The 56643-nt window shown below is 69.5% G+C and carries 48 protein-coding genes (1 of these 48 only partly in view); 27 read left to right on the plus strand and 21 right to left on the minus strand.

Annotated elements, in window-relative coordinates:
• The 3 genes in view from KY572_RS41270 to KY572_RS41280 are tightly spaced (at most 1 nt apart) and all read right to left on the minus strand, a layout consistent with a single transcriptional unit that may run on beyond the window.
• Positions 1-233 carry the beginning of a sensor histidine kinase gene (locus tag KY572_RS41270; protein ID WP_224249246.1) on the minus strand. 1183 nt of this gene lie to the left of the window's left edge, so 233 of the gene's 1416 nt are visible here — the first part of the coding sequence; it begins with the start codon at positions 231-233; its stop codon lies beyond the left edge, outside the window.
• On the minus strand, positions 230-865 hold the full coding sequence (locus KY572_RS41275; protein WP_224249247.1) for a thioredoxin domain-containing protein: 636 nt from the start codon (positions 863-865) through the stop codon (positions 230-232). Before KY572_RS41275 ends, KY572_RS41270 begins: the two co-directional genes overlap by 4 nt.
• 1 nt (position 866) lies before the next feature.
• Positions 867-1298 carry a response regulator gene (locus tag KY572_RS41280; protein WP_224249248.1) on the minus strand — a complete coding sequence of 144 codons (432 nt, stop codon included), beginning with the start codon at positions 1296-1298 and terminating at the stop codon, positions 867-869.
• Positions 1299-1568: 270 nt separating this feature from the next.
• On the opposite strand from KY572_RS41280, the gene KY572_RS41285 reads away from it, so the two are divergent.
• Positions 1569-2675, plus strand: a complete 1107-nt coding sequence (locus tag KY572_RS41285; RefSeq protein WP_224249249.1) for a cyclic nucleotide-binding domain-containing protein — start codon at positions 1569-1571, stop codon at positions 2673-2675.
• A gap of 21 nt (positions 2676-2696) precedes the next feature.
• On the opposite strand, the gene hpf is transcribed toward KY572_RS41285, so the two are convergent.
• The gene (hpf, locus tag KY572_RS41290) at positions 2697-3032 is read right to left on the minus strand and encodes a ribosome hibernation-promoting factor, HPF/YfiA family (RefSeq protein WP_224249250.1); all 336 of its coding nucleotides are present in this window, start codon (positions 3030-3032) and stop codon (positions 2697-2699) included.
• 284 nt (positions 3033-3316) lie between these two features.
• On the opposite strand from hpf, the gene KY572_RS41295 reads away from it, so the two are divergent.
• The 3 genes from KY572_RS41295 to KY572_RS41305 are packed head-to-tail and all read left to right on the plus strand — an operon-like array spanning position 3317 to position 5496.
• On the plus strand, positions 3317-4225 hold the full coding sequence (locus tag KY572_RS41295; RefSeq protein ID WP_224249251.1) for a DUF72 domain-containing protein: 909 nt from the start codon (positions 3317-3319) through the stop codon (positions 4223-4225).
• Between the two features lie 53 nt (positions 4226-4278).
• A complete protein-coding gene (locus KY572_RS41300; RefSeq protein ID WP_224249252.1) occupies positions 4279-4818 on the plus strand; it encodes a hypothetical protein in 540 nt (179 codons plus the stop codon).
• A 6-nt stretch (positions 4819-4824) separates the two neighbouring features.
• Positions 4825-5496 carry a hypothetical protein gene (locus KY572_RS41305; protein WP_224249253.1) on the plus strand — a complete coding sequence of 224 codons (672 nt, stop codon included), beginning with the start codon at positions 4825-4827 and terminating at the stop codon, positions 5494-5496.
• A 358-nt stretch (positions 5497-5854) separates the two neighbouring features.
• Here the strand turns inward: KY572_RS41305 and KY572_RS41310 are convergent, their stop codons facing one another.
• From KY572_RS41310 to KY572_RS41325, 4 genes are all read right to left on the minus strand, one after another.
• Positions 5855-6067, minus strand: coding sequence for a YbdD/YjiX family protein (locus tag KY572_RS41310; protein WP_456077676.1), 213 nt, complete (start codon positions 6065-6067; stop codon positions 5855-5857).
• Positions 6060-8123 carry a carbon starvation CstA family protein gene (locus KY572_RS41315; RefSeq protein WP_224249298.1) on the minus strand — a complete coding sequence of 688 codons (2064 nt, stop codon included), beginning with the start codon at positions 8121-8123 and terminating at the stop codon, positions 6060-6062. The genes KY572_RS41310 and KY572_RS41315 overlap by 8 nt, the downstream gene beginning before the upstream one ends.
• A gap of 104 nt (positions 8124-8227) precedes the next feature.
• Positions 8228-11548, minus strand: a complete 3321-nt coding sequence (locus KY572_RS41320) for a WD40 repeat domain-containing serine/threonine protein kinase (RefSeq protein WP_224249254.1) — start codon at positions 11546-11548, stop codon at positions 8228-8230.
• Between the two features lie 169 nt (positions 11549-11717).
• Positions 11718-13052, minus strand: coding sequence for a sigma 54-interacting transcriptional regulator (locus KY572_RS41325; protein WP_224249255.1), 1335 nt, complete (start codon positions 13050-13052; stop codon positions 11718-11720).
• A gap of 135 nt (positions 13053-13187) precedes the next feature.
• Here KY572_RS41325 and KY572_RS41330 point away from each other — a divergent pair, with 135 nt between their 5' ends.
• Entirely contained in the window at positions 13188-13703 is a 516-nt protein-coding gene (locus KY572_RS41330) for an FHA domain-containing protein (protein WP_224249256.1), read from the plus strand.
• 10 nt (positions 13704-13713) lie between these two features.
• Here KY572_RS41330 and KY572_RS41335 read toward each other — a convergent pair whose 3' ends face one another.
• A complete protein-coding gene (locus KY572_RS41335; RefSeq protein WP_224249257.1) occupies positions 13714-14580 on the minus strand; it encodes a hypothetical protein in 867 nt (288 codons plus the stop codon).
• Positions 14581-14701: 121 nt separating this feature from the next.
• On the opposite strand from KY572_RS41335, the gene KY572_RS41340 reads away from it, so the two are divergent.
• From KY572_RS41340 to KY572_RS41385, 10 genes are all read left to right on the plus strand, one after another.
• Entirely contained in the window at positions 14702-15682 is a 981-nt protein-coding gene (locus KY572_RS41340; RefSeq protein WP_224249258.1) for an aldo/keto reductase, read from the plus strand.
• 100 nt (positions 15683-15782) lie between these two features.
• The gene (locus KY572_RS41345) at positions 15783-16328 is read left to right on the plus strand and encodes a pyridoxamine 5'-phosphate oxidase family protein (RefSeq protein WP_224249259.1); all 546 of its coding nucleotides are present in this window, start codon (positions 15783-15785) and stop codon (positions 16326-16328) included.
• Positions 16329-16491: 163 nt separating this feature from the next.
• Complete coding sequence (locus tag KY572_RS41350) at positions 16492-16935, plus strand: rhodanese-like domain-containing protein (RefSeq protein WP_224249260.1); 444 nt, start codon at positions 16492-16494, stop codon at positions 16933-16935.
• A gap of 313 nt (positions 16936-17248) precedes the next feature.
• A complete protein-coding gene (locus KY572_RS41355) occupies positions 17249-18586 on the plus strand; it encodes an inositol-3-phosphate synthase (RefSeq protein ID WP_224249261.1) in 1338 nt (445 codons plus the stop codon).
• Complete coding sequence (locus KY572_RS41360; protein WP_224249262.1) at positions 18564-19496, plus strand: phosphatase PAP2 family protein; 933 nt, start codon at positions 18564-18566, stop codon at positions 19494-19496. The genes KY572_RS41355 and KY572_RS41360 overlap by 23 nt, the downstream gene beginning before the upstream one ends.
• Positions 19489-20733 (plus strand): GtrA family protein, encoded by a 1245-nt coding sequence (locus KY572_RS41365; RefSeq protein ID WP_224249263.1) that lies wholly within the window; start codon positions 19489-19491, stop codon positions 20731-20733. Before KY572_RS41360 ends, KY572_RS41365 begins: the two co-directional genes overlap by 8 nt.
• On the plus strand, positions 20723-21709 hold the full coding sequence (locus KY572_RS41370; RefSeq protein ID WP_224249264.1) for a hypothetical protein: 987 nt from the start codon (positions 20723-20725) through the stop codon (positions 21707-21709). Before KY572_RS41365 ends, KY572_RS41370 begins: the two co-directional genes overlap by 11 nt.
• A 36-nt stretch (positions 21710-21745) precedes the next feature.
• Complete coding sequence (locus tag KY572_RS41375; protein WP_224249265.1) at positions 21746-22366, plus strand: protein-tyrosine phosphatase family protein; 621 nt, start codon at positions 21746-21748, stop codon at positions 22364-22366.
• Positions 22367-22435: 69 nt separating this feature from the next.
• The gene (locus KY572_RS41380) at positions 22436-23116 is read left to right on the plus strand and encodes a sterol desaturase family protein (protein WP_224249266.1); all 681 of its coding nucleotides are present in this window, start codon (positions 22436-22438) and stop codon (positions 23114-23116) included.
• Positions 23113-24036 (plus strand): pirin family protein, encoded by a 924-nt coding sequence (locus KY572_RS41385; protein WP_224249267.1) that lies wholly within the window; start codon positions 23113-23115, stop codon positions 24034-24036. Before KY572_RS41380 ends, KY572_RS41385 begins: the two co-directional genes overlap by 4 nt.
• 184 nt (positions 24037-24220) lie before the next feature.
• Here the strand turns inward: KY572_RS41385 and KY572_RS41390 are convergent, their stop codons facing one another.
• A complete protein-coding gene (locus tag KY572_RS41390) occupies positions 24221-26860 on the minus strand; it encodes an alpha-amylase family glycosyl hydrolase (RefSeq protein WP_224249268.1) in 2640 nt (879 codons plus the stop codon).
• 205 nt (positions 26861-27065) lie between these two features.
• Here KY572_RS41390 and KY572_RS41395 point away from each other — a divergent pair, with 205 nt between their 5' ends.
• The 4 genes from KY572_RS41395 (at position 27066) to KY572_RS41410 (ending at position 31133) form a co-directional block, all read left to right on the plus strand.
• A complete protein-coding gene (locus tag KY572_RS41395) occupies positions 27066-27896 on the plus strand; it encodes a hypothetical protein (RefSeq protein WP_224249269.1) in 831 nt (276 codons plus the stop codon).
• Between the two features lie 20 nt (positions 27897-27916).
• On the plus strand, positions 27917-28603 hold the full coding sequence (locus KY572_RS41400) for a hypothetical protein (RefSeq protein ID WP_224249270.1): 687 nt from the start codon (positions 27917-27919) through the stop codon (positions 28601-28603).
• Positions 28604-28669: 66 nt separating this feature from the next.
• Positions 28670-30325 (plus strand): alkaline phosphatase D family protein, encoded by a 1656-nt coding sequence (locus KY572_RS41405; RefSeq protein WP_224249271.1) that lies wholly within the window; start codon positions 28670-28672, stop codon positions 30323-30325.
• Between the two features lie 265 nt (positions 30326-30590).
• Positions 30591-31133, plus strand: coding sequence for a hypothetical protein (locus KY572_RS41410; RefSeq protein WP_224249272.1), 543 nt, complete (start codon positions 30591-30593; stop codon positions 31131-31133).
• 9 nt (positions 31134-31142) lie between these two features.
• Here KY572_RS41410 and KY572_RS41415 read toward each other — a convergent pair whose 3' ends face one another.
• The 5 genes from KY572_RS41415 to KY572_RS41435 all read right to left on the minus strand — a co-directional run bounded on the left by KY572_RS41415 (position 31143) and on the right by KY572_RS41435 (position 36991).
• Positions 31143-32663, minus strand: coding sequence for an ATP-binding response regulator (locus tag KY572_RS41415; protein ID WP_224249273.1), 1521 nt, complete (start codon positions 32661-32663; stop codon positions 31143-31145).
• Positions 32660-33127, minus strand: a complete 468-nt coding sequence (locus KY572_RS41420) for a response regulator (RefSeq protein ID WP_224249274.1) — start codon at positions 33125-33127, stop codon at positions 32660-32662. Before KY572_RS41420 ends, KY572_RS41415 begins: the two co-directional genes overlap by 4 nt.
• Positions 33120-34409 carry an ATP-binding protein gene (locus KY572_RS41425; RefSeq protein WP_224249299.1) on the minus strand — a complete coding sequence of 430 codons (1290 nt, stop codon included), beginning with the start codon at positions 34407-34409 and terminating at the stop codon, positions 33120-33122. Before KY572_RS41425 ends, KY572_RS41420 begins: the two co-directional genes overlap by 8 nt.
• Entirely contained in the window at positions 34346-35404 is a 1059-nt protein-coding gene (locus KY572_RS47965; RefSeq protein ID WP_224249275.1) for a GAF domain-containing protein, read from the minus strand. Before KY572_RS47965 ends, KY572_RS41425 begins: the two co-directional genes overlap by 64 nt.
• A 753-nt stretch (positions 35405-36157) precedes the next feature.
• On the minus strand, positions 36158-36991 hold the full coding sequence (locus tag KY572_RS41435; RefSeq protein WP_224249276.1) for a hypothetical protein: 834 nt from the start codon (positions 36989-36991) through the stop codon (positions 36158-36160).
• Between the two features lie 256 nt (positions 36992-37247).
• Between KY572_RS41435 and KY572_RS41440 the strand changes: the two genes are divergently transcribed.
• Positions 37248-37643, plus strand: a complete 396-nt coding sequence (locus KY572_RS41440; RefSeq protein WP_224249277.1) for an Imm1 family immunity protein — start codon at positions 37248-37250, stop codon at positions 37641-37643.
• Between the two features lie 50 nt (positions 37644-37693).
• On the opposite strand, the gene KY572_RS41445 is transcribed toward KY572_RS41440, so the two are convergent.
• Positions 37694-40159 carry an efflux RND transporter permease subunit gene (locus tag KY572_RS41445; protein WP_224249278.1) on the minus strand — a complete coding sequence of 822 codons (2466 nt, stop codon included), beginning with the start codon at positions 40157-40159 and terminating at the stop codon, positions 37694-37696.
• Between the two features lie 446 nt (positions 40160-40605).
• Between KY572_RS41445 and KY572_RS41450 the strand changes: the two genes are divergently transcribed.
• The 3 genes from KY572_RS41450 (at position 40606) to KY572_RS41460 (ending at position 45697) form a co-directional block, all read left to right on the plus strand.
• Positions 40606-43128, plus strand: coding sequence for an efflux RND transporter permease subunit (locus tag KY572_RS41450; RefSeq protein WP_224249279.1), 2523 nt, complete (start codon positions 40606-40608; stop codon positions 43126-43128).
• 106 nt (positions 43129-43234) lie between these two features.
• Positions 43235-43786: a hypothetical protein gene (locus KY572_RS41455; protein WP_224249280.1), complete on the plus strand. Its 552-nt coding sequence runs from the start codon at positions 43235-43237 to the stop codon at positions 43784-43786.
• A 192-nt stretch (positions 43787-43978) separates the two neighbouring features.
• Positions 43979-45697 (plus strand): NAD-dependent malic enzyme, encoded by a 1719-nt coding sequence (locus KY572_RS41460; protein ID WP_224249281.1) that lies wholly within the window; start codon positions 43979-43981, stop codon positions 45695-45697.
• A 19-nt stretch (positions 45698-45716) separates the two neighbouring features.
• Here the strand turns inward: KY572_RS41460 and KY572_RS41465 are convergent, their stop codons facing one another.
• Positions 45717-45926 (minus strand): hypothetical protein, encoded by a 210-nt coding sequence (locus KY572_RS41465; RefSeq protein ID WP_224249282.1) that lies wholly within the window; start codon positions 45924-45926, stop codon positions 45717-45719.
• 189 nt (positions 45927-46115) lie between these two features.
• Here KY572_RS41465 and KY572_RS41470 point away from each other — a divergent pair, with 189 nt between their 5' ends.
• On the plus strand, positions 46116-47381 hold the full coding sequence (locus tag KY572_RS41470; RefSeq protein ID WP_224249283.1) for a hypothetical protein: 1266 nt from the start codon (positions 46116-46118) through the stop codon (positions 47379-47381).
• 61 nt (positions 47382-47442) lie between these two features.
• Here KY572_RS41470 and KY572_RS41475 read toward each other — a convergent pair whose 3' ends face one another.
• Together KY572_RS41475 and KY572_RS41480 are read right to left on the minus strand one after the other, a co-directional pair.
• On the minus strand, positions 47443-48288 hold the full coding sequence (locus KY572_RS41475; RefSeq protein ID WP_224249284.1) for a DUF4142 domain-containing protein: 846 nt from the start codon (positions 48286-48288) through the stop codon (positions 47443-47445).
• Between the two features lie 230 nt (positions 48289-48518).
• The gene (locus KY572_RS41480) at positions 48519-49475 is read right to left on the minus strand and encodes a hypothetical protein (protein WP_224249285.1); all 957 of its coding nucleotides are present in this window, start codon (positions 49473-49475) and stop codon (positions 48519-48521) included.
• A gap of 270 nt (positions 49476-49745) precedes the next feature.
• Between KY572_RS41480 and glgX the strand changes: the two genes are divergently transcribed.
• From glgX to KY572_RS41495, 3 genes are all read left to right on the plus strand, one after another.
• Positions 49746-51884, plus strand: coding sequence for a glycogen debranching protein GlgX (gene glgX / locus KY572_RS41485; RefSeq protein WP_224249286.1), 2139 nt, complete (start codon positions 49746-49748; stop codon positions 51882-51884).
• 337 nt (positions 51885-52221) lie between these two features.
• The gene (locus KY572_RS41490) at positions 52222-54036 is read left to right on the plus strand and encodes an acyl-CoA dehydrogenase (protein WP_224249287.1); all 1815 of its coding nucleotides are present in this window, start codon (positions 52222-52224) and stop codon (positions 54034-54036) included.
• 99 nt (positions 54037-54135) lie between these two features.
• Positions 54136-55182 (plus strand): fatty acid desaturase, encoded by a 1047-nt coding sequence (locus KY572_RS41495; RefSeq protein ID WP_224249288.1) that lies wholly within the window; start codon positions 54136-54138, stop codon positions 55180-55182.
• A gap of 239 nt (positions 55183-55421) precedes the next feature.
• Here KY572_RS41495 and KY572_RS41500 read toward each other — a convergent pair whose 3' ends face one another.
• Together KY572_RS41500 and KY572_RS41505 are read right to left on the minus strand one after the other, a co-directional pair.
• A complete protein-coding gene (locus KY572_RS41500) occupies positions 55422-55811 on the minus strand; it encodes a DUF3037 domain-containing protein (RefSeq protein ID WP_224249289.1) in 390 nt (129 codons plus the stop codon).
• Entirely contained in the window at positions 55789-56568 is a 780-nt protein-coding gene (locus KY572_RS41505; protein ID WP_224249290.1) for a HipA family kinase, read from the minus strand. Before KY572_RS41505 ends, KY572_RS41500 begins: the two co-directional genes overlap by 23 nt.
• Positions 56569-56643: the final 75 nt, after the last annotated feature.

Raw genomic sequence — 56643 nt, forward strand, 5'->3', positions numbered from 1 at the left:
CCGAGCAACACCGCGGCGTGCACGTGCACGTGCACCGCGCGCTCCTTGCCCTCCCAGCCATAGGGAGAGAAGAGCACCGCGATCACGATGGCGACCAGCCACTGCCCCACCATCAGCCGGGCGAAGAGCCGGTCCACCCGCCGCCACACCTCGTCCTGATGGTGGGAGAGGAGCCGGGCGGCACGCTCCTCGAACTGCTCCTGCGCCCGTGGCTCCACTCCGGCCTGGCTCATGGAGGCGCTCCCGCCTCATCCCGCTCCGTGGGGCCCCGCAGCGCGCAGCCGTACACCGGGTGCTGGCCCTCGCCCTCGGCGCCCTCGAGCAGCAGGGCCTCCAGGCTGGCCCGCCCGGCGTTGTCGCCCGCATGTCCGCGCGAGCGAGTGATTCCTCCGCTGAAGCGCAGGCGCCCCTCCGCGTCGTAGAGCAGCACGTGCCCGGAGGTGGTGGCACCCAGGCGCCGCGCCTCCACGCCGCCGAAGTCCTCCTGCGCGGTGACGCCGGGGATGGAGGCCGCGCGCCGCCACAGCTCGCCCTGCTTCCAGTCCGCACCCTCCCCCTCCGGCCGGAGGAAGAGGACATAGGCGTCCACGCGCCCGCCGGCCCGCGCCATCACCGCCTCCAGCTCTCCCATGCTCGCGCGCGAGCAGGGGCAGCGCGGGTGGGCCAGCATGACGAGCAGGAAGCGGCCCGGCGTGGGACGCAGCGCGCTGTCCGCGGGCCAGCGCGAGGGGGCCTCGGGCGGCTCACCCGGCGTGGTGGAGTAGCGCGCCAGGGCCGTCATCCCTCCGAGCACGGCGGCCAGCCACAGCACTCCAGTCGCGGCGAGCACCCGGCTCCCGCGCCCCGCTGGAAGCCTGCCCTTCATCTCACATCACTCGCTTCCAGGCCCCCAGCTCCGAGGAGAGCGAACTCATCACCCGCTTGAGCCGGGCGGACTCCGCCGCGCGCTGGACGATTTCCACCAGGCGGGGCGGCTCGTAGGGCTTGATGAGCAGGTAGTAGAGGCCCTGGGCCTCGTACTTGTCCCGCTTCTCCAGATACTCGGCGTGGCCGGTGACGAGCACGCCGGACAGGTGCGGCTGCCGGGCCGTCGCCTCGCGCAGCAGCTGGATGCCGTTCTGGCCGGGCATGTTGAAGTCCGTGCACACCACGTCGATCGTATTGCGCTCCATCTGGCGCAGCGCCGAGGTGGCATCCGAGGCCGTCAGCACCCGGAAATCCTCGGACAGCACGGCAGCGGCGGTGATGAGCACCGGGTGCTCGTCATCCACCACCAGGACTGTGAGCCTCTCGTTCATCGCGTCCAGCGCCTCGCGGTCACCCAGAAAAGATGTGCGTTCATGTGAGGGAGCTTGCCGGAGTTTCCGGGGTCCCCCGCGACCTTGTTGATCCAGCCTAACGTGAATGGATCGCCGGTACCGCCAGGCGAGCTTGCCGGGGTTGGACAGCGGACAGAGCCGCTGCCTCCTTCCGCCCCGAAGTTCAAGAATGGAAGAGCGAGCATCCGGAAGTGAACGCTCCTCCGCCCCGCGCGCTGATAGGTTCAGGGGGCACATCGGGGAGCCTGGATGGACGTCGAGGTCCGCTTTGCCAGCACGGAGGATGAGCGAGAAGCCATCTACCGGCTGCGCTACGAGACCTACGTCGAGGAGATGCACCTCTACCAGGGCCTGGCCGATCACTCGCACCGGTGGCTGAAGGACGCGGACGATGGCGCGGCCCACCTCATGTACGCGCGGACCCAGGGCGAGGTGGTGGGAACGGTCCGGGTGCACCTGGGCAGCGACGGAGCCATTCCCCCGCCCCTGGCCGAGCGCTTCGCGCTGGAGCGCTTCCTGCCGCTGGTGCCGCAGGAGAGCCTGTCGGTGGTGGGGCGCTTCATGGTGCGCCGGGACATGCGAGGCACCGCGGTGCCCTTCCGGCTCATCCACGAGAGCATCGGCTTCCTGCTGGAGCAGGGCATGGAGCTGGCCTTCTGCGACTGCCAGCCGCACCTGCTCAACCTCTATCTGTCGCTGGGCTTCCGGCCCTACCTGGGCACGTTCGACCACCCGGAGTTCGGGGTGATGGTGCCGCTGGTGCTGGTGCTCCGGGACCGCGAGCACATGGAGTGGGTGGGCTCGCCGCTGCGGGCGCTGCTGGCGGCGGACGTGGCCTCGGAGGTGCCCGCGCGCGTGGCGCCGCTGCTGAAGCAGGCCCGGGACGTGCTGAGCCAGGAGCTCAGCGATCCGGAGCACTACCTGCGGGAGGTGCACGGGCTGATGGGCTCCACGCGGCCGCCCCTCTTCGCCGGCCTGTCGGAGCAGGAGCTGCAGGCCGTGCTGGCCAGCAGCCACGTCATCCAGTGCGCCCCTGGCGACTACCTCATCCGGCGCGGGCAGGTGGCGCGCACCGTCTTCGTGGTGCTCTCCGGCTCGCTGGAGGTGCGGGATGGGGACCGCGTGGTGGCGACGACCACCGCGGGCGAGGTGCTCGGCGAGGTGGCCTTCCTGCTGTCCACCTCACGCATCAGCGACGTGTGCGCCACCGGCGCGGGCGCTCGCGTGCTGTGCCTGAGCGAGAAGTCCCTGCGCGCGCTGATCGACTCCAGCTCGCGCGCGGCGGCGCTGCTGCTGCTCAACCTCTCGCGGGCCCTGGCCCACAAGCTGGTGCAGCGCGCCGACAGCCCGAAGTGAGGGGCCGCCGGCGCGCCTGGGTCAGGCCTGGTGGTGGGCGCGCAGGACGTCCGCGTGGTGCTGCAGCTGGTGGCGCGCCGCCTCGAACGCGTCGTTCACCGCCTGGTACGGATCCTCGTGCTCGCGCCGCTCGTGCTCCTTGCCCACGACGATGTCCTTGCCCGGGACGTGGAGATCGACGCGCACGTGGAAGCGCCGGCCCTGCTGGTGATGCTTGTGCGGCTGCTCCACCACCACATGGCAGCCCACGATGCGATCGAAGAACTGCTCCAGCTTCTCCGCCTGCTCCCGGATGTGCTCCGACATGGCCTCGCTCGGCCCCATACCCCGGTAGGTGATCTGCAGCGGTCGGTTCATCTGACGCCTCGTCTGTGGCCCTGTGGGCCGTGTCCGCCCTCTCTCCATTGCATTCCCGAGGCCAGCAATTCCCATGACAATTCAAGCAGTTACGGCCTGCTCGGACGCAGCCTTTGCGGCGAAGCGCCACACGGCCGCAGCGGTTGCGCGGCCCCCTGCGACACCGCACGGGCAGTAGGCCCCGCCTCACTGCCCGTCACCCAGGCAGCCGGCCAGTCTGGGAGGGCGTCCGAGTGCCTACCTTGTGCGTCGGGGGAGCCCTTCCAGCTCCTCGAGGAGGCGGCATGATCCGGTTCGGGCCCGCGGGGTGGACATACAGAGACTGGGAGGGCGTGGTGTACCCGAAGCCCAAGCCCAGGGGGTTCGATCCGCTGGTGGCGATGGCGGCGCTGTTCGACACCATCGAGCTGAACACGTCCTTCTACGCGCCCATCACCCCACGCAACGCGCACCTGTGGCTGGAGCGCACGGAGTTCAACCCGAACTTCCGCTTCACGGCGAAGCTGTGGAAGCGCTTCACCCACGAGCGCTCCGAGCCCTGGACGGCGGAGGACGTGCGGTGGGCGCGCGTGGGGCTGAGCCTCCTGCGGGACGCGGGGCGGCTGGGCGCGGTGCTGGTGCAGTTCCCGTGGTCCTTCCGCAACGAGCCGAAGAACCGGGACCACGTGGACGCCATCGTCTCCGCGTTCGAGGGGCTGCCGCTAGTGCTCGAGGTGCGGCACGCCTCGTGGAACGAGCCCTCGTACTACGCGGAGTTGGTGGAGCGGGGGCTGGGGTTCGTGAACATCGACCAGCCGCTGTTCAAGAACTCCATCGCGCCGAGCGCTCGGGCCACGGCGGCGGTGGGCTACGTGCGGGTGCACGGGCGCAACTACAAGGAATGGTTCCGCCAGAAGTCCTCGCCGATCGATCGGTATGACTACCTGTACTCGGCGCGCGAGCTGGAGCCGTGGGCCGAGCGCACGAAGGAGGTCGCCGCGCATGCGCGCGTGGAGGACGTGTACGTCATCACCAACAACCACGCGCGGGGCAAGGGCGTGGCGAACGCGCTGATGTTGAAGGCGATGGTGACGGGGCAGAGGGTGGAGGCCCCCGAGACGCTGCTGCGCGAGTACCCCGAGGCGCTGGGCCCCTACGCGCGCCCGATGGACCTGACCGCGAGCGCGCTCGAGCACACCGCTCCGGCTCCCTAGTATTTGCATGTCACCCGGCAAGTCGCGTCAAATCCCGTGGCGGGGACCCTCTCATGACGCAGTCGGTGAACACCGCTCGAATCGAAGTCCTGGGCAACGCCCTGCTCTCGGCGATGGAGGCAATGAGGATTGCCCCTGACCGGGCGCTGCGCATCTTCGCGGAGCACGGCATTGCCCGTCCGGAGAAGACGGCCTGGTACCCCTTCCAGGGAGTGCTGGGTGCCTACCGGGACATCCTGAAGCAGATCGGCCCGAACACGATGCGGGCCGTGGGGCGCAACATCCCCAAGAACGCCGAGTTCCCACCGGACCTCCGAACGGTGGAGCAGGCGCTGCAGTCGCTCGACACGGCCTACCACATGAACCACCGGGGCCCCGGGCACATCGGCGGCTACCGCTACGAGTCCACCGGCCCGCGCAGCGCGCGGATGGTCTGCGACAACCCCTACCCCTGCCCGATGGATGAAGGGCTGGTGGAGTCGCTGGCCGACCGCTTCCGCCCAAAGGACTCCTTCTTCATCCGCCTTCAGCACGACGCGGCCAGCTGCCGCGAGCGGGGGGATGCGGCCTGCGCGTATCTGATTGCCTGGTAGGGACTCATGAGCGGCCCATTCCACACTCCCGACCTGAGCCGTCGCGCCTTCGCGCGGACCAACCGCCAGACGGTGGAGCAGCGCGTGGCGCTGCTGCGCGAGTTCTTCCCCCAGGGTGTGCACGGCATCGGAGAGCTGTGCTGCGGCGACTGCAGCCGCCAGCATGCGGCCTACACCTCCCAGCTCGGCGTGAAGCGCTACCGCTCGCTGGACCTGGAGCCGGCCATCGTCGCGGCCAACCAGGAGCGAGGCATCGAGTGCGTGCAGGGCGACGTCACCCGCCCGGAGATGCTGCGGCCCTTCCTGGAGCTCGAGGTCCTCTTCTACGGCCCGCCGCTCTCGGTGGAGTGTGACGCGCACCGCTCCTTGTCCTTCCGTGAGGTGGTGCCGCCGTTCTCCGAGGTGGCGGGGTTGCTGTTCGGCAAGCTCGGCTATGACGGCACGCTGGTGTGCATCGCGCCCAACACCACGACGGTGGGGGACGCGCGCTGGCTCTACACCCAGGTGCGCGAGGTGCGCCCGGAGGTGGGCCTACGCCTCATCCACCACAGCTTCTCCACGGTGACGGGCTCGGACGAGCCCACCGAGCCGCGCAGGAAGTACGTGGAGCTCTGGCTGTCCACGCGCCTGGAGGATGCGTGGGAGGTGCGCGAGTCCCAGCCTCCGCCGCAGGGCTGAAACCCTCGGACGCCTGAGCCTAAATGGGTCCGAAAAAGTCTTTTCACGGCCCCCTGTAAGAGTCCGCGCAACCTGAACCAGGCAGAGGGCCCGAGGCCTCCCCGCGTCCGGTCCCCCTGCCGGGAAAAACCTGTGCGAACTGGTCTGCTTGTCATACCAGTTCGCTGCCGGTCCGCCGACAGGGTGCCTCCCTCCGGGGTGCAGGAACTTCTTCGCAGTGACTTGGCTGCCGTGCGCGGCCGCCGTCAGCCCGACGCCACCGCCATCAGCCGTATCAGGCCCGCACTCAGGTGGCCCGGGCTCGCGTGTGGTCCTCCCATCGCCTGACCCCTTCCATCCCCGGGGCTCCCGCCGCGGCTCAGCAGCAGCGCCCGCCGCCCGCGCGATAGCGCGCCTGCATCCGCTCGTTGAAGAACTCCGCGTAGCTCATCACCGGCCGCTCCGGGTGGTGGCGGCGCATGTGCTGGACGTAGGTGTCGTAGTCGGGCACCCCGATGATCAATCGCGCGGTCTGCACGACGCGCCGCCAGAGTCTCCGCAGCGCTTCTCGGGGCAGGGTCATGTCAGGCATCCGTCGCCACCTGGGGAACATGCGGTGTCTCCCGCGCCGTCGGCACCTCCGAACGGCGGGCCGCCAGCGCTGCGCGCAGCCCGAACACGAGCGTCATCACGACCACCATCATGAACAGGACGGTGAGGCCGGCATCCACGTAGTCGTTGGTGATGACCCGCTGCATCTCCTCGACGGATTTGGCGGGCGCCAGCACCTTGCCGCTCTCCATCGCCGACGTGAAGGCGCGTGCGTGCGCCAGGAAGCTGACCCGGATGTCGCTGCTGAACACCTTCTGCCAGCCCGCCGTCAGCGTGCACAGCACCAGCCACGCGGTGGGGATGGCGGGGATCCACAGGAAGCGCTCGCGCTTCATCTTCACCAGCGCCACGCAGGCCAGCGTCAGCGCGATGGCGGCCAGCATCTGGTTGGCGATGCCGAACAGCGGCCACAGCGTGTTGATGCCGCCCAGGGGATCCACCACGCCCTGGTAGAGGAAGTAGCCCCAGCCCGACACGCAGATGGCCGTGGCGATGAGGTTGGCGCCCCAGGAGTCGGTCCTCTTCAGCGGCGCGTACGCCAGGCCCGCCAGCTCCTGGATCATGAAGCGGCCCACGCGCGTGCCGGCGTCCACGGTGGTGAGGATGAACAGCGCCTCGAACAGGATGGCGTAGTGATACCAGAAGGCCATCATCCCCTCTCCGCCGACCAGCCCATGGAGAATCTGAGCCATGCCTACCGCCAGGGTCGGCGCGCCTCCGGCTCGCGACAGGATGGACGACTCGCCGATGTCCCGGGCCGTCTGGGTGAGCACCTCGGGCGTGAGCACGAAGCCCCACTGGCTGATGACCTGCGCCGCGCTCTCCACGGTGGTGCCAATCAGGCCCGGCGGAGAGTTCATCGCGAAGTACACCCCGGGCTGCAGCACCGTGGCGGAGATCATCGCCATGATGGCCACGAAGGCCTCCATGAGCATCGAGCCGTAGCCCACCATGCGCGCCTCGCTCTCGTTGGCCAGCATCTTCGGGGTGGTGCCCGAGGCGATCAGCGAGTGCCAGCCGGACACCGCGCCGCACGCGATGGTGATGAACAGGAACGGGAACAGGTTGCCGGAGAACACGGGGCCGCTGCCGTCGACGAACCGCGTCACCGCGGGCATCCGCAGCTCGGGCTGGGCCAGGAGGATGCCCAGCGCCAGCACCACCACGGTGCCGATCTTCAGGAAGGTGGACAGGTAGTCGCGCGGCGCCAGCAGCAGCCACACCGGGAGGACCGAGGCGCAGAAGCCGTAGGCGATCAGCATCCACGCCAGCGCCTCGCCGCCGTAGGTGAACAGGGGCGCCATGGAGGGGTTCTCGGCCACCCTGCCGCCCAGCCAGATGGACAGCATCAGCAGCACGAACCCGATGATGGAGACCTCGAGCACGCGGCCCGGCCGCAGGTAGCGCAGGTACACGCCCATCAGCAGGGCGATGGGCATGGTCATCGCCACCGTGAAGGTACCCCAGGCACTGGAGGCCAGCGCCTTCACCACCACCAGGGCCAGCACCGCGAGGATGATCATCATGATCATCAGCACGCCGATCATCGCCACCACGCCCGCGGCGGGCCCCAGCTCCATCCGCACCATGTCACCCAGGGACTTGCCGTCCCGGCGCACGGACAGGAACAGGATGGTGAAGTCCTGCACCGCGCCGGCCAGCACCACCCCGAAGAGGATCCACATCGTGCCGGGCAGGTAGCCCATCTGCGCGGCGAGCACCGGCCCCACCAGCGGGCCCGCCCCCGCGATGGCGGCGAAGTGGTGGCCGAAGAGCACCCACTTGTCCGTGGGCACGTAGTCCAGTCCATCGTTGTGGCGCCGCGCCGGCGTCGCGCGAGTCGGGTCCAGCCGCAGCGCCTTCTCGGCGATGAAGCGACTGTAGAAGCGATACCCGATCATGAAGGTGGCAACCGCCGCCACCACCAGCCACGTGGCGTTGATGGACTCGCCCCGGTGCAGCGCCACCGTGCCCAGGCAGAACGCGCCCAGGACCGAGAGCAGCGCCCATCCCACCTTGCTCGCGACACGCGCCATCGTCCCTTCCGCTCGGCTCATCGCGCGAAGGTGCCTTCAGGGTGGCACCCCGTCAATCTCAACATCCAACCTGGCAGGAGGAGCGTTGCCTTGGAGGCACGCGCTCACGGCGCGCTCGGGTGCACCCGGAGGGACTCGATGGTCTCCGGGGTCGCCGCCTTGAGGAACGCCCGCAGGGCGGCACCGTCCGTCGGCAGGTCGTCCATCCAGCGCCGCACCGTGCCATCATGGCCCGCGGAGATGAGCGCCCGTCCGTCGAGCGCGAAGTCCAGCGCGGAGACTCGGCCCCGGTGCCCCTCGAGCACCCGGCTCTCCCGGGCCTCGATGTCCCAGAGCCGCACCATCCCATCACTGCCTCCCGTCGCGGCGCGCGTCCCCTCCGGCGACACGGCGAGCGCGTACACCCGGCCGCGGTGCCCGCGCAGCACCGCCAGCATCCGCCCGCTCTCCAGCTCCCAGATGCGCGCGTTGCCCTCTCCGCCCAGCGTCGCGAAGCGCTTGCCGTCACGGAAGAAGATGAGACGGTCGATGCCCGTGCCGCCCGCCTCCACGCTCTGGCGAAGCTGCCCGGTGCTCGCGTCCCAGAGGCGGATCGTGTGGTCCATGCTGCCGGTGACGATCACCCGGTCATCCGGTGAGAAGCCGAGCGCCATCACGGACGCCTGGTGCCCCTCGAGCAGCACCTCCTGCCCGGAGGCCAGCTCCCGCACCGCCACGCGTCCATCCCTCCAGCCCGACAGCAGGCGAGCGCCATCCGACGAGAGCGCGACCGTGAGCGCCTCCCCCTCCCGCTGCTCGACGAGCCGCCCCTCACTGCTCTGGAGGCTCCACGAGCGCACGGTCCCATCGGCCCCGGCCGAGAACAGCGAGGCTCCATCCGGCGAGAAGAGCACGCGGTGAACGCGCCCTGTGTGGCCGTGAAGCACCCGTGTCGCGCCGGAGTCGAGCTCGACCAGATAGACGCGGCCATCGGCGCCGGCCGTCGCGAGGAGGGAACCCTCCGAGGAGAAGGCCAGATCGCTCACCTCGCCCTCGTGCTCCACCACCGCCGAGGCCTCCGCGCCCTCGAGCCGGCTCACATGCACGGTGCCGTCCTCGCCTCCGAACGCCACCCGGTCTCCTGCCGGAGAGACGAGCGCGACCTGCACCGCCGAGTCCTGCGCCGCGATGACGCGATCGCGCAGGGCGCCGAGCTCGTACAGGCGCACGGTCTGGTCGACGCTCGTCACGGCCACCCGCTGCCCGTCGGGCGAGAAGGCCACCGACACCACCGCATCGGTCTGTCCCCACAGCACGCGGCTCGTGCCAGAAGCCAGGTCCCAGAGCCTCGCGGTGTTGTCACCCGCCCCGCTCAGGAGCAGCCGAGCATCCGGCGAGAAATCGAGCGAGTGGATGGTGGTCTCGTGCCCTCTCAGCACCTCGGACGCGCCCGTCCGGAGGTTCCAGAGGCGGAGCATTCCATCCTGGGACGCGGAGACGAACCGTGAAGCATCCTGGGGAGCGAAGCTGACGAAGGTGACCTCCCGGGTGTGCCCCGCGAGCCGCTGGACGACGCCCCTCTTCGCGTCCCACACGCGCAGGGCTCCCGTCCCATCGCCCGTCACCACGTGCGTGCCGCCCAACGAGATCGCGATGGCGGTGGAAGGCAGCGCCTGGCCCTGGAAGCGCCGGTAGCTCCCCTCCCCCCGCTGGAAGAGCACGAGCGCGCCCTCGGCCGTATAGGCGACGGTGCCCCCATCGGGAGAGACCGCGAGCCCGGCGTCCGCGGAGGGGCCGCCGCTCAACACCGAGGCCACCCCGCTCTCCACGTCCCAGAGCCGCACCCTCTCCTGGCGGCCCCGGGAGATGATGTGCCTGCCGTCCGGGAGGAACTGGAGGTACTCGACGGGGCCGTCGTGGTGTCCCACGAAGGCTCGGCCCTCTCCGGTCGCGACGTTCCACAGCCGCAGGGAGCCGTCCTTGCTGCTGGTCGCCAACCACCGGCCATCCGGGGAGAAGGAGCTTCCCCAGACCTCGTCCGCGTGCCCCTCGAGCACCCGCACCGCGCCGGTCTCGACATCCCAGAGCCGAACGGTCCGGTCGTCGCTCACCGTGGCGAGCAGGCGGCCGTCCGGGGAGAAGCGCGCGACGTTCACCGCCGCCGTGTGGTCTCGCAGCACCCGCGGAACGGCGCGCGACAGCGCATCGGCGGCGATGACTCGAGCCACTCGCCCCCGGTCGAACGCGGGCGAGAGCGTCTTGAGCCAGGCGATGGACTCGATGGGGTTGCGCACCGCGGCGCCACGGGCCTCGGCCAGGGTGAGCGTGTCGGCGCGCTCGGTCGCGTGACGCTCGGCCGTGGTGGCCCGATCCCGCTCCTGCGTGGCCAGGTCCCTCGCCTCGACGATGCGGAAGATGGCGAGCGCCCCCAACACCGCGATGGCCATGAGCGCCATCGCCAGCGTGCCCAGCGGCAGGCGATAGCGCCGGACGAACCGCGCCAGCCGCTCCGTGGGGGTGTAGGCGTGGGCCTGGACGATCTGACCGGTCTGGAAGCGCCGCAGCTCCTCCGCGAGCTCCTTGGCGGTCGGGTAGCGCGCGTCGACGTCCCGCGCCATCGCCTTGTGCACCAGCGCGATCAAGTCTCGGGGCACGCCCTTCTGGAGTCGCTCGATGGGCTCGGGCGGCCCGCGGACCACGGCCTGGATGACCTCCAGCGGGTAGGGCCCCGTGTACGGCGGGCGGCCCGAGAGCAGGTGATAGAGGATGGCGCCCAGCGCGTAGACGTCGGCCCGCGCGTCCACGGAGCGCCCCGCCGCCTGCTCAGGCGCCATGTAGATGGGTGTCCCCAGGATGGTACCCACCATGGTGAGCCCGGTGGCCACGGGCGATACGAGCTCCGGGGGCGACTCCTGGGGGGCGCTCTCGGGGACCTCGTTCCGGAGATCCTTGGCCAGCCCCCAGTCGATGACCACCATCTCTCCGAACGAGCCGATGAGGATGTTCTGCGGCTTGAGGTCCCGGTGGATGATGCCCTCGCTGTGCGCGTAGGCGATGGCCTCGGCCGCGGCGAGCACGTGGGGCAGCAGCGCCAGCCGCTCGTCGATGGAGCGCGCCTCCTCGATGACCTGCGAGAACGGGCGCCCGGCGACGAGCTTCATCGCATAGAACGGCTCCCCCGACGGCCAGCGGCCCGCGTCGTACACGGGCACGATGCCCGGGTGCTGCAGGCGAGCCGTCAGGAGCGCCTCGCGCATGAACCGCCCCTCGCTCCCGGGCGTGTGCTCGAGCAGCTCCTTGACGGCCACGGGGCGATCGAGCCTCTCGTCACGCGCGCGGAGGATGCGCCCCGTGCCTCCCTTCGCGAGCTCGGACTGGATGGCGTAGCTCCGCCCTTCCACGGCCCGGCGGTACTCACCGGACGCAGCGGCGTGAGGCCTCGCCACGTCCGCCCCCGGGCGATGGACCGGAGCCGTGACCGGCAGCGTGTCCTCGCTGGGGGGAGCGCGCTGCGAGTCGACCGGGCCGGCCTCACGGGGAGCGCTGGCAGGTGTGGAATCGGCGGTGCGGCTCAAGCGGCTCGTGACGATATCACGAGGTGTATCGTCGCAGCGCTCAGCGCAGGCCGTGGCGCCAGAGCAGGCGATAGAAGTGGATGCGGTCCACTCCCGCCGCGCGCGCCGCGGCGGTCACATTGTTCCCGGCCGTGCGCAGCACCTCGGTGAGGTAGCGCTGCTCGCAGTAGCGCGTCCATTGCTCGCGCGCGTCGCGCAGGGGCAGCGCCGCGCAGATGGGCACTCCCGTCTCCTCGGAGGCTTCTCCCAGCTCGGCGCTCAGGGGCTGGCGCTCGCGCAGCGCCAGGCACCGCTCCAGGTAGTTGCGCAGCTCGCGGACGTTGCCGGGCCAGGCATGGCGCGCCAGCTCACGCATGAACTCCGCGGTGCGAAGCTCGGGCGCCTCGGGGTGCTGGGAAGCTCCCAGGCTCGTGAGGATGTGCTCGACGAGCAGCGGCAGATCCTCGGTCCGCTCCTTCAGCGGCGGCAGGGCCACCTGCACCACGGCGAGCCGGTAGAACAGATCCGAGCGGAACCGCTTCGCGTTCACCTCGGCTCGCAGGTTCCGGTTGGTGGCCGCCACCACCCGGACGTCGATGGGGAGGTACTGGTTGGTGCCCACCCGCTTGATCTCTCGCCGCTCGAGCGCGCGCAGCAGCTTGGGCTGCAGATCGCTCGACAGCTCTCCAATCTCGTCGAGGAACAAGGTGCCGCCCGAGGCGGCCTCGAACGCTCCCTCGCGCCGGTTCGTCGCCCCGGTAAAGGAGCCGCGCTCGTGGCCGAACAGCTCGCTCTCCAGCAGATCATGCGGCACGGCGCCGCAGTCCACCACGATGAAGGGCCCCTTGCTCCGCGTGCTCTCCAGGTGGATCGACTCCGCCACCGCCTCCTTGCCCGTGCCCGTCTCTCCTTCGATGAGCACGGTGGCATCCGTCGGCGCCACCCGCTCGAGCATCGCGAACAGCGCCCGCATGGACGAGGCGCGTCCGACCATCGTCCCGAAGCGCTCCCGCTCGGAGAGCACGATGCTGATGTGCTCGGGCCCGAACTCCAGGCGGAGCTGCGTGTGCCCCAGGGTCAGCACGGAGCCATCGCGCAGCGGCGCATGGAACACCGGCACCCCATCCACCAGGGTGCCGTTGCGGCTGCCCGGATCCTTCAGCACCGCCTGGCCGTCGACCAGGGCAATCTCACAGTGGAACCGGGACACGGTCCGGTCGCGCAGGCGCACATCCGCGGACTCATCCGTGCCGATCACCACACGCGCGCCCTGCGAGGCGTGGACGCCCCCCGTATCCGGCCCCGCGATGATCCGCATCCGGAACTGGCGCACCAGCATGCGGCTGGCGGCGTTGGAGGGCGCCGCCTCGACCGTGCCGCTCGCCTCCGGACTCAACGGTTCGGAAGGCCGGGTTCCCTTTTTCGGATCAGTGGTTCGCATGCAAGCGGGCGGATGTCTCCTCGGACGCTACCACGACGGCTCCTCCAGATTCCGATGGCGCGGAAAGGGCCGTGGTCCGATGATCCAGGGGTGATCTCCATCAAGCAACTGCGAGCGCTCGGTACCTCCCTGTCCGCGGAGGAGTTCCGCCGCCAGCTCGGGCCGTTCGCGCTCATCCAGCGCCCTCCGAGCCCCAGGGCATCGGACGAGCTGGCCTCCACGCACGCGGCCGACAAGGCGACGATCGAGCGGGGGATGCTCTCGCTCCTCTTCGAGTTCGAGGACCTCCAGGTGGCCACGCTGCCGCCGCTGGGCGAGACGGACTCGCTGATGTTCGGGCGGCTGCCGGACTGCGACGTGGTGCTCGATGACGGCTCGGTGTCCAAGCAGCACGCGGCGCTGCGCTGGAACGAGGCGGAGCGCCGCTGCACCGTGAAGGACCTGGGCTCGCGCAACGGCACGTTCCTGAACGGCACCCTCGTCATGAATCGCGAGGCCACGCTCAAGGACGGAGACATCCTGAGCGTGGGCTACGTGCAGTTCTGGTTCCTGCTGGCGGACACCCTCTACACCCGGCTGCGCAGCCCGCCGGGGAGGATGGGCTGAGGCCGCCGGCTCAGGGGCAGCCGGAGCTCACCTGGAGCGCGTCGTACGCCATCCAGCCGTTGCGCTTGGTGCCCGTGGCGGCGATGACGTAGCCGTAGATGAACTTCATCGTCCCCGACTGCTGACGGTAACGGCCCGAGCTGTCCTGCACCCAGAGCGGGATGTCGATGGACGGCGCCCCGTTGTCGGTCGGCACGTCCAGGCGCTGGAACTTCGTGCCCGCGGGGAAGTGGTCCACCGCCGGGCCGCCCAGGGCCATGCCCGGCACGTTGAAGATGAGGTTGGCCGAGCGCTGCCCGTTGGCGCGCACCAGCGGCAGGTAGTCCCCCGCGCGCTCGTGGGTCGCCTGGCTGTCGTAGACGACCTTCTTCAGCTCCAGGGTGGTGTCGTGCCAGTTGCGCACCGAGTAGCAGCCCAGCTTCGCCAGGCCCGCGCCCAGCGCCGAGACGTGGCCGACCTTCTGCTCGAAGGACGTCCGTCCCAGGATGGCGGAGATGGGCAGCCAGCCGGCGCTCGAGTTCGAGGTCGACACCGCGAACGCATGGAGCTCGCCCGCGAAGGTGCGCGTCTGGCCGTAGTTGAACGCGGAGCTCGTCCGGGTGTTGGTGCCCATCACCGTGCCGTTACCGTCACGGATGGGCACGCCCGTCACCAGGCCCCAGTTGTCGTCGGCCGGATCATTCGTGGGCACGCGGTTGCCACCCGACGCCTGCAGCTTGCAGTTGTACGGGCTCTCCAGGCAGTAGGTGCCATTCACGCCCGCGTACGCGGCCTGCTTCTGGACCGCGAGCGACTCGCCCCCCTCACCCGGCAGCTCGCCACCACACGCGGAGAACAGCAGCGCCACGGAGCAGCTCGTAAAAATGTGCTTTCGCATGAATTCGCGAATAACCAGATAAGCACTGAGATGTCAACAGGGGGGCCCGGCAAGAGTCCTTCGCCGACCCCTGCCCTGCTCCGGGGCAGAGTTCGTCGGGCGGAGGCGTTACGCTGCGCGCATGGATGACGAGCGCAACCACGACGCAGGGAATCCCGACGGCGGCTCTCGAGCCGCCTCTTCCCAGCGCCCGGGCCCCTCTCGCCGGGAAGTCATCGCCGCGGGGCTCGGCAGCGCGCTGCTGATGGGCGCCGGCCCCGCCCAGCCGGAGAAGCGCACCATGATGACCCGCCCCATTCCTCGCACCGGCGAGCAGCTGCCCGTCATCGGGCTCGGCACCTGGCAGACCTTCAACGTGGGCCCCGCCCAGAAGGAGCGCGCCCCGCTGCGCGACGTGCTCAAGCGCTTCCTGGAGAAGGGCGGCCGCGTCATCGACTCCTCGCCCATGTATGACCGCGCGGAGCTGGTGGTGGGCGAGCTGCTGGAGGGGCTCGGCCAGTCCCGCACGCCCTTCCTCGCCTCCAAGGTGTGGACCATGGGGCGCGCCGAGGGCGAGCAGCAGATGAACACCTCCGTGCAGCGCATGGGCCGCGGGCGCATGGACCTGATGCAGGTGCACAACCTGGTGGACGTGAACACGCACCTGGCCACCCTGCGCCAGTGGCAGCAGGCCGGGCGCATCCGCTACGTCGGCGTCACCCACTACCTGCCCTCGGCCTTCGAGCAGATGGAGAAGCTCGTCCGCCAGGAGGCGCTGGACTTCGTGCAGCTGCCCTACTCCATCATCCAGCGCGACGCGGAGGCCCGCCTGCTGCCGGCCTGCGCCGACCAGGGTGTGGCCGTGCTGGTGATGAGCCCCTTCGAGCAGGGCGGCCTCTTCGAGAAGGTGCGCGGCAAGCCCCTGCCCCCGTGGGCCGCCGACTTCGACTGCACCAGCTGGGCCCAGTTCTTCCTCAAGTTCATCCTCGGGCACCCCGCGGTGACGTGCCCCATCCCCGCCACCAGCAACCCCAAGCACCTCGAGGACAACCTCAAGGCCGGCTTCGGCCGCCTGCCCGACGAGAAGACCCGCGCGAAGATGGTGAAGCACCTGGGCCTCTGAGCCCCTGCCCGCTCGCCAGCCCTCCCAGCGAGGCGGCCCTCTCGCACGCCGGGTGTCATCCCTCCCCACCGCTGCTTACCGTGAGGCCGGGAGGCACGGCATGGCCAACAAGAAGGCAGATCAGAAAGACGTCGGGCAGCAGGAAGCCATCGCGCACCTGGGCAAGCTCATCCAGGACATCAAGGTGGCGATGATGACGACCATCGAGGCGGACGGCACCCTGCGCAGCCGCCCCATGTGGACGCACAACCGCGACTTCGACGGGGAGCTCTGGTTCTTCACCCGCGAGCACTCGGCCAAGGTGGGCGAGGTGGAGCATGACCACCACGTGAACCTCTCCTATTCGGACCCCACCAAGGACAGCTTCGTCTCCGTGAGCGGCCGCTGCCGCCTGGTGCTCGACAAGGAGAAGGCCCGCGAGCTGTGGAACCCCACCCTCAAGGCCTGGTTCCCCGACGGGCTGGAGGATCCGGAGCTCGCGCTGCTGTGCGTCAAGGTGGAGAAGGCCGAGTACTGGGACACGCCCAACAGCCGCATGGTGCAGCTGATCGGCTTCGCCAAGGCCGTGCTCACCGGCGAGACGTACCAGCCCGGCGACAACGAGAAGGTGCGGCTGGACACGGACGCGGGGCTCTCGGTGCACTGAGCGGCGCCGCTCCGCGGACCGCCCGCATATGAGGAGGGGCCTGGGGTGGGACAAGCCCACCGCGGGCCCCTTCATTTTGGGTTGCAACGGACAGGACCCGACGCCATGACTGGGCCCTCGGCGCCGCTCCAGGCCCGCCCCCCGTCGCGTCGTTGGAGGTTTCATGAACCGGAAGCTGCTCGGCTGCGTCTTCGCGCTCTCGCTGGCGGTGCCGTCCATCGCCCTGGCCTGCGAGGGCCACAAGAAGGAGCAGACCGCCTCCCGCACGGTGAAGAGCGTCACCATCACCGAGGTGGCCTCGCTCCAGAAGGAGAAGAAGGCCACCGTGGTGGACGCCAACTTCGAGCAGTTCCGCAAGGACAACGGCATCATCCCCGGCGCCGTGCTGCTGACTTCCTTCAACAAGTACGACGCGGCCCGGGAGCTGCCGGCCACCAAGGACACCAAGCTCGTCTTCTACTGCGCCAACACCCAGTGCAAGGCCAGCCACGCGGCCGCCCAGCGCGCGCTCGAGGCCGGCTACACCGATGTCAACGTCCTGCCGGATGGCCTCCTGGGCTGGAAGAAGGCCGGCCAGGCCACCACCCATTTCGCGCCGCAGAGCTGAGCCCCGACCAGGCCTCTGCGCTCACGAACCCATCCGGTGCTCCGCGCGCCGGGTGGGTTCGTCCTTTTTTCGGACAGTGTTTTTACTCACCGGAGCAAGCGTGCTGGCTTCTTCAAGCCCTGCCACCCAAGCGGCATTGCAGTGAAATCGTGGTATCGGAGCGGCGTTGAACTTCAAAACGCTTTAGAGTATCAACCATCCGCATCCGAGAGTTTCCCCGTCAGGGGACAGTGCCGGGCCGGGGCCTGCCGCGCAACGCGGACTCGAGGTCGTAACGAGGGCGGTTCCACCTGTCCTCGAAGGAAGCCTACATATGACTACGAAGGCAAGGGCAGTCTCCAAGCCCGAGGGGAAGCTGGCGGTTCTGCTGCCGGGTCTCGGCGCTGTGGCCACCACGCTGATCGCGGGTGTCGAGATGATGCGGCAGGGCAAGGGCCTGCCGGTGGGTTCGCTGACGCAGATGGGCACCGCCCGCCTGGGCAAGCGCACCGAGGGCCGTACCGTGCGCATCCAGGACCTGGTTCCCCTGACGAGCGTCAATGACATCGCCTTTGGCGCCTGGGACATCATCAGCGAGAACGCGGCGCAGGTGGCCGCTCGCTCGGACGTGCTGAGCAAGGAGCACCAGGAGCTGGTGCGCCCCGCGCTGGAGAAGATCGTCCCGAAGAAGGGCGTGCACAACCCCGAGTTCGTGCGCCGCATCGCCGCCAACCACATCAAGAGCACCAAGACGCACCGCGAGAGCATCGAGGCGCTGCGCCAGGACATCCGCGACTTCAAGAAGGAGCTGGGTGCCAGGCGCGCGGTGATGATCGTCACCGCCTCGGTGGAGACGTACACGGGCAACCCGCCGGCCACGCACTCGCTGGAGGCGCTGGAGAAGGCGCTGGACGCCAACGACGCGTCCATCAACCCCACGCTGCTGTACGCGTACGCGGCGCTGAAGGAGGGCGTGCCCTTCGCCAACGCCACGCCGAACACCTCCGTGGACACCCCCGCGCTGCAGGAGCTGGCGCGCAAGGAGAACGTCCCGGTGGCGGGCCGCGACCTGAAGAGCGGCCAGACGATGATGAAGACGGTCATCGCCCCGGCGCTCAAGGCGCGCATGCTGGGCCTGCAGGGTTGGTTCTCCACCAACATCCTGGGCAACCGCGACGGCGAGGTGCTGGATGATCCGCAGGCCTTCAAGGCCAAGGAAGTGACCAAGGCGGGCGTGCTGGACACCATCCTCCAGCCGGACCTGTACCCCGAGCTCTACGGCAACGTGAGCCACAAGGTCTCCATCCACTACTACCCGCCGCGCGGCGACGCGAAGGAGGGCTGGGACAACATCGACATCTTCGGGTGGATGGGCTACCCCATGCAGCTGAAGATCAACTTCCTGTGCCGCGACTCCATCCTGGCCGCGCCGCTGGTGCTGGACATCGCCCTGTTCCTGGACCTGGCCAAGCGCCTGGAGTGGAAGGGCATCCAGGAGTGGATGTCCTTCTACTTCAAGAGCCCCATGGCGCTGGAGGGACTGCAGGCCGAGCACGACCTGTTCATCCAGACGACGAAGCTGAAGAACACGCTGCGCGCCATCGCGGGCGAAGAGCCCATCACCCACCTCGGCCTCGACTACTACGGGGATGACCTCCCGCTCGCCCGATAAGACCGGGTCGAAGACGTTCCAGTGGCTCGTCTCCCTGGCGGGGGTGAGCCACCTCGTCTTCGTCGCCGCGGTGGGGAAGCTACGGTGGGAGCACGCCGTGGCGGACCTGCTGCTCGTGGGGCTGGCCTTCGCCGGCCCCGCGCCGCGGCGCTTTTTGCGGGGGGCCTTCCCGCTGTGGCTCACCGGCGTGCTGCTGGACACCCAGTGGCTGTGGCTGGGCCTGCGCGGGCACATCCACACCGGGGACTTGTGGGAGCTGGAGCGCAAGCTCTTCCCGGCCCCTGGCCTCGAGACGTGGCCCTCGTACTTCGTCACGCGCACCCACGCGGTGCTCGACTTCTTCTGTGGCTTCTCCTACGCGGCGTACCTCTACGAGGTGTTCGCCCTGGCGCTGCTGTTCTTCTTCCGCAAGCACCCGCGCTTCGAGTTGCTCTGCTGGTCCTTCATGCTGGTGAACGCCCTGGGGGTGGTGACGTACATGCTCTACCCCGCGGCGCCGCCCTGGTACGTGATGAAGTACGGCCCGGGTCCCGCGGACCTCACGGCCCCTCCGGACCAGGCGGGCACGGCGCGCTTCGACGCGCTGCTGGGCATCACCTACTTCGCGAAGTTCTACGCCCGCAACCCCAACATCTTCGGCGCCATGCCGTCCCTGCACGCCGCCTACCCCGTCATCGTCGTGTGGCAGGCGTGGCGGCTGGGCCGGGCGTGGCGCGTGGGGACGGTGGCCTTCGCGGCGCTGGTGGCTTTCTCAGCCATCTACCTGCAGCACCATTACATCCTGGATGTCGTGGCGGGAGTGGTCGCCGCCCTGGTCGCCAGCATGGCCGTGGAGTACGCCCTCGTCCGGCGGGAAGCTCCAGCTGTCGCGACCGCACCGCTCATGCCCGGAGGAGACAGCCGTGCTTGACACCCTTGTCGCCTGGATCGTGGGAGACCTCTCTCCCTCGGCCCGCATATGGACGGCGCTGGCCCCCGCGCTGTTGGCCTGTGCCTATTTCATCCTGGGACTGCTGCTGTTCCTGGTCCGCTGCGCCATCAAGGGCGTGCCCCAGGACGAGGAGACGCTGAAGCGCGGCAGCACCATCCTGGTGGGCATGTTCCTGCGCCACTACTTCTTCTGGGTCATCCAGCCCCTGTGGAAGGTGGTGTACCGCTCGGGGCTGCCGGCCAACGCGCTGTCCATGCTGTCGGGCCTGCTGGGGGTTTCCTCCGGCGTGGCGGTGGCGGCGGGGCGCTTCACGCTGGGCGGGTGGCTCTTCCTGGCCGCCGGCATCCTGGACGTGATGGACGGCCGCGTGGCGCGGCTGCGCAAGGAGGCCAACCCGGCCGGCGCGGCGCTGGACTCGGTGCTGGACCGGTACGTGGACTCGGCCATGCTGATGGGCCTGGCCTGGTACTATCGGGACACCTGGGTGCTCCTGCCGGTGCTGGTGGCCTTCCTGGGCACCTCGCTGGTGCCGTACGTGCGCGCGCGCGGCGAGGGTCTGGGCATCAACATCCGCGGCGGGGCCATGCAGCGGCTGGAGCGGGTGCTCTTTCTGGGCGTGGGCGTGGCGCTCTCGCCCATCTTCGAGGCCATCTGGTTCCCCGAGCAGAAGCACCCCATGCACTGGCTGGCGGTGGTGGGCCTGGTGTTCGTGGCCATCATGAGCAACGTGACGGCCTTCTCGCGGTTCCGGGCGCTGGTGAACGCGCTGGCGCCGCCGCCGCCGGTGAGCCAGCACAAGCGCACCAAGGCGGCGGTGTTCGGCTTCAACGCGCTGGCGGGCGCCATCGCCACGGCGGTGGACTTCGTCGCGGTGCTGGGCATGGTGGAGTGGGCCAGCTTCTCGCCCACCATCGCCACGGCGCTGGGGTGCGTGCTGGGTGGGGTGGTGAACTACTCCATCAACCGCCTCGTCACCTTCCGGAGCCAGGGAGCGGTTGCGCCGCAGCTGGCCCGTTATACGTTGGTCAGCGCCACCAGCGCGCTGCTCAACGCTGGGGGCGTCGCGCTGTTGACGCTGCACCCGCAGCTTCCGTACGCGTTGGGGTGGTGGTTGGCTCGCGGGGCGGTGTACTTCGCGTGGAACCTCCCTCTCCAGCGGGACTACGTCTTCAATGACCCGCCGGAGACGCTCATGGAGCGTCCTCATGCGGCATGAGAGACTGACACCGCTGGCCTGGCTCGCCGTGCTCACCCTGCCACTGCTGGCGGGGGCGGGCGGGGTGTTGGAGCCGATGCCCTCCACCAGTGACAACTACGGGGAGAGCTTCAGCTTCATGGTGGACCTGGAGGACGGCACCTTCGTCGCCGCGCAGTTCTCCATCACGAACCTGGGGCCGGGCTCGCGCCACGGCGTGTGCCGGGCCACCGTGCTGCGCCCGGGCCGCAAGCCCTGGACGCCGCAGGTGAAGGTGGACTCGGACGAGTGGGGCTATGACGCGGCCACCTCCACGCTGCGCATGGGCCCGTGCACGCTGCACGCGGGCAGCGGCACCTTCATCTCCGTGCCGCTGGACAAGGGGCTGCTGAACATCTCCTTCAGCGAGCCTCCGGCGCCCAAGGCGCCCCCGGGCTCCGAGGTCCTGGTCGGCAACGCGCGCTACCGCCACGAGGTGCTGGTGCCCTTCAGCACGGCCAAGGTGAGCCTGCGGATGCCGGGCCAGGACGCGCTGCTGGAGCTGTCCGGCGGCGGCTACGGGGACCACTCGCACTCCACGGTGGCGCCGGCCAAGCTGGCGCGCAGCTGGGTGCGCTTCCGGGCCGTGCGCGGCGACTCCAACGTGCTGGTGCTGGCGCGCGAGGGCTTCGACGGGGGCTTTGCTCCCGCCTACGTGTGGAGCTCGGGCGGCGCGCCGCAGCTGCTGCAGCGCTTCGACCTGCACCGCAAGGACGACGGCGAGTCCAAGTCCACGGCCTCGTGGGAGGCGGAGCTGAGCGGCGCGGAGGGCTCCGTCACGGTGCGCTCCACCGCGCTGCTGCTGCGCAGCGCGCCCGTGCAGGACCTGGGGGTGCTGGGCAGCCTGGTGAAGCCGGTGGTGGGCTCGCCGGTGACGTACGTGCTGCGGGCGGTGCTGGTGCGCCCGGGGCAGCCGGACGTGCACGGCGTGATGGAAGTCACGCGGGACGAGGGCTGAGGTGAGCGCCGTGTCCGCCACGGGCCGAGGTGCGCCATGAGCGTCTCGCTGCTGCGAGAGGTGCACCACGTCCCGGGCGTGCGCGGCTGGGTGCGCAAGCAGGTGCTGCGCTCGGTGGCGCGCGTGGTGGAGTGGACGACGAAGCTGCCGGGGCGCGGAATGAACGTCTCGCGGGTGAACGACTGGCTGTGGGTGGGCGGCTCGGTGTCGCGCTCGCAGTACGCGGCGCTGGCGGCGGCGGGCATCACCGCGGTCATCGATCTGCGCGCCGAGCGCTGTGACGACGCGGCGGCGCTGGCGGCGCTGGGCATCGAGCTGCTGCACCTGCCGGTGACGGACCGCTACCCGCCCTCGGTGGAGCAGCTGATGAAGGGCGTGGAGTGGGCCCTGCCGCGGCTGAAGGCCGGGGGCCGGCTCTACGCCCACTGCGAGCACGGCGTGGGGCGCGGGCCGCTGATGGGGCTGGCGGTGATGGTGGCGCAGGGCGCGGAGGTGGCGGCGGCGTACCGCGCGCTGCGGCAGGCGCGCTGGCAGGCGACCTTGAATGATAGACAGCTACGGGGCCTGGCGGACTTCAACACCGCGTGGGCCACGAGGGCCGGGCACCCGGGCACCGAGGCGGGGCGAGTGGCCCCTCCGGGTGCCACGGGCAGCTGAGGTGACACTTCGACTGGACAAAGGGCTAGGTGCGTTCCACCAGTTCCTTGCTAAAGAGGTCGTGCGCTTATGAGCCGTCCCTACCTCCGACACCAATCCGGCCGCATGTTCGAGAACAACTTTCTCGAGGCATGCTCGCGAGTCCACCCCTCCGTGCCGTTCATCTTCTACATCCCCCTCACGCTGGCGCTGTGCGTGTGGGGCCTGTACACCGGGAAGACGACGGTGGTGATGAGCGTGCTCTTCGTGCCGCTGGGCGTGCTGACGTGGATCGCCATGGAGTACTGCATCCACCGGTACTTCTTCCACTGGGAGGGCAACGGCCCGTTCACCCGGCGGGTGCACGAGATTGCCCACGGCTATCACCACAAGTACCCGGATGACGCGGACCGGCTGGTGATGCCGCTGGGCGCGAGCATCCCGCTGGCCATCGTCATCGGCGGGCTGCTGTGGCTGGTGGGCCACCCGGCGCAGACGCTTCCGTACTTCCTGGGCATCGTCTGGGGCTACCTGGCGTACGACTTCATCCACTGGTCCACGCACCACCGCACGCCGCGCACGGCGTGGGGCAAGGCGCTGCGCGCGCACCACATGGCGCACCACTTCGCCACCACGGACCGCAACTTCGGCATCAGCAACATGTGGGTGGACCTCCTGGTGGGCAGCGGCGGCCGGCGTTCCAAGCGCACCGAGAAGGAAGAGGCCACCGAGGGCACCCGTCCCGAGGTGAGCTCGGGTGTGACGGAGTGACGGGCGACTCCGAGGAGACGCGGTCCCACCCCGAGGTGGAGACCTTCATCGTCGCTCCCACGCGGGACCTGGGTGACGGGTTCCAGGTGCGACGGGCGCTGCCTTCCGCACGGCGCCGGATGGTGGGGCCCTTCATCTTCCTGGACCAGATGGGGCCCGCCGGGTTCCAGCCGGGCCATGGGCTCGACGTGCGGCCGCATCCGCACATCGGCCTGGCCACCGTCACCTATCTCTTCGAGGGAGAGGTGCTCCACCGCGACAGCCTGGGCATGGTGCAGCCCATCCGGCCCGGCGAGGTGAACTGGATGACCGCGGGGCGGGGCATCGCGCACTCGGAGCGCACGGCGCCCGAGCTGCGGCCCGCGGGTGGGAAGCTGTTCGGCATCCAGGCCTGGGTGGCGCTGCCGAAGCAGTACGAGGAGACGGAGCCCGCCTTCGTCCACCACGCCTCGGACACCATGCCCTTCATCGAGGGCGAGGGCGTGCGGATGCACCTCATCGCCGGTGCGCTCCATGGGAAGCGCTCGCCGGTGCGGACGTTCTCGGACATGTTCTACGCGGACGTCGTGCTGGAGGCGGGTGCGCGGCTGAAGCTGCCAGCCGAGTACGAGGAGCGCGCGTTCTACCTCGCCGAGGGCACGGTGGAGCTGGACGGCATCGCGTTCAGCCCGGGAGAGCTCCCCGTCTTCCGCGCGGGCAAGGAGCTCGTCATCCAGGCCACCAGCCCCGCGCGGCTGATGCTGCTCGGGGGCGAGCCCATGGACGGGCCGCGCTACATCTTCTGGAACTTCGTCTCCAGCTCGAGGGATCGGCTGGAAGCGGCGAAGGCGGACTGGAAGGGCGGCCGCTTCGCCCCCGTGCCTCAGGAGACGGAGTTCATCCCGCTGCCCGAGGATCCTCCGCCCGTTCGCTATCCCTGAGCTGTTTCAGGGCAGGCGGTGCCCGGGTCGGGCCAGAACTCCACCAACTGGTATGCTTGTCATACCAGTTCGCAACCAGTCCGGCCGACAGGCAGGGGCCCGGCCGGAGCGCTCCCTCGGTCCCACCCGCTCCGCTCGCCACCGGCGAGTTGCAGGGGGGATTCCTGCGACGGGCGCGCCGTGCTCAGGGGACGGTGAGCACCGGCGTGTCATCCAGGACGATGGGGTCCGTCGCGCCGTCTCCGCCCCAGAACTTCCACTGCTCGGCGGTGGGGACGAGCTGCCGGTAGCCCCCGTCGTAGTCCCAGGTGGTGACGTACACCTTGGCGCCGCTGAGAGTGGTCAGCCCCGCGAACAGCTCTCCCGGCAGCGTGAGGGTGACGGTGCTGGCGGCCACGTCCACGGCGATGGCGGCGGCCGGCGAGAAGGGCGTGCCCTCGTTCGTGGCCGAGGCCCCACTCGAGGCGAACAGGGTGTTGGACCAGCCGTGGACCCGGACGCGGTAGTCCCACGCCATGCCCGCGGGCACCGAGGCGTTCTGCTGTGGCATCACGGTGAGCCCCGTGCGTCCAGGCACGTCGATGAAGACGGTGAAGGCCACGTGGTCGAAGCCGTTCTGCGGATTCCACACGGTGGTGACGCGGTTCGTCTGGAGCTCGAGCTTGAGCACGTTGCCGGAGCCCCGCAGCGTCACCCGGCGCAGGTCTCCCTGGCGGTTCTCGCCCCAGGTGGAGTCCGTGGGGTAGTGGTAGCGGCCCTCGGGGCCGACATCATCCTCCGCCGGGTCATCGTGGGTGAGGAGCGTCACGAAGGTGCGGTTGACCTTGAAGGTGAGCGTCCCGGAGAAGACCTGGGGTTGCTCGGCCCACGCCACCAGCGAGTGCTGGATGGTGGGATCCACCATGCCCGCGACGTTGATGGGGGTGCTCCAGGTGCCGTTGGCCGCCACCGTCACCGTGCTGGCCGTGCCGAGCGCCCCGTCCACCACCACCTTGAAGGTGGACACCCCCGTGGCCGTGCCCGACAGCTCGAAGTCACCGGTGACGGTGCCTCCGCTGACATTGTTCAGGGTGATGCGGGCCGTCTCGGTGGGCGGCGGCGTCACCCGGCCCGTGGGCAGGAAGACCTGGGCCGCGCGAGCAGGCAACCGGAGGGACAGCGTGCCCCCGCGCCCCACGTGGACGTCGCTGGCCCCAGCGCCCAGGCTCGCCGCGAGCTTCAGCTCGCTGCCGTCGGCCAGGCCCGTGGGCAGGTTGTCCAGCAGCGTCTCCTCGTCCGAGGTGTTGAAGACGACGAAGGCCACCTGCCCCTCGCCCTCCATCTTGTAGGCGAACACGCCGCCTCGGGCGTCGTTCTGCCGCAGCACGGTGGGGACGCCTCGGCGGAAGACGGCGTTCGTCTTGCGCAGCGTGGTCAGCTCCTGGATGAGCGTGTACAGCGGAGCGGTGGTGTCGAAGCGGTCCTTCCCACCGGAGCCGTAGCCCGCCTGGAACATGGCGGCTCGCTGCTCGGTGAAGCCCTGCTCGGTGCCGTAATAGAGGACCGGGATGCCCGGCACCGTCATCATGAAGAGCAGCGCCTGCCGGAGCGCGGCCTCCGAGCCTCCCGACAGGAAGCGGTCCACGTCATGGTTGTCCAGGAAGGTGGGCATCAGGTGCGGCCGCGCGAACAGCGCCTGCGAGTGCATCAGTCGATGCCCCAGCTGCGAGGTGGGCATGCCCCGGGCGAAGACGTCCCCCGCCGTGCGGTACAGCGGGAAGTGGAGCATGCCGGTCAGCAGGTCCTCGCCGGTGTTCGGATCCTTCATGTACGAGGCCACCTTCCGCGAGGCGGTGTCCTCGAAGGGCTTGTCGCTGGCGAAGCCCTCGCCGAAGGCCAGGAAGCCCTCCTGCCCCAGGCTCCGGGCCTGCGTGAGGATGCCCGGGTGGTTCGCGTCCTGCGAGTGGAGGAAGTCCTTGAAGAAGTCCTGCGGCACGTAGAAGACGGTGTCCACGCGGAAGCCGTCCACGCCCACCTCGCGGAGCCAGTAGGCGTAGCTGTCCCGGAGCGCCGTGGCGACCACCGGGTTCTCCGTGTTCAGGTCATCCAGGTCGGCGAGCTGCCAGTTCCGCTCCTGGTTGGAGTCCCCGTAGTCCGCGATGGTCGGCGTCCAGTGGAAGATGCTGGCCTGGCGGTGCGTGGGGTTCGTCGGGTCCCACTGGTCGAACGGCGCCTGCGTGGGGCCGCACTCGGGCTTCGCGCCGGTGTTGCGCACCACGTTGGCCGTCACGTCCGCCGGGTCGTAGCTCGTGTAGCGGAAGCAGTTGGCCATGTGGTTGAGGACGACGTCCTGCACCAGGTACATGCCGCGCCCGTGGAGGGCTCGGGACAGCCGCTGGTAGTCCTCCAGCGTGCCCAGGTGCGGATCCACCTGGGTGAAGTGGCGCGCCCAGTACCCGTGGTAGCCGCCGTAGTTGACGAGCGGATCCCACCACTGGTTCGCCACGGGCGGGGTGATCCAGACGGTCGTGGCCCCCAGGCCCTGGATGTAGTCGAGCCGCTCGAGGAGCCCCTTCAAGTCTCCGCCGCTGTACTTCGCGCCGTCGGCGGGGTTGAACTCGCCGGCGCCCTGGTTGTCGTTGCTCGGGTCGCCGTTGGCGAACCGGTCCGTCATGACGAAGTAGATGATCTGGTCCCGCCAGTCCGGAGACGGGACGTGGAGCTTGTCCGGCGTCTGGGGTGGCTGGGTCGGCGGCGGGATGGGGGGCCGCGAGTCGGACTTGCAGCCGAGGACGGTGGTTGCGGCGCACAGCAGCGCCAGGAGCTTCGTGGGCAGGGAGCGCATGGCCCCGGAGGCTACACAGAAGCCACCCGGCGGGGAGTCTCGAGGCGGGTGGGCGTTGGCTTCTGGGCGCACTCCGGCCGAACCGGTCTGGCTGTCATACCAGTTCGGCTCGGATATACTCGCCCTGGCGGCCGGGCCTGATCCATCACCCACCCTCTCGAGCGAGGGCGGTCTTGAATCAGGGGTATCCATGAGACTCGTCTCCGTGACGCGTTCCCTCCTCTCCGTCCTGTCCTGCGCGCTCCTGAGCGCCTGCGCCACCACCCGTGGCGCCTCTGACGACGCCGCGCTGGAGTCCTTCCTGGAGTCGGATCCACCAAGCCTGGTGTGCGACGGGACACGGCTCGTGGGCGCCACGTCCTTCTCCGAGACGTGCCTGCCCGTGGAGGGCGCTCCCCGCCTCACCGTGGCCGGGATGGAGCTGATGGACGCGCCGCTGCGCGAGTGTCTCCTCTCGAAGCTGCCCGTGGAGACGGGGCCGGTGGAGCCCACCGAGTGCCAGCAGGGCGCGGCCCAGGTGCTCCAGGGACGGCTGCGCCAGCTCGGCTGGCTGGAGGCGACCGTCTCTCCTCCCTCGGGCACTCCGGACATGTCCGAGGCCCAGCTCACCGTCCAGCTCGGCAGCCGCTACCGGGTGGGCCTGCTCCAGGTGGAGCGGACCGAAGACAGCGTAGGGCGCGTGGCGCCTCAGCGCATCCTCGCGAAGGCCTACGCGGCGGCTCCGGCGGGCGCCTGGTACACCTCGGGCGTCCTGGCGGCGATGCACTCGCGCGTCTTCCAGATGAAGAAGTTCCGCGCCGTGTGGGTGATCGGCGGCGAGCCCGATCCCCAGAACAAGGTGGTGCCCGTGACCATCGACGTCTGGGAGAAGCCCCACAAGCCCAAGAAGCCAAAGCTGGCGCGCCACGAGCGGCCACGGCCCGTGCTGCCGGACCACTGCCCCAGGCGAGGCGCCATCTGCTTCAACGGCCGCGACTGCCACTACGACCAGCAATCAGGCTGCATCGTCTGCACCTGCCGCCCCGCCTGCTGGTGAACCGAGAGAGGCTCCCGCCCATGAACCGCATCGTGCTCTCCATCGCCGCCTGCCTGTGGCTGACGGCCTGTGCCAGCTCTCCCAAGCCCGAGAACGCGTGGTGGCAGAGCCTGGACGACTCCGCGGCGGGACGTGCCGAGGACGCCCTCTCCTGCCGAGGCATCCGCTCCAGCGACGAGCTGGACCGCCTGACGAACTGCTGGCCGCAGGATGCGCCGATGCTCGTCCCCAGCCAGGTGCAGGGGCTCGAGCAGATGTCTCCCGTGCTCCGGGACTGCCTGCTCGCGGGCCTCCCGGCGCTCGTGGTCGAGGGAGACGATCGCGCCCGGTGCCATCAAGGGCTGGCGGACGTGCTCGATCGCCGGCTCTACAAGCTCGGCTGGCTGAAGGCGGAGGTGACGCCCCGGAATGAGACAGGCACGGGCACTGCCTCCTCCCGGGGGCTGCTGGCGGTGCAGCTCGGACAGCGCTACCGGATCGGCCAGCTCTTCGTCGCCACGGGCCCCAGCCAGCAGGTCAACTCCAAGCGCATCATCAAGAAGGCCCAGAAGGCCATCCCCAAGCGCCGGTGGTGCACCCAGACCGCGCTGGAGGAGATCCACCTGCGTGTCTATGACCCATCGACGTTCGAGCACGTCCAGGTGGCCCTTGGAGAGGTCGATGACGCCACGGCGAGGGCCTCGGTCATCATCACCATCCAGGAATAGCGGGGCACCGGCTCGGCTCCGTGAGGAGTGAACTCACCGGGCGTGGGGGCTAGGCTTCCGCCTCTCATGGCCTTCCACTTCGACCGGAGCTGCCGGCTGCTGGGTCCCTTCCTCGGCCACACCACCGACACGGAGACCCGCATCTGGGTGCACATGGCGGACCTGAAGCCCGGCGAGCGCCGGACGCTCTACGTCACCCTCCACTCGGGTCGCTCCAACACCCGCGTCCTGCAGCGGCTCCCCCTGGTCCTCTCCGAGGAGGAGTGCGGTGTCGGCGTGGCTGCCATCTCCGGGCTGGAGCCGGACACGCTCTACGCCTACCGCCTGTGGTGGGATGACTCGGGGCTGGCGGCGGTCGATCTCCGGGGGCTCGGGCCCGAGGACACGTGCTTCCGGACCCTGCCCCGGGGCGGCTTCGAGCAGCAGCTCGACTTCCTGGTGATGAGCTGCCACAACCCGGAGACAGCGGCGCTCGACGGCGAGAACGGCTTCGCGGTCTGGGCGCAGCTGCCGGCCATCATCGCGCACAACAAGAACGTCCGCTTCGCCCTGCTCATCGGCGATCAGATCTACGCGGACGACATCGAGCGCAAGGTCCGCCGGGAGAAGGATCCTCGCAAGCGCGTGGCGCTGTACCTGACCGTCTACCGCAAGTACTGGAGCGACGTGCGCTACCGCCGGGTGCTCTGCCAGCTGCCGGCCTACCTGATGTGGGACGACCACGACATCACCGACGGCTGGGGCTCGCGGGAGGACTCCTTCGAGCGAGGCGGCTCGGACGTCTTCAAGCCCCAGTGGCAGGGGCTGTTCCAGTCGGCGCGCAAGGCCTTCCAGCACATGCAGGCCGCGCGCAACCCGCCGCCGCTGTCGCCCGGCTTCCAGCAGGGCTTCGACACCTGCTTCCGGGTAGGCCGAGCCGGCTTCGTGATGCCGGACCTGCGCAGCAACCGCAACGTGCGGCAGGGGCGCATCTGGACGGCGGAGCAGCTGGCCGCGGTGGAGCGCTGGGTGGCCTCGGAGCGCGAGCACCTGGACGTGCTCTTCTTCTGCAGCACCGTGGTGTTCTCGCACGGGCACCACGGGCTGGAGGGGATGATGCGGAGCGGCTGGCCCTACGTGCTCCAGTTCTTCTCGTGGCTGGGCTCCATCCGCTACGCGGGCGTGCGGAGCATGGTGAGCAGCTTCCACAAGAACATCGGCGACCTGCGGGACGACTTGAACGACAGCTGGGGCGCCGAGCCCAACCGGCGCGCGGCGGATCAGGTGCTGGACTTCCTCTTCGGCCTGCAGAACCCGCCACCGGGCCAGCGGCCGCTGAGCGTGGTGGTGCTCACGGGAGACATCCACACGCCCGGCTACTCCACGCTTTACTCCTCGGATCCGGCGCACGCGGCGCGGCCGTCGATTCCGCACGTGGTGGCGTCACCGGTGTCCTATCAGCCCTTCAGCTGGATGGCGGAGGCGGTGTACCGGCGGCTCACGCGGATGGTGACGCTGGGCGAGCGGGGCGTGTACAGCGCGCAGGTGAGCCACCACTTCGGCCAGCGCAACGTGGTGGTGGCCTCGCTGCGCAACGTGCTGCCGGACGAGTGGCACGTGAAGGTGAAGTTCTACCTGGAGGGCCACCCCGAGCCGCGCATCCTGCTGTTCGACCTCAACCGCAGCTCCAGCCGCGAAGCCATCCCCTGGCCCCACGCCCGCGAGCCCAGCCTCTTCGGCTGAAAGGAGGAGCACCATTCATCCTCGAATATGGGCACTCGTGATGTGCGCTTGTCTCGTCTCCTGCACGGGCAGCCACCGGCTGCAAGCCGGGGGATGACTTCCACGATCGCTGCGCGGAGTATTACGACCGGTGCGTCGCGGCTGGAGGTCAGCAGATGCCGGGCCATATCTCGGGATACAGCCGCTGCGGCTCCTGCCTGGCGTACTGCACGGCGCAGGGCTTCTGGCCAGAGGCGATCTACACGTGGAACGGAGTACGGATGCCATGCCCAGGACTCTGACCCAGGAAGAAGAGGCGAGGTTCATGCGCTGGGCCCAGCAGCGGGATCAACTCTTCCTCTCGCTCCGGCACGCATCCATTCCCGAGAGGATCCAGGCGTACAAACAGCTCGAGAAGCAGATTCTCGGGGAGACGCGTACCGCGTTCGAGAAGCAGGAGATGCGCAGACGTATCGCCGAGGACCTGCTCAGGACGACCAGCTCGGGTCCTTGGAGGAGCTTCTCGCCATACCTGCGGCGGATGGAGCGACTCGGCTACTCCTCGATGGACTGCCGCCTTCTGGTGTGTGCCTGGTCGGCGCAAGCATCCAAGGGGTCCGCCGCGGGCATACGAAAGACCGCCGCGCTCATCTCTGACTTCGAGCGGCGAACTCGCGGCCGGCCGCTGCACCCCGCCCAGCGGGAACAAATCGACCTCGTGCTGGCCCGGGCTCGAACCGCCGCGGGCCTCGATGCCAGGAAGGCTCTCTCTGAGGAAAGCCGTCCCCAGAGAAAGCCCCGGACTCGCAGCCGTCGCTCGCGCGGCTAGCCTCCCCGCTCACCGCGCGGAGCCGGGTGGATGCCGGGGCAGGCGCACCGTGAAGGTGGTCCCGTGGTCCGCGTCGGACTTCACCTCGATGGAGCCCGCGTGCGCCCGGACGATGTGGTCCACGATGAAGAGCCCCAGCCCCAGGCTCCGCTCCGAGCCCCCTTCCGCCTTCCCCCGCTTCATCGGTGAGAAGAGTCGCGGCAACAGCTCCGCCGGAATCGGCGCGCCCCGGTTCTGGATCTCCAGGGTGATGACCTCCGCCTCGCCCCGCGTCCTCACCCTCACCGGCGTCCCGTCCTCGCTGTACTTCAGCGCGTTCGTCACCAGGTTGGTGATGACCTGCGCGATGCGGTCCGGATCCCACTCTCCCTTCCCCGCCCCCTCGTGCGTCAGCTCCAGCCGCCGGTCCGGGAAGTTCAGCAGCACCTCGTCCACCACCTGCTGCGTGAGCTCGTGCAGATCCAACGGCTTGCACACCACCCGCAGCCCTCCCCCCAGCCGCGCCTGCGTGAAGTCGAGCGTCGTGTCGATCAGCCGGTGCGCGCGCTCCGCCGCCAGGAGGATGCGGTTCAACACCTCCCGCAGGCGCTCGTCGATGTCCCTCCGGCGCAGCCCCATGGCCGCCGACAGCGTGATGGCGGCGATGGGATTGCGCAGATCATGCCCCACGATGCCCGCCAGGTACTGCTCGAACTCCGCCCGCTGCCGCGAGGCCTCCTCCTGGCGCTTCAGCTCGCTGATGTCCAGGAACACCGAGGCCAGCACCGTGGGCACCTGCCCCGTGCCCGTGATGAGGAACGAGTCCTGCCGGACCGGTATCAGCACCCCCGTCCGCCGGTTGCGCAGCCGGAACTCCCCACGCCACCGCCCCTCCTTCCAGAGGGTTGGCACGATGTGGGCCTCGCGCCAGGCCGCGTCCCCCGGCGTCATGAGCTCCGTCACGTCGATGCCCGTCACATCCTCCGTCTCCCCCACCCCCAGCAGCCGCCGCCCCGCCGGGTTGAGGTAGCGCAGCTTCCCCTCCGGCGTGGCGAAGCCGATGCTCGTGGAGGCGTTGGCCACCACCGCGGCCAGCTGCTGGTACTCGGCCAGCAGGCGCCGCCGCTCCAGCTCCTGCGCCTCCACCTGCCGCCGCAGCTGCTCGCGCTCGATGGTGTTGCGCACGGCCCGGAAGAGGCTCTCCGGCGTCACATCCGACTTGACCAGGTAGTCTGCCGCCCCGCTCTTCAGCGCCCTCGCGGCCACCTGCTCGCTGCCCCGCCCCGTCAGCATCACCACGGGCGGCTGCACCCGGCCGCGGAGCTCGTGGAGCATCCGCAGGAACTCCAGGCCGTTCATGCCCGGCAGGTGGTAGTCCAGCAGCACGCAGTCCACCTCGTGCGTCTGGCACACCTCCAGCGCCTGCTCCGCGTCCTCCTCCTCCAGGAAGCGGTACTCACACTCCCGGTCCTCGCTCAGGAAGGCCCGGTACGTGCCGCGATCCTCGGGGCTGTCCTCCACCAGGAGGATCGTCCGTATCGGCCGCGTCATCTCCACCGTCCCTCGCTGAGCGGCACCCCCACGGGCAGCACGACGAACTCCAGCCAGAACTCCTTGAACAGTCTCACCATGCGCTCGAAGCGCTCCAGATCCAGGGGTTTGAGCAGGTACGCGCTGACACCGAGCTGGTAGCAGGCCTGCACGTCCCTCGGGTTGTCCGACGTGGACAGCACGATGACTGGCAGGGCCCGCAGTGCCGCGTCCGCCCTGATGTGCTCCAGCACCTGGCGCCCATCCATCCCCGCCAGGTTGAGATCCAACAGCACCACGCCCGGCCGGGGCGCCGGCTCCGCGGCCTGGGAGCGCCCGCGCTGACGCAGGAACTCCAACGTCTCCTCCCCGTCCGCGCAGCGCACCAGCGGGTGGGTGACGCCCGCCGCTTGAAGCGCGAGCCGCAGCATGTCGAAGTCCTCGTCGCTGTCCTCGACGATCAGGATGGGCGGCAGGCTATTCACCAGCACCCTCCCGCCCCGGGGGCTCCACCGCCAGGGTGAAGTAGAACGTCGTCCCCTCGCCCGGCGTGGACTCCAGCCAGACGTGCCCGTTGTGGCGCTCGATGATGCGCTTGACGATGGTGAGGCCCGTCCCCGTGCCGCCGCCGTACCTGTCCCTGCCGTGCAGCCGCTTGAAGATGCGGAAGATGGCCTCGTGGTACTCGGGCTTGATGCCGATGCCGTTGTCCCGCACGTAGTAGGCCACGCGCGCCTCGTCCCCATCCGGCACCGCGCCCAGCTCCACCCACCGCTCCGCCTTGTCGTTGTACTTGAGCGCGTTGGTGATGAGGTTGGTGAACACCTCGGCCAGCCGCACCCGATCGCACCACGCGGATGGCAGGGGCCGCGGGATGCGCACCTCCACGCGCGCCTCCTCCAGGCGAGGCTTGAGCAGCTCCAGCACCTGGGCCACCACCTCGTTGACGTTCGTCTCCCGCAGGGACAGCTCCATGCGGCCCACCTGCGCGTAGTGCAGCAGGGAGTTGATCAGCCCCTCCATGCGCTGGGTGAGCCGGACGACGGTGTCCAGCCGGGCCCGAGGCGTGGGCGGCAGCACCTCCCCCGCCTCGCGCAGCGCCAGCAGGGTGTAGTTGTGGATGCCGCGCAGCGGCTCCTTCAAGTCGTGGCTGGCCGCGTAGGCGAACGCATCCAGCTCCACGTTGCTGCGCTCCAGCTCCGTGTTGAGCTTGAGCAGCGCCTCGCTGCGCTGCAGCGCCACGTCGATGATGGACCGGCGCAGCTCGGCGGCGGCCTCCACCTCATAGGGCTTCCACGGCAGCGAGCGGCCCCGCACCGTCTCCTTCCACAGCTCGAAGGACTTGCGCGGGTGCAGCCGCAGCTGCCCCTCCTCCATCTCCACGGGCTTGGTGGGGTTGCCGCCCCAGTCCACCGTCTGCACCACCTCCGGGCGGAACCAGAGCACGTAGTTGTTGCGCCCGCGGGACATGGAGGCGGCGATGAGCCCCGAGGCCACGTCCTGGAAGTCCTTCGCCTCCGGGTACTCGCTGGAGAGCCGATCGGTGACGAACACCTCCTCGTCGTGCCGCGTCCCCAGCCAGGCCAGCAGCCCCGCGAGCTGCTCGTCGCTCGGGGCGGCCCCCAGCACCGTCGTCTGGCCGTGGAAGTGGAGGGCGGCCCCCTGGGCGTGGACGAGCTCCAGCAGCCCCGGCTCGCTGCCCGTCAGCCCCGAGATGAAGTCCACCTCGCGCGCCATGCGCTCCACCAGCGCCGCGTGGACGGACATGGAGCGGATGCGCTGATCATAGTCCTCGCGGCCCTCCTTGCCGGGCAGCAGGCTGGACAGCACCTCGCCGATGAACTCGCACGCGGTGCGGACCTCATACGGGACGTACCGGGTGCCGGAGACGTGCGTGCAGGAGATGAGCCCCAGAGCTGGTCCTCGCGCATCAGCGAGACGCTCATGGAGGCGCGCGCCCCCATGTTCCGCAGGTACTCCAGGTGGATGGGAGACACGCTGCGCAGCACCGCGAAGGACATGTCCAGCGGCCCCTCGGCCTCCGTCTCGGGCAGGGCCAGCATGCGCGCGGGCGCATAGTCGACGGTGGGGATGATGCGCAGCCGGTTGAGTCGGTACAGCTCGCGCGCCTGCTTGGGGATGTCCGAGGATGGGAAGTGCAGCCCCAGGTACGGCTCGGCCCGGACGTCGCGCGCCTCGGCGATGACCGTGCCGTTCCACTCCGCGTCGAAGCGGTAGATGACGACGCGGTCGAACCCCGTCATCCGGCGCACTTCCTGGACCGCGGCGTCGCACAGCTCCTGGAGATCCCTCGCGTCCCGCAGCCGGGACAGGGCCTCGCGCACCACGTGGTAGAAGCTGAGGAAGGGCACCGACTCCCGCTCGGAGGAGGGCTCCAGCTCGAGGATGAGCTTGCCCAGGTGGCGGTGCGCGATGCCGTCGAAGAAGCGCTCCGTGCCGTCCACCCGCCAGGCCACCTTCAGGGGGCTGAGCTGCCGGGGCCGCTCGCTGAGCAGGCTCGCCTCCAGCCGCTCCCGCACGGACGGCTCGACGAGCTGTCCCAGCCTGGAGCCCAGTAGCTGCCCGGCGGGGACGCCCAGCAGCGCCGGCGCGTTCTCGCTCACGTGCGTGACGGTGAGGTCCGGCTCCCGCAGCACCAGCAGCACCCCATGCGACTGCACGGCTCCGGGGATGTGAATGGGCTCCTTGTCGCAGTTGGTGAGGTCCACCACCTGCCCCACCCGAGCGGCATCCGTCTTCACCCCAGCGCCTCCTTCTCCGGCGTTCCCGCCAGTGAAGGAGGTAGGCCGTGCCCGTTGCAGATCAAAAGATGCGAGCCACCCGCCCGCGAGAGGGTCGCGTGCGGCTAATGCCCTGCTCCCAAGAAAACTTCAGGAGGCATGAGTAATCAGCAGAGTCACACCCTGCCCGCGGGTGGCTCACACAATCGAGCCGCTCTGTCAGCTAGCGCTCGAATGCCCGCCCGCCGGCGCTGCTTCACGAGGCATGCATGCGCGGCGCACGAGCCCCAGGACTCCGCGGAGAACACGGGCCCACATCTTGGGGACGCAGGTCGCGGGCCCCTCGTCTCGGCGCGGGTCCCCCCGTCCTGACGGGTCCTCCCGCGCCGGCCGTCCCGCTCTCACTCGGCACACGGCTCCCTTCACTCAAACCGTTCCAGGGGACCCCTCGCCGGCGCGTTCTGGGCCAACTGGTAGGGTTGTAGGACCAGTTGGTTCGAGCTGTCGCCCCTCGGCGCGCTCGGGACGAACGGGTGCGACGGCACGGCAGGGCCACAGTGGGCCCAGACCCATCGATTCGACGCCCTCACGGATATGTCGCAGAATTTGGAAGAGACTCCGTCATGGGGGCTCCAGTTGCGCTGGGGTGGAGCCGCCATGGGCTCCAGTTGCGCCGGAGTAGCCCCGACCGTGGCACCGGAGAAAGTCCCACAGAACGCACGAAGCCTGCCCGCCCAAGGCCACTGGCGAGAGTCGGCGGCCCCGTTCGCGTTCCTACTCCTTCGACTCCGCGTAGAGTACGAACCCGTCAACGGGCAATGGTGCGTGGGGGATTAGCGTCCGCACCATGAAGAGGTTGTCGCAGTGCTCGGCATTCGGACCGCCGAAAACAGTCTTGAAGGCCGGTTCCACACACCAATCCGGATCAAGGAACAGGCCGGTGTCGCCTGCCCCCGCGAACTTGCGGATGACGTGTGCGGGATGAAATGTCCACACGTCATAGTGGCCGGGCCGACCTTCCGTGGGTTCAACCTCGGCGCCAATATCGCGGAGCCACCTCGCCAAGTCGGGGTCCTCCGTCTGAAGGCTCCCCTTGGAGGAATCCATCACCTTCACCCGTGCCTCTGGTCTGGTTGCCTCGGCCCATGCAGCCACGTCCGAGGGATCGATGATGCGAAAGCGCGGCTCCACGCGATCCATCGGCGGGTCTCCGTTCCAGTATTCTCCCGGCTCGTGCGACACGTACCCTGAAAGCTCCACGCGCCCACTCGCGTCCGCCTCCATCAATAATCCTGAGCTGCTGTCGTGGATGTTGTACTGGAAGGCAGAGGCACCCACCCGTTCGGCGAGGCGTGCGAGAAGCGGCGGGCTTCCCTGCATCAGCAATTCAAAGGGGGCGGTGCGGATGGCAGTCCATCCCGGGGCTCCACGAAAACCGGCGATCCCCCAACGGCGAACCTCGTCACCCTTTCCGTATTGCATGGGCTCGCGATGGTCGGTCTTGCGCGGTCTCGGGGTCACGAGTTGCCGCCCATTTTCCACCACCAAGCGGGCAAGTTCTCTTTTAACCCGGCCCACATCCCCACACTGAATAAAGGCCGCGTTCATCCAAGTTCCCATGAGGCCGGAACCTACTCCAGAGGTCGCCCCGGGCGTCTCGGTGGTGTTTGATTGGATCGAGAGGAATCGCAGCCGCGTATAGCGGTGCGTTGCAGCTGCGGCGGCGGTTCCGGGGGTTCGAGGAGCGAGGACGCGTGAGTCGGTGGTTCGAGGGAGAGCGCTCCTCAGGCACGAAGAGCTGACGGTCTACAGTCCGGAGACGCCTACGGGTACGGTCGTGAGGCTCGAATGATGGGAGGTACCAATGTCCATCGTGGAACGGCTCTCCGTTGATGGTAAGGAAGTCTCCGACTCACCTGAGTGGGACGAGCTCGAAGAAGCCATCACCGAGGTCGAGAGTGGCGGCGCATCAACGCTAGGCCTCTTCTCCGCGGATGATGCGTTTGCAGCGGCGGCAGCGGTCCCGGGATTGGGCTTCTTCCTGACCGTCCGCGAAGAGGACGACGTGATGGAGATGCAGCTCGTGCAGCCCGAGCGCGGAGATGACCTCGTGGAGGCGACCATCGCTGGCAACAGCGAGCGACATCCGCGCTTCGCCTTCGTTCACCGAGATCTCGCCATCGAAGCGCTTCGGGAGTTTCACGCCAGCGGCAAAAGGAAGAGCAGCCTGACCTGGATGGCCCCGGGGGATATCTCGTAGCGCTACCTTCAGGGGCGCTGAAGCCCCCCTCCCCGGGGCTCGAGGAAGCCTCAGGGCTCCTTCACCGCCACGGGGGCGGTGCCGTGCTTGCGGCGCCAGCGCTCCACCATCAGCAGCAGGGCCGGGAAACCCAGCAGGACGATGAGGACGTTCACCCCGAAGCCCAGGTTGGCCACGTTGCCGATGGAGTTCAGCCCCGGGTGCCGGGCGATGGCCAGCGACAGGAAACCGATGGCGCTCGTCAGCAGGCCGCCAAGGATGGCGCGCCCCGTCTCCGCGTACACGGAGATGAAGTCGCTGTCCGGCTCGGACAGGCGCTGGATGAGGTGCACGCCCGCATCCACCGTGGTGCCCACCAGCACCGGCAGCACCACCAGGTTCAGGTAGTTGAACTCGATGCCCAGCACCCCCATCAGCCCCACCAGCCCGGCGATGGACAGCAGCGTGGGCAGCATGCAGATGAGCGCCGTGCGCAGCCGCCCCAGCGTCACCCACATGGCCGCCAGCACCGAGAGCACCGCCGCCGCGAGGATGCGCGGCCCCTCCTGGGAGACCATCTCCAGGATGTCCGCGATGATGAGCGCCTCGCCCGCCGCCGACACCTGCGAGCCGTCCGACAGCTTCATCCCGCGCACCTCCTTGGCGAAGCGCCGCGTGCCCGCCCCGTCCGCCAGGTTGATGGCCGCGTACACCAGCACCACGCCGCCGGCGTCCTTCTGTCCCTCCAGGCCCTCGAACTCGCGCCGGATGTTCTCTGGCAGCTGCTCGCGCTGGAAGGGCTCGGCCCGCGTCATCCTCAGGGCGCGCGCGAAGTTGGCGCGGACGTCCTCCGGCAGCCGCTCCGCGTCCAGCTTCTCCAGCCGCTCGCGGATGGAGTTCAGGATGGTGCGCTTCTCCTCCTGCTGCTTGGGCACCAGGTCCACCAGCGCGCCGACGAAGTCGATGGTCGTGTCCTTGCCGCGCTCCTTCTTGCGCTCCTCCAGCTTCTGCACCACCTCGCGCTCCATCTCCTGCGAGTCGGTGAGCACCACCACCGGCGTCTGCGAGTACCCGAGGATCTTGTTCACGCGCAGGTCCAGCTGGACGGAGGCCAGGCTCTTGTCCTCCATCTTGGACATGTCGTAGTTGAAGCCGATGCGGCCCGACTGGCTGATGAGCACCACCAGCGCCACGGCGATGACGCCGCCCACCACGCGGTAGCTGCGCGGCAGCCACCGAGCCATCGCCGCCAGCGGCCCGGCCGAGGCCGCGTGCTCGCGCGGCGTCCAGCCCCAGCGCGAGGCCAGCCCCAGCAGCGCCGGCAGGATGAGCACGTACGAGAACACGCTCACCAGCATGCCCACCGCCGCGATGATGCCGAACTCGTGGAAGGCGGCGAACTCGGAGATGGAGAGGCTCAGGAAGGTGAGCGCCGCCACCAGCGCCGCGATGAAGGCCGAGAAGCCCGTGTGGCGGAACGTCTCGCGCACCGCATCGTTGGAGGCATGCCCCTCGGCCCGCAGCGTGGTGTAGCGCCCCAGCAGGTGGATGCCGTGCTCCACGCCCAGGCCTCCCAGCACCGCGCCCAGGAAGCCCGTCAGGAGGTTCACCTTCCCGTAGAAGGCGCCCACGAAGCCATACGTCCACGACAGGCCCGCCAGCACCGGCAGCATCGTGAAGGCCACGCTCCAGCCGCTGCGGAAGTGGAACACCAGGTAGAGCACGAGCAGCACCATCGCGATGCTCGAGGCGCGCGCCAGGTCCGTGGTGATGACGTCCTGGTGGTCGATCTTCTTCTTGAAGGTGCCGGAGATCTCCGTGCGGAAGCCCGGCCCGTACTTGGACAGGTCCTCCTTCGTCAGGAAGTCCTGCACCTGCCCCACCACCTGCTTGGCGTAGTTCAGGTCGGCGCTGCTGCCCTTGGGCTTGAGCATCAGCAGCACCATGCGCTCCTGGGGATCCACGTAGTAGATGTCCTCGCCCGAGGCCAGGCGCTGCTGGGCACCGCCGGTGTACTTCTTCTCGATGTCGCTGAAGTCCACCGGGGGCGGCGGCGTGTCCTCCAGCCGGACGACCAGCGGGTTGGCCTGCTCCTTCTCCCAGGTGATGCGCGCCTCGAGCCGGTCCTGGAGCGCCTTCAGGTCCGGCACGTCCACGTAATAGAGGGCGTGCTCCTCGAAGAAGGCGCGCGGCCGCTGGTAGTGGACGTAGCGGATCTCCGAGAGCTGGGCGAACCGGGGCGCCATGTCGTCGGCGAACCGCTTGAGCGTCTCCGTCTCCGCCCCCATGCCGATGACGACGACGTAGCCCTGGCCGCCGAAGCGCTTGCGCAGCTTGTCCAGGTCCTGGACGCTGGGGAACGACTTGGGCAACAGCCCCACCAGGTCCGCGTTGAGCGTGAGCGAGCCGGCGAACCAGGTGCCCAGCGCCGTCATCACCGCGGCCAGGAGCAGCGCCTGCCAGGGCCTGCGATGCGTGAGCGCGGCCAGCGCCCCCATCATCCGCTCCAACCGCGACGACAGGCTCTTGTCACTCATGTGTCCGCTCTGATGTCCAAAGGTCCGCAGAAAAGCGGCCCACCATTGCCAGGGTCGACCCGAGAGTCAACGGATGGGCTGAGCCAGCCAGGCGGGTGGGGGAGCCCCGGGCCGCTGCCATGCGTGGGCGATATAACCTCACAAGGCCCGCTTTCTTCCTACGGCGAGGCATGCCCCCGTCACCGCCTCACGGGAGCCATTAGGGCAACCCGAGCCCAGGGCCTTGATCCGCGACGCACGTGTCGCAGTCCCCGGCGCCCCGGGGGGTACTCGTTCTTTCTCTGGGCAGGCGGGCAGGCAAGAGGGCCCTGTCCGCGTCGGCGTGGCATGGCCAGTTTGCGGCCCGAGAGATGGGCTCCGCATGCCGCGGACCCGGGAGAGGAAGGCGCTCGGTTCACCGCGATGCCGGGAGGGCCCGGGCGCGAGGGCCCGGCGCACCCGCGACCATGGCCTCGGACTCGACGACTTCGACTGGATGGAGGGGACGCCTGGAGCGGGGGCTCGGCCAGCTGGCGGATGCCAACTACCGTCGCCCCTGGCTGGCCCTGACGATCGCCCTTCTCCTGAGCGCGGCCGGCGTCTTCTTCGCGCGAGGGCTGTCGCTCGACGCCAACCTGGTGAGCCTGCTGCCTCGCTCCTTCCAGAGCGTGGAGGACCTGCGCGAGCTGGAGCAGCGCTTCGGCGGACTGGGCTGGGTGGTGGTGGTGGGCGAGGGCGGCGACCCCGAGTCGCTGCGGCGCTTCGCCGACGAGCTGGCGCCCAAGCTGGAGGCGCTGCCAGACATCCGCTTCGTGGAGGTGCGGCGGCCGGGCACCTTCTTCCAGGACCACGCGCTCTACTACCTGTCGCTGGACGACTTGCAGGAGGTGGAGCGACGCCTGGAAGCGCGCCTCACCTATGAGAAGCAGCGCGCCAACCCGCTCTACGTGCCGCTGGTGGAAGAGGAGCCCCCGTCGCTGGACTTCTCGGACCTGGAGGCGAAGTACGGCGCGGGCAGCGCGCGCCGTCTGGCCGGCTCGGGCACCGGCGGAGAGTACTACCTGGATCCGGCCGCGCGCCGCGTGGTGCTGCTGGCCAAGCCGGAGGGCATCTCCGCGGACCTGGACTTCTCCCGCCGCGTCATCACCGAGGTGGAGAACGTGCTGAAGGCGCAGGACGTGTCGAAGTACGGGCCGGACTTCCGCACCTCCATCACCGGCACCTTCCAGAAGAAGCTGGATCAGCAGAAGCAGATCGGCCGGGACATCGCGGTGGCGTCCGCGGTGGCGGGCGTGCTGCTGCTGCTCTACCTGCTGGTGCACTTCCGCAGCGCGCTGGCGGTGGCGCTGGTGCTGACGCCGGTGGGCATGGGGCTGGCGTGGACCTACGGGCTGGTGGGGCTGGCGTACGGGCGGGTGAACCTGCTCACCGGCTTCCTGGGAGCCATCCTCGGCGGCCTCGGCATCGAGCACGGCATCCACCTGCTGGGGCGCTACCTGTACCTGCGCGGCCAGGGCTGGAAGGAGGAGGAGGCCACGCGCGAGTCCTTCACCCACACGGGCAGCGCGGCGCTCATCTCCGCGCTGGTGGCCGCGCTCACCTTCTTCATGCTGGGCACCTCGCGCTTCCGCGCGTTCCGCGAGTTCGGCGTCATCGCCGGCATCGGCATGCTGCTGATGGTGCTGGCCTACGTGCTGGTGCTGCCGGCGGTGCTGGGGCTGGCGGCGCGGCTGGGGTGGAGGCCCGGCAAGGCGGCCATGTCCCACCAGCGCTCGCCCATGGGAGCCCTGGTGGTGCGCTGGCGCCGCCCGCTGATGCTGCTCTCCGCGGCGGTAGTGGCGGGGCTGGTGCTGAACGTCGGCCGCGTGCGCTTCGACTACAACTTCGGCTCGCTGGAGGACCAGCACCTGCCCTCGTTCGTGATGGACCGGCAGGTGAACCGGCTCATCGGCTACTCGCAGACGCCCCTGGTGGTGCTGACGCACAACGCGGAGGAGGAGGACGCGGTGGTGCGGGAGCTGCGCGCGCGCAAGGAGCGCCTGGGCGAGCGCTCCACGGTGGACTTCGTCGCGTCCATGGAGACGCTGGTGCCACAGGACCAGGCGCCCAAGCAGGAGGTGCTGCGGCGGCTCCAGGCGCTGCTGGAGGACGTCCCCGAGGAGCAGCTGGATGCCCGGCAACGCGAGCAGCTCGCCGAGCTGCGGACCCAGGTGCGCGCGGAGCCCTTCACGCGCGAGCAGCTGCCCGCCTCGGTCCGCCGCCAGTTCCAGGGCCCGCAGGGGGAGAGCGGCTTCGTGCTCGTCTACCCGCGGGTGAGCCTGGGCGACGGGCAGGCCATCCGGAAGCTGGCGCACGAGGTGCGCGGGGTGACGGGCCTCAACCACGCCCACATCGCCGTGGCCGGCGAGCCCATGGTGCTGGCGGACATCCTCGAGATGGTGACGAAGGAGGCGCCGCTCATCCTCATCGGCTCGGTGCTGACGGTGCTGCTGGCCATGTGGCTGACGCTGGGCAGCCTGCGGCTGGCGATGCTGTGCCTGACACCCACCGTGGTGTCGCTGCTGGTGCTGGTGGGGTTGATGCCGCTGCTGAACGCGGAGTTCAACTACCTGAACATCCTCGTCATCCCGGTGCTCATCGGCACCACGGTGGACGCGGGGGTGCACCTGCTCACGCAGCTGGTGTCACCGGACAGCGACTTCGTCTCCGTGTACTCGGAGACGGGGCGCGCCATCTGCGGCGGTCTGCTCACCAGCGCCGTGGGCTTCGGCGCGCTGCTGCTGGCCAACCATCCAGGCCTGTTCTCGGTGGGCACACTGGCCAACCTGGGCTTCGGGGTGAACCTGCTCGTGATGCTGGTGGCCTTCCCGGCCCTGCTGCTGGTGCTCTCGGAGCGGCGGCGGCGCAAGCGGCTGCTGCGCCAGCTCCACTCCAAGGACGCGGAGCAGCCTCAGCCGCCTCACCCCACGGACGCAACCCCCGTGGGCTGAGCAGCCCGAGGAGCGTGCTGCCCGTCGAGCGGCTCCTGCAAGTCCCGATCCTGCTGTCCAGGTTTCCGACCAGCAGAAGCCTTCCAGACACGAAAGGGAGAACACCATGAAGATCATGAATCGGAAGTTCCTGGTCGCAGGTCTCATCGCGGGAGCCCTCACGTTCGTGGGCTGCAAGTCGAACAGCGGGGCGGAGACAGGAACGGGCACCACGGACACCACCACCGGCACCGGCACCGGTACGGACACCACCGGCACGGGCACCGGCACCGGCACGGACACCTCGGGCAGCGGCACCGGCACCGGCACCACCACGGACCCGGGCACCGGGGGCTCCGGCAGCGACATCAGCACCACCAAGCAGTCGGATGACAACCTCCGCATGCCGGAGGACGATCCGATGCGCACGCGTGAGAGCGAGAGCATCCGCGACTCCGAGGCCGAGCCGGGCGTCCATGACGACACCACGCTGCCGCCCGAGTCGGGCACCGGCGGCGCCGGCTTCGGCGACGACGCCATCGACAACAACCCGATGGACGACGACCTGAACCCGGGCGGGAACGTCGACGACCTCCGCACCCCGGAGTCCCCGTCGGATTACGTCTCGCCGGACGGCCTGACGGACGACACCAGCGATCTCCCCGAGGGCGCGCGCTAGGCGCGGGCCTCTTCGTCCAGGCAGCACCCACGGCGCCCGCGCACCCGCGCGGGCGTCGTCATTTGAGCCCGGAACAGACCACCTTCTTCCTCCCATGATGGAAGGAGGCACTCCGCGGCGCATCGACGCCTCGCGTCACGCGCCTGGCTTCTCGACACCGGCGGGAGTGGACGGCCAACCTGCGCGCCACCCATGAAACAGTACGAGAAGAAGTACGACGCGAACGGCCGCCCCTACCTCGAGACGGCCCTGCCGGGGCTGGTGCTCACCCGCCTGCCGCTGCTGAACAAGGGCACCTCCTTCACCTGGGAGGAGCGCAAGGAGTTCGGCCTGATGGGCGTGCTGCCCACCCACGTCTCCACCCTGCAGGAGCAGGTGGAGCGCTCGTATGCGAACTTCAAGAGCTTCCGCACGGACCTGGAGAAGCACGTCTTCCTGCGCGCGCTGCAGGACCGCAGCGAGGTGCTCTTCTACGCGCTCATCGATCGGCACATCGAGGAGATGATGCCCATCATCTACACCCCCACGGTGGCGCAGGCGGTGGAGCAGTTCAGCCGCATCTACCGCTACCCGCGCGGGCTGGTGGTGAACCCGGAGAACATCGACCAGATCGACACGCTGCTGGAGAACACGCCCTTCCCGGACGTGCAGCTCATCGTCGCCACGGACAACGAGGGCATCCTCGGCATCGGCGACCAGGGCTTCGGCGGCCTGGCCATCTGCATCGGCAAGCTGTCGCTGTACACGGCGGCGGCGGGCATCGACCCCGCCGTGACGCTGCCGGTGGAGCTGGACGTGGGCACCAACCGGAAGGACCTGCTGGAGGATCCGCTCTACCTGGGCGTGCGCCGCGCGCGCATGGAGGGCCAGGAGTACGACGACTTCATCCACCGCTTCGTCACCGCGCTCCAGCGGCGCTTCCCCAACGTGCTGCTGCAGTGGGAGGACTTCAGCAAGCAGAAGGCGTTCGACGTGCTGGAGCGCTACCGGGACATGGTGCCCTCGCTCAATGACGACATCCAGGGCACGGGCGCGGTGGTGCTCGCGGGGCTGCTGGCGGCCTCGCGCGTCAGCCAGCGGGACCTGAAGGACCAGGTGTTCCTGGTGCACGGCGCGGGCGCGGGCGGCGTGGGCGTGGCGCGGCAGATCGTCCGAGGGCTGCAGCTCCAGGGGCTCTCGGTGGAGCAGGCGCGCCAGCGCATCTTCCTCATCGACTCCAAGGGCCTCATCCTCAAGGACCGGCGCGGCCTGGAGCCCTACAAGCTGGAGTTCGCCCACGAGCCGGCGCGCGTGGCGGGCTGGCAGCTGCGCAACGGCATCCCCAGCCTGCTGGAGACGGTGAAGGAGGCGAAGGTGACGGTGCTGCTGGGCCTGTCCGGGCAGCGCGGCGCCTTCGGAGAAGAGGTGGTGCGCGCGGTGGCGGCCAACACGCCGTACCCCCTGGTGTTCGCGCTCTCCAACCCCACGGCCAACAGCGAGGCGGTGCCGGCGGACATCTACCGCTGGACGGAGGGCAAGGCCCTGGTGGCCACCGGCAGCCCGTTCGAGGACGTGACGTGGGACGGGGCGGCGCACCCGGTGGGCCAGGGCAACAACGCCTTCATCTTCCCGGGGCTGGGGCTGGGCGTGCTCACGTGCCGGGCGCGGCGGGTGACGGACGGGATGCTCACGGCGGCCTCGCTGGCGCTCGCCGAGTTCGTGGACAAGGGGCGGCTGGCCCAGGGCGGGCTGTACCCGCGGATGGACAAGATCCACGTGGCCAGCAAGCAGGTGGCGGTGGCGGTCATCCAGCAGGCCCAGAAGGAGGGCATGGCCACGGAGAAGCTGCCGGAGAACCTGGAGGCCCACCTCGAGGCGCGCATGTGGCGCCCCGAGTTCCTGCCGGTGCGCAAGGCGGGCTCCCGAGGATAGGCGTCCGGCTCGCCGCCCCTCAGCTCACCCCGACGCCGGGATAGGGAATCGACGAGGGCTGCGGCGAGATGATGCGCGGGTTGTCGCCCTGGCCCGGCGTGTTCGCGGGGCCCTCGGAGGGGCGCAGGGGTGGCGTGCTGGGAGCGCGCCCCTCGTCCTCGGTCTGGGCGGTGCGGCCCGGGTGCGGCGTCTCCGGCGTGGGGATGTGCAGGACGTCCTTCTTGCTCATGGCATGGTCTCCTGAAGTCATCGTCTCGAGAGTCAAAGTTGGTGAGCCCTCGGCCGGTCGGACACCCTCTCCGGGGAGGAGCACCACCCCTCGCACGCACGCACGCCCGGCAGGCGCGAGTCGACATAAGTTCCGAGAGCTGGCCTGTTTCCCCTGGATGAACCGCGGTCTCCACCCACGCGAGGAGTGATGAGCGTCAAGCTGCTGCTGGCAGGTCGATACCAGGGAGGCGAGCACTTCTTCTCCCCTCCCGAAGAGCCCGCTCCCTGGCTCGAGCGCGTGGAGCGCTGGTTCCACGAGGCCGCGGGCGAGCTGCTCGAGGGCTCTCGCATCGTCGAGGGACCGCAGGGTGCTCCGCTCCTGCAATTGCGGCTGCACCCGGCCGCGAGCGAGGTCTCCGTGCTGGCCGCCGGACAGGCCCGGGTGGTCGTCTCCGCGGAGACCTTCGCCGTGGGCCCGGGCTACCACCTGTACCTCTGTGACTTGCTGAAACAGCTCGGCGCGGCGCTCCACATCACCTGGGCGGACCGCGACGAATCGCAGGAGGTGGGGGACCCGACGGGCTACTTCCACACCGGTGACGCCGGGCCCGTGGAGGCGCGGATGCTCGAGGTGCTCGGCACCGTGGCCACGGAGGTGCTGGAGATGCGCAGCCGGGGGTTCTTCGGCTTCGCCATGTCCCTGCGCTTCGGCCACGTCTTCGAGCACCCGGGCGCCCTGCTCACTCCGCTCGGGCCCCGCGACGAGGCCTGGCTGCAGGCGGTGCGCGAGGATCCGCGACGCGGCAGGGACGTGTTCCCCTGGTGGGAGCCGGGGCTCGGCGCGGCCTCACGGCTGGGCCGCGCTCAGAGTCGGCTCTGGACGGAGGTGGTGTGGCGCCCGCCGCTGCTCGAGGAGGAGCGCCGCCTCTTCCGCAACGTGGCGCGGCTGCTGGAGCAGGCCTGGCGGGAGAACCCGGCGCTGGCCTATCCGTGGCGCGAGTGGCAGGAGGTGCTCGGCTACCTGGGCATGGGCGGGACGCTGGCGGAGGAGGTGAGCCGCCAGGCCTCGCTCGCGGCCGAGGGCCCTCGCATCGGCTACCGCCGGGGCTCGGTGCATGTGGCGCTGCCCCAGGGGTGGGAGATCCGCATCCCCGGCTCGCTCGCGGAGGAGCACCTGCGGGACGGAAGCTGGGTGGCGCGGGACCACCGTCGCAGCGTGCGCTTCGTGCCGCTGGGAGACGCGGACGACATCGCCCCCGCCAGCCCCGAGCGCCGCATCCTGGAGCTGGAGCACCACGGCGCCCGGGTGAGCGGCCGCGCGTCGCTGCACATGGAGCCGGGCGAGTGCCGCCTCACGGCGCTGTGCCGGGCCGGAAACCGGCGCGCGCTGTGCGTGGTGAGCTTCGACGATCCCGAGGAGCAGGACTGGGCGCTGGGCACCTGGCGCTCCCTGGATCGCGCCGCCGCGGCATGAAGAAAAGGGAGCCGCGGCGACTCGCCACGGCTCCCCTGCCCCCTCCGCGATTCAGGAGCGGCTAGAACTTCTTCTGGTTGCCCGGATCCATCGTGTTCTTGTCGCCGGGGCCCATCTTGTCCTTGTTCATGTCGCCCGAGCCGCCGGTGCCCTTGTTCATGTCGTGGTGCACGCCCTGGTTCATGTCCCCCGAGCCACCCACGCCCGTGGTGGTCGCCCCCGGGCCGACGCGGCTCAGCAGCGAGTGGGCCTGCTGGCGGTGCTGGGTGACGAACTGGGTGAGCTGCTGGACGATCGGGGTCAGCGAGGGGTCGACGGTGCCCTGCCGGCTGGCCATCAGCTTGCCGATCACCTCGTCGTGCTCACCCACCATGTTGGACAGGAAGCACGAGTCGAACGGCGCGCCCTTGAGGGCCTGGAGCTTCTCGAGGTTCGCCTTCTGGGCGGCCATCGACTTGCGCTCCACGTCGTCCATCGGCTTGGGCGTGCCCAGCTTGAGACCCTTCTGCTGGGCGTAGGCCATGATCTGCTGGTCGGACGTGGTGTGGTCCCTCACCAGCATGTCGCCGTAGGACTTCACGTCCTGGCTCTGGCCGTTCTGCTGCGCCAGCTTGCCCACCTGGATCTCATGCTGGTTCACGTGGTGCAGCCGCTCGAGCATGGCCTTCTCGTCGGCGGGCACCTTGAAGCCCATGTGCTCGAGCATGCCGCCCTTGGCCGCGCTCTTGCCGGCCTTGGCGGTGGTGTCCGGGGACATCTGCCCCTGCGTGGCGGAGCCCGTGGTACCTGCGGCGCCGCTGCCCTGGGTGGCGCCCTGGCCACTACCCTGGGCGTTGCCCTGGGCCACCGCTGCGCCTCCCACCACCAGCGTGCCCGTGAGGAGGAGTCCCTGAATGATGCGCTTCATGTGCTGCTCTCCCTTCGTCGAGTGACCGCTGTCGGTGAGTCCCCCATGGGCCCACCTTCCCTCGCGGTCGATGAAAGCGGGTGCGCACCTTGACCATCCCGGGAACCGAGATCACCCGGCTCCTCTCCAGGAAGTGCGGCGCTGCACGTTCGCGCCTGGAGGTTTCCTGCACCGGACGGTGTGCCTGTCCGGGAACAAAGGGATGTCCTGTACCCGGGGGCAGCGCCCGATCAGCGACGTCCCTTGCGGAGCACTTCGATCTGCGTAGCGTAGGTGTCCCCGGAGATGAGATCGAACGAGGCGCGGACCTCGCTCCCCTCGCGGATGCGCGTCACGGGGATGCGCCGCTGGCCACTCCGGGCGCGGGTGTCCTGGTTCACGCGCAGGACGTACGGCTCGCCCGTCTCGCGATCGATGACCTCGATGGAGCGCTTGGAGACGTTGCGCACGCGGCCCTCGAAGATGGCGCTCGCCAGCGGCGGAGACTGGGTGTCCGCGGAGGCGCCCGAGCCGCCGGTGCCCGTGCTGCCCTGCTCCCGGCCTTCCTTCACGGAGTCGAGCTCCGCGCGGAGGCGATCCACCTCGGCCCGCAGTCGGGCGAGCTCCACCTGGGGATCATCCGAGGCGGCGCCCACGGTGGCCTCCGGCCTGGGGTTCACCGCGCCCGTCCCGCCAGCCTCCCCCGTGGTGCCCGAGGCCCCTGTCCCGGTGGTCCCGCTTCCCGTGCCGCCCACTCCACCCGTGCCGGTGACTCCAGTTCCCGTGGTGCCTGCGGCGCCCGTGCCGCCCGCGCCACCCGCTCCCCCGGTGCCACCCTGCTCACTCGGTCCATATAAGGTCGGAGCCGAGCCCTGTCCCGCGCCCCCCGCTCCTCCCAGTCCCTGGCCCCCGACCTGTCCTCCGCCGCCCAGCGTCCCCTGGGAGCCGCCCTGCATCGAGAAGGAGCCCGTCGTCGGCGGGCCTCCCTGGGCTCCGCCTCCGCTCGGCCCAGGGCCCTGCGTGTTCGTGGTCGCCGGGCCTCCTCCTTGCGCGGTTCCTCCGGCGCCCGCGGCACCTGCTCCCGCCGCCGCGCCTCCTCCGGCCGCCGCGCCTCCTGAGCCCGCTCCTCCGCCCCCCTGCTGGGCTTGGCTCGTGAGGGGCAGGGTGAACGTGACCGCGAGTGCGGCCGCCAGGATGACCTTTCGCATGGGCTCGGCTCCTCAATCTCTGTCGATGCGCGCAGAGAAGTTGGGCCGCCTACGACACGAGACCAAGGGGGGTGGAAGGCTCGCTCCGCCTGTCTGCCCGCTGGCGAGAGGCCCCTGCGAGCAGGGGGCCTGCCGTTCAATGGCCGTCAGTGTCCCGAGCGCCTTCGCCGAATCTGTCCGAAAGCCCCTGAACACACCTTGAACACAGCCAAGCGAGCACCCAGATTGCCCTGACACCAGACAGTGCACAGTGAGAGGGACGGCAGGGCGATGGGAATCGAAGTGTGGCCGGGGAAGCCTTATCCCCGTGGGGCGACGTACGACGGCACCGGAGTCAATTTCGCGGTCTATTCCCAGGTGGCGACGCGGGTGGAGGTCTGCATCTTCGACTCCAACAACCCGTCGCGAGAGATCGCTCGCTTCGATCTCCCCGAGGTGACCGAGTTCGTCTGGCACGGCTACGTCTCCGGCATGGAGCCAGGCACGCTGTACGGCCTGCGCGTGCACGGCCCGTATGATCCGCTGCGCGGCCACCGCTGCAACCCTCACAAGCTGCTGGTGGACCCGTACGCCAAGGCGCTCTTCGGCGAGGTGGACTGGAAGCAGCCCGTCTTCGGCTACACGCTGGGGCACAAGGATCAGGACCTCGCCCGGGACGAGCAGGACAGCGCCGCCGGCATGCCCAAGGGCGTGGTGGTGAGCGACTTCTTCGACTGGGGCAACGACAGGCGCCCGGACGTGCCCTGGCGCAAGACGGTCATCTACGAGGCCCACGTGCGCGGCCTCACCATGCGCCACCCCGCCGTGCCCGAGCACCAGCGCGGCACCTACGCGGGCCTGGCCCACCCGGCCGTCATCGAGCACCTGCTCAAGCTGGGCATCACCGCGGTGGAGCTGCTCCCGGTGCACGAGGCGGCCGACGACGCCTTCCTCAACGACAAGGGCCTGTCCAACTACTGGGGCTACAGCACGCTCAACTACTTCGCGCCCGAGCAGCGCTACGCCAGCCGTCGCACGCCGGGCTCGCAGGTGGCCGAGTTCAAGTCCATGGTGAAGGCCCTGCACGCGGCCGGCATCGAAGTCATCCTCGACGTCGTCTACAACCACACCAACGAGGGCAACCACCTGGGGCCCACGCTCTCGTTCAAGGGCATCGACAACGCGGCCTACTACTGGCTCATGCCGGATGCGCGCTACTACCTGGACTTCACCGGGTGCGGCAACAGCCTGAACGCCTCGCTGCCCCAGGCCGGCCGCCTCATCGCCGACTCCCTGCGCTACTGGGTGACGGAGATGCACGTGGACGGGTTCCGCTTCGACCTGGCCACCACCCTGGGCCGCATGGGCGGCGGCGAGTTCAGCCCCAACGCGCCCCTGTTCCAGATCATCAACCAGGACCCCGTGCTCCAGAAGGTGAAGCTCATCGCCGAGCCCTGGGATGTGGGGCTGGGCGGCTACCAGGTGGGCCACTTCCCGGCGCCGTGGCGCGAGTGGAACGGCAAGTACCGCGACGCCGTGCGCCGCTACTGGAAGGGTGACGAGAACCTCGCCGGCGAGGTGGGCTACCGGCTGGCGGGCTCCGCGGACCTGTTCCAGGAGGCGCGGCGCCGGCCCCAGGCGAGCATCAACTTCGTCACCGCCCACGACGGCTTCACCCTGCACGACCTGGTCACCTACAGCCACAAGCACAACGAGGCCAACGGCGAGCACAACCGCGACGGCGCGGACGACAACCAGGCGTGGAACTGCGGCGTGGAGGGCGAGACGGACAACCCGCGGATCATCACCCTGCGCGACCAGCAGAAGCGCAACCTGCTGGCCACCATGTTCCTGTCCCAGGGCGTGCCCATGCTGGTGGCCGGCGACGAGATGGGCCGCACCCAGGGCGGCAACAACAACGCCTACTGCCAGGACAACGAGCTGTCCTGGGTGGACTGGAACCTGGACGCCCGCCGCAAGGCGCTGCTCGAGTTCACCTCGCGGCTCATCCATTTCCGCCACCGCCAGCCGGTGCTGCAGCGCCGCCGCTTCTTCCAGGGCGGCCACATCTGGGACTCGCACTTCAAGGACCTCACCTGGTACCGGCCGGACGGCTCGGAGATGAGCCCGGAGGACTGGCAGAAGCCCTTCGTCCGCTCGCTGGCGTTCCTGCTGGGCGGAGACGCCATCCCCACGCCGGACGAGCGCGGCCAGCGCGTCATCGGCGACGCCTTGCTGGTGCTGCTCAACGCCCACCACGAGCCGGTGCGCTTCAACGTGCCCCACGGCCCCAAGGGCACCCAGTGGATGCTCGAGTTCTACACGGCGGATGACGCGCGAGGCCCGGAGCCCATCAAGCCGGGGCCCTTCGAGCTCGCCGGCCGCTCGCTCGCGGTGTTCCGCGAGGCCGAGCCCGACGAGAAGCCCTGAGCCCGCAAAGACCACGGGCCGGCTCCCAGGGGGTAAGAGCCGGCCCGCTGACTTCAGGAAACAACCAGGGTGGGTCCCTGCCTGAAGCTAATTCTCATGCACCGCCGCCTGAGCGACGGTCACGGGATACGTTCTAGCAATCATGAATAATCCTGTAAAGCCCGATTTTACTCAGATACAATTTATTCAAACTGAACAAGGCCTTAGCTGAGCTCCTGTCGGACACATCCGGGGCGGGTTGGCTCTGTGTCGCGGTCACCCCGCGCTCGCGGTAGCCTGCGGCCCGTTTTCCCCGAGCCGCCGGCCCCCCTCTCGGACCGGCGCAGGAGCCTGCCTGATGTCGTCCCCGAACCACTACAAGCCCAACCTGCGCGACCTGCAGTTCAACCTCTTCGAGTTCCTCGACATCGGCAACACCTCGCTGGGCAAGGGCCCCTTCGGCGACATCGACGAGACGGCGGCGCGGCAGACGCTGGAGACGCTCCAGCAGGTGTGCGTCAACGAGGTGGCGCCCAGCTTCGCCGAGTCCGAGCACACCCCGCCCGTGCTGGAGAACGGCAACGTCACGCTGCCGCCGCTGCTCAAGCGCGCCATCGCCGCGTACTACGACTCGGGGATGCCGCAGCTGGAGCTGCCCCCGCACATGGGCGGCCTGGGCGCGCCCCCGTCGCTGTGCTGGGCCGCCTTCGAGATGCTGGTGGGCGCCAGCGCTCCGGTGGCCTTCTACACGCTGGGCACGCTCGTCTCGCGCGTCATCGACCGGCTGGGCACCGAGGCGCAGAAGCGCCGCTTCCTGCCCCACATCAACGAGAAGCGGTGGATCGGCACCATGGTGCTCACCGAGCCGGACGCCGGCAGCGACGTGGGCGCCGCGCGCGCCAAGGCCCGCAACGTGGGCGGGGAGGTCTGGGAGATCGAAGGCGTCAAGCGCTTCATCACCAGCGCGGAGCACGACGCCTCGGACAACATCATCCACATGGTGCTGGCGCGGCCGGAGGGCGCGGGGCCGGGCACCAAGGGCCTGTCGCTGTTCATCGTCCCCAAGTTCTGGGTGAACGAGGACGGCTCGCTGGGTGAGCGCAACGGCGTGGTGTGCACCAAGCTCGAGAAGAAGATGGGCATCAAGGGCTCGGTCACCTGCGAGCTGACGTTCGGCGACGGCAAGCCCGCGCGCGGCCTGCTGCTGGGCGAGGTGCACGAGGGCATCCGGCAGATGTTCCACATCATCGAGCAGGCGCGCATGGCGGTGGGCATGAAGTCCATGGCCACGCTGTCCACCGCGTACCTGAACGCGCTGGACTTCGCCAAGGAGCGCAAGCAGGGCTCGGACCTGCTCTCCGGGCGCGACAAGACGGCCCCGCGCGTGGCCATCATGCGCCACCCGGACGTGCGGCGCATGCTGATGGCCCAGAAGGCGCACGCCGAGGGCATGCGCGCCCTGGCCCTCTTCACCGCCTCCATCCAGGACCAGGTGGAGATCAAGGGCGGGCACCGGGCGCTGGCCGCCGCGGAGCTGGACGCGCTCAATGACTTGCTGCTGCCGCTGGTGAAGGGCTACTGCTCGGACAAGGCGTACGAGCTGCTGGGCGTGTCGCTCCAGTGCTTCGGCGGCTCGGGGTACCTGGCGGACTACCCCATCGAGCAGTACATCCGGGACCAGAAGATAGACACCCTCTACGAGGGCACCACCCACATCCAGGCCCTGGACCTGCTCTTGCGCAAGCTGGCGCGTGACGGCGGGGCGACGCTGCAGGGGCTGCTTGCGCAGGTGCGGCAGACGGCCGAGTCGGACCTGGGCGGCAAGCAGCTCGAGGCGGAGCGCGCCGCGCTGGGCAAGGCGCTGGGCGACCTGGAGACGATGCTCGGGACGCTGATGGGCAAGCTGGGCGAGTCGCTCTACCACGTGGGCATGCAGGGCAACCGCGTGCTGATGTCGGTGGCGGAGGTCGTCATCGGCTGGCTGCTGGTGCGGCACGCCGCGGTGGCGCTGGAGCGCACCAAGGTGAACCCGGGCGACAAGGCCTTCTACGCGGGCAAGCTCGCCTCGGCGCGCTGGTTCTGCAAGGAAGTGCTGCCGGGCATCGCCCACGCCGCGCGCATGGTGGAGCAGAGCAGCCTGGACCTGATGGAAGTACCCGAAGAGGCATTCTGAGCGGAAGGAGGAGGAGAGCAGTCGAGCAGTCGACATTGACTTGCCCTCCAGTCCGACGATAGAGCCTCCTGCTTTCGCACCGCGAAAATGGGAGGTTCGATGTCGAAGTCAGCTCCTACGGAGTACGAAGTCGTCCAGGGGCCAGAGCCGCACCCGGGTCGGACCCGCGCCATCCTCAAGGCCCACCCCCAGGTGCAGAAGCTGTTCGGGCGCACCCCGGCCACCGCGCTGTTCGTCCCCATCATCCTCGTGGCGCAGTTCGGCATGGCCTACGCGGTGCGCGAGCAGCCCTGGTGGGTCATCGTGCTGGCGGCGTACACGCTGGGCGCGATCGTCAACAACACCTGCTACGTCATCATCCACGAGGCCACGCACAGCCTCATCTTCAAGGGGCGCACGGCGAACCTGCTGGCGGCCATCGGCGCGGACCTGGTGCACGTGATTCCGTCGGCGGTGACGTTCACGCGCTTCCACCTGGTGCACCACCGGCACCAGGGCGAGTTCGACCTGGACGCGGACCTGCCCTCGCACGCCGAGGCGAAGCTGGTGGGCAACAGCACCGTCATGAAGGCGCTGTGGATCGCCTTCTTCCCGCTGATGCAGGCGCTGCGCATGCCGCGCTTCTCCAAGCTGATCAGCTTCTGGGAGCCGTGGACGGTGGTGAACGCGCTGGCGGTGTTCGCGGCGGACGCCGCGGTGCTCTACTTCATGGGGCCGTGGGCGTTCCTCTACGTGGTGCTGAGCATCTTCTTCTCGATTGGCCTGCACCCGCTGGGCGGCCGGCTCATCCAGGAGCACTTCATCATCCAGCACCCGCAGGAGACGTACTCGTACTACGGGCCGTGGAACCTCACCGCGCTCAACGTGGGCTACCACAACGAGCACCATGACTTCTCCGCGGTGCCGTGGAACCGGCTGCCGCAGGTGAAGGCGCTGGCGCCCGAGTTCTACGACACGCTGAAGTGGCACCGCTCGTGGACGGGGCTGCTGCTGAAGTTCATCTTCGATCCATCGCTCAGCCTCTACAGCCGCATCACCCGGCCGGGCCCGCAGAAGCGCCAGGTGCTCACCGGCGGCGTGGGCCGCGTGCCGGACTCGGTGGAGTCGCTGCAGAAGCCGCCGGCCGCCGTCGACTCGGCGGCCTGAGCGCCGCGGCTCAGGGCTGGGCCACCGGCAGCGTGAAGCACCCAGATGCGCACCATCCCGTCCACCTGCCGGGCACGCACGCAGATGTGGATGTTCCGTTCAGACATCGCCTGGCCGTCCGGGGGTGCCAAGGGGGCCGGGGCCGGAGCCGCATGGCCCCTGGCTTAGCGAGAGCGCCCGCGCAGGTCCACCCACGACGCGCCCTACTTGTCAGGTTACGCGAAGTGTACAACAGCAACTCACCGCAGGCGCACCATCGTGTCCATCAGGTGCTCCAGGGCCCGGGTGGGGTCCTCGCACAGTCCCGAGTGCACCGGAGACGTCTGGAGGATGGTGCTGCGCGGCGCCACCAGCCAGTGCCAGCGCTCCTTCTGGGGGAGCTGCCCGATGGGCCCCGCCGGCCGGCCCCCGGCGCAGATGCGGGGGATGGCCTCCAGGTGGCCGCGCACCAGCTCCACGTCCACGTCCGGCGCGAGCGCGAGCAGGCGCTGCTCGTCCAGCTCCACCCTGGCCGACAGGAAGCGGCTGGTGAGGCAGAAGAGGATGATGCCGGCGTTGATGAACTCGCCGCGCTCCACGCGGGGCACCACGCGCACGATGGCGTAGTCAAACGAGCTGCGCGCGGGCACGCTCCGCCTCCTCGATGAAACGGGGGGACGCCGCCAGGCGCTCGCGCAGCCAGGCGAGGTAGGCCGCCCGGTGCGCCTCCTTGGTGGGGAACTCCTCCGCTCCCAGCCACTCGTCGGGAATCAGGGCCACCGTCCGCTCCAGCACCTCGGGCGTCAGCTTGCCGCGCAAGGTGGCCTCGGAGGCCTTGAGCGCCGTGGCCCAGGGCAGCAGCACGTGGTCCTTGATGGGGCCGAACGCGGTGCGAGCGCGCTCCAGGTACTCCGCCCACGAGTGGTGGAAGTACATGGAGGCGCCATGGTCGATGAGCCACAGCGCCTTGTGCCAGTGCAGCATGTTGGGGTTCTTCGGCGTCCGGTCCACGTTCGTCACGTACGCGTCGAAGCAGACGATGTCCGAGGCCTCCTCGGCGGTCGGCGAGGGCCCCACCACTGGATCGAACGTGATGGAACCCGGCAGGTAGTCCAGCGCCAGGTTCAGCCCGCCGCTGGCCTTGATGAGGTCTCGAATCTCCGTGTCCGGCTCGGCGCGGCCGAGCACCGGGTCGAGGTGGATGAACACGAGCTCTGGGACGCGCAGCCCCATGGCGCGCCCCAGCTCGCCCGCCAGCAGCTCGGCGATGAGCGCCTTGAGCCCCTGGGCCGCGCCGCGGAACTTCAGCACGTACATGCCCGAGTCATCCGCCTCGACGATGGCCGGCACCGAGCCGCCCTCGCGCAGCGGCGTCACGTACCGGGTCGCCGTCACCGTTCTCAGCATGCCCCGCACTTATCACGGAGCCGTGCGCACTCCGTGGGAACCGTCCGGCCACCCTCCCCCGGGCCGCCCGGGACT

It is taken from the genome of Hyalangium gracile (genome assembly GCF_020103725.1).
GTDB lineage: Bacteria > Myxococcota > Myxococcia > Myxococcales > Myxococcaceae > Hyalangium > Hyalangium gracile.

What these genes read in the sequence shown, in the direction of transcription:
- KY572_RS41275 (WP_224249247.1), bottom strand. Translation starts at nt 865, where the DNA reads ATGAAGGGCAGGCTTCCAGCGGGGCGCGGGAGCCGGGTGCTCGCCGCG.
- KY572_RS41280 (WP_224249248.1), bottom strand. Translation starts at nt 1,298, where the DNA reads ATGAACGAGAGGCTCACAGTCCTGGTGGTGGATGACGAGCACCCGGTG.
- KY572_RS41285 (WP_224249249.1), top strand. Translation starts at nt 1,569, where the DNA reads ATGGACGTCGAGGTCCGCTTTGCCAGCACGGAGGATGAGCGAGAAGCC.
- hpf (WP_224249250.1), bottom strand. Translation starts at nt 3,032, where the DNA reads ATGAACCGACCGCTGCAGATCACCTACCGGGGTATGGGGCCGAGCGAG.
- KY572_RS41295 (WP_224249251.1), top strand. Translation starts at nt 3,317, where the DNA reads ATGATCCGGTTCGGGCCCGCGGGGTGGACATACAGAGACTGGGAGGGC.
- KY572_RS41300 (WP_224249252.1), top strand. Translation starts at nt 4,279, where the DNA reads ATGACGCAGTCGGTGAACACCGCTCGAATCGAAGTCCTGGGCAACGCC.
- KY572_RS41305 (WP_224249253.1), top strand. Translation starts at nt 4,825, where the DNA reads ATGAGCGGCCCATTCCACACTCCCGACCTGAGCCGTCGCGCCTTCGCG.
- KY572_RS41310 (WP_456077676.1), bottom strand. Translation starts at nt 6,067, where the DNA reads ATGCCTGACATGACCCTGCCCCGAGAAGCGCTGCGGAGACTCTGGCGG.
- KY572_RS41315 (WP_224249298.1), bottom strand. Translation starts at nt 8,123, where the DNA reads ATGGCGCGTGTCGCGAGCAAGGTGGGATGGGCGCTGCTCTCGGTCCTG.
- KY572_RS41335 (WP_224249257.1), bottom strand. Translation starts at nt 14,580, where the DNA reads ATGCGAAAGCACATTTTTACGAGCTGCTCCGTGGCGCTGCTGTTCTCC.
- KY572_RS41340 (WP_224249258.1), top strand. Translation starts at nt 14,702, where the DNA reads ATGGATGACGAGCGCAACCACGACGCAGGGAATCCCGACGGCGGCTCT.
- KY572_RS41345 (WP_224249259.1), top strand. Translation starts at nt 15,783, where the DNA reads ATGGCCAACAAGAAGGCAGATCAGAAAGACGTCGGGCAGCAGGAAGCC.
- KY572_RS41350 (WP_224249260.1), top strand. Translation starts at nt 16,492, where the DNA reads ATGAACCGGAAGCTGCTCGGCTGCGTCTTCGCGCTCTCGCTGGCGGTG.
- KY572_RS41355 (WP_224249261.1), top strand. Translation starts at nt 17,249, where the DNA reads ATGACTACGAAGGCAAGGGCAGTCTCCAAGCCCGAGGGGAAGCTGGCG.
- KY572_RS41360 (WP_224249262.1), top strand. Translation starts at nt 18,564, where the DNA reads ATGACCTCCCGCTCGCCCGATAAGACCGGGTCGAAGACGTTCCAGTGG.
- KY572_RS41370 (WP_224249264.1), top strand. Translation starts at nt 20,723, where the DNA reads ATGCGGCATGAGAGACTGACACCGCTGGCCTGGCTCGCCGTGCTCACC.
- KY572_RS41375 (WP_224249265.1), top strand. Translation starts at nt 21,746, where the DNA reads ATGAGCGTCTCGCTGCTGCGAGAGGTGCACCACGTCCCGGGCGTGCGC.
- KY572_RS41380 (WP_224249266.1), top strand. Translation starts at nt 22,436, where the DNA reads ATGAGCCGTCCCTACCTCCGACACCAATCCGGCCGCATGTTCGAGAAC.
- KY572_RS41390 (WP_224249268.1), bottom strand. Translation starts at nt 26,860, where the DNA reads ATGCGCTCCCTGCCCACGAAGCTCCTGGCGCTGCTGTGCGCCGCAACC.
- KY572_RS41400 (WP_224249270.1), top strand. Translation starts at nt 27,917, where the DNA reads ATGAACCGCATCGTGCTCTCCATCGCCGCCTGCCTGTGGCTGACGGCC.
- KY572_RS41405 (WP_224249271.1), top strand. Translation starts at nt 28,670, where the DNA reads ATGGCCTTCCACTTCGACCGGAGCTGCCGGCTGCTGGGTCCCTTCCTC.
- KY572_RS41410 (WP_224249272.1), top strand. Translation starts at nt 30,591, where the DNA reads ATGCCCAGGACTCTGACCCAGGAAGAAGAGGCGAGGTTCATGCGCTGG.
- KY572_RS41415 (WP_224249273.1), bottom strand. Translation starts at nt 32,663, where the DNA reads ATGACGCGGCCGATACGGACGATCCTCCTGGTGGAGGACAGCCCCGAG.
- KY572_RS41425 (WP_224249299.1), bottom strand. Translation starts at nt 34,409, where the DNA reads ATGTCCGTCCACGCGGCGCTGGTGGAGCGCATGGCGCGCGAGGTGGAC.
- KY572_RS41435 (WP_224249276.1), bottom strand. Translation starts at nt 36,991, where the DNA reads ATGAACGCGGCCTTTATTCAGTGTGGGGATGTGGGCCGGGTTAAAAGA.
- KY572_RS41440 (WP_224249277.1), top strand. Translation starts at nt 37,248, where the DNA reads ATGTCCATCGTGGAACGGCTCTCCGTTGATGGTAAGGAAGTCTCCGAC.
- KY572_RS41445 (WP_224249278.1), bottom strand. Translation starts at nt 40,159, where the DNA reads ATGAGTGACAAGAGCCTGTCGTCGCGGTTGGAGCGGATGATGGGGGCG.
- KY572_RS41450 (WP_224249279.1), top strand. Translation starts at nt 40,606, where the DNA reads ATGGCCTCGGACTCGACGACTTCGACTGGATGGAGGGGACGCCTGGAG.
- KY572_RS41455 (WP_224249280.1), top strand. Translation starts at nt 43,235, where the DNA reads ATGAAGATCATGAATCGGAAGTTCCTGGTCGCAGGTCTCATCGCGGGA.
- KY572_RS41460 (WP_224249281.1), top strand. Translation starts at nt 43,979, where the DNA reads ATGAAACAGTACGAGAAGAAGTACGACGCGAACGGCCGCCCCTACCTC.
- KY572_RS41465 (WP_224249282.1), bottom strand. Translation starts at nt 45,926, where the DNA reads ATGAGCAAGAAGGACGTCCTGCACATCCCCACGCCGGAGACGCCGCAC.
- KY572_RS41470 (WP_224249283.1), top strand. Translation starts at nt 46,116, where the DNA reads ATGAGCGTCAAGCTGCTGCTGGCAGGTCGATACCAGGGAGGCGAGCAC.
- KY572_RS41475 (WP_224249284.1), bottom strand. Translation starts at nt 48,288, where the DNA reads ATGAAGCGCATCATTCAGGGACTCCTCCTCACGGGCACGCTGGTGGTG.
- KY572_RS41480 (WP_224249285.1), bottom strand. Translation starts at nt 49,475, where the DNA reads ATGCGAAAGGTCATCCTGGCGGCCGCACTCGCGGTCACGTTCACCCTG.
- glgX (WP_224249286.1), top strand. Translation starts at nt 49,746, where the DNA reads ATGGGAATCGAAGTGTGGCCGGGGAAGCCTTATCCCCGTGGGGCGACG.
- KY572_RS41490 (WP_224249287.1), top strand. Translation starts at nt 52,222, where the DNA reads ATGTCGTCCCCGAACCACTACAAGCCCAACCTGCGCGACCTGCAGTTC.
- KY572_RS41495 (WP_224249288.1), top strand. Translation starts at nt 54,136, where the DNA reads ATGTCGAAGTCAGCTCCTACGGAGTACGAAGTCGTCCAGGGGCCAGAG.
- KY572_RS41505 (WP_224249290.1), bottom strand. Translation starts at nt 56,568, where the DNA reads ATGCTGAGAACGGTGACGGCGACCCGGTACGTGACGCCGCTGCGCGAG.